This is a genomic window from Priestia iocasae, from assembly GCF_016909075.1.
In the GTDB taxonomy this organism is placed as follows: Bacteria; Bacillota; Bacilli; order Bacillales; family Bacillaceae_H; genus Priestia; species Priestia iocasae.
Genome location: NZ_JAFBFC010000006.1, coordinates 57,672 through 115,342 on the forward strand (window position 1 = coordinate 57,672; position 57,671 = coordinate 115,342).

Annotated in this window: 57 protein-coding genes, 1 pseudogene and 1 riboswitch (1 of these 59 only partly in view); of the genes and pseudogenes, 39 read left to right on the forward strand and 19 right to left on the reverse strand. The window is 40.5% G+C overall.

Going from position 1 to position 57,671, the window contains the following annotated elements; genetic code table 11:
• Position 1 precedes the first annotated feature (1 nt).
• The 4 genes from JOC83_RS15460 to JOC83_RS15475 all read left to right on the forward strand — a co-directional run bounded on the left by JOC83_RS15460 (position 2) and on the right by JOC83_RS15475 (position 3,066).
• Positions 2-229, forward strand: a complete 228-nt coding sequence (locus JOC83_RS15460) for a hypothetical protein (RefSeq protein ID WP_205188287.1) — start codon at positions 2-4, stop codon at positions 227-229.
• Positions 230-288: 59 nt separating this feature from the next.
• The gene (locus JOC83_RS15465) at positions 289-501 is read left to right on the forward strand and encodes a hypothetical protein (protein WP_205188288.1); all 213 of its coding nucleotides are present in this window, start codon (positions 289-291) and stop codon (positions 499-501) included.
• A 71-nt stretch (positions 502-572) separates the two neighbouring features.
• Complete coding sequence (locus tag JOC83_RS15470; protein WP_205188289.1) at positions 573-1,328, forward strand: SDR family NAD(P)-dependent oxidoreductase; 756 nt, start codon at positions 573-575, stop codon at positions 1,326-1,328.
• A gap of 250 nt (positions 1,329-1,578) precedes the next feature.
• Positions 1,579-3,066: an amino acid carrier protein gene (locus JOC83_RS15475; RefSeq protein WP_205188290.1), complete on the forward strand. Its 1,488-nt coding sequence runs from the start codon at positions 1,579-1,581 to the stop codon at positions 3,064-3,066.
• Positions 3,067-3,129: 63 nt separating this feature from the next.
• Here the strand turns inward: JOC83_RS15475 and JOC83_RS15480 are convergent, their stop codons facing one another.
• Positions 3,130-3,903, reverse strand: coding sequence for a lipase family protein (locus tag JOC83_RS15480; protein ID WP_205188291.1), 774 nt, complete (start codon positions 3,901-3,903; stop codon positions 3,130-3,132).
• A 151-nt stretch (positions 3,904-4,054) separates the two neighbouring features.
• On the opposite strand from JOC83_RS15480, the gene corA reads away from it, so the two are divergent.
• A complete protein-coding gene (gene corA / locus JOC83_RS15485) occupies positions 4,055-5,020 on the forward strand; it encodes a magnesium/cobalt transporter CorA (protein ID WP_205188292.1) in 966 nt (321 codons plus the stop codon).
• Positions 5,021-5,053: 33 nt separating this feature from the next.
• Here the strand turns inward: corA and JOC83_RS15490 are convergent, their stop codons facing one another.
• Positions 5,054-5,269, reverse strand: a complete 216-nt coding sequence (locus JOC83_RS15490) for a hypothetical protein (RefSeq protein WP_205188293.1) — start codon at positions 5,267-5,269, stop codon at positions 5,054-5,056.
• 192 nt (positions 5,270-5,461) lie between these two features.
• On the opposite strand from JOC83_RS15490, the gene JOC83_RS15495 reads away from it, so the two are divergent.
• Complete coding sequence (locus JOC83_RS15495; protein ID WP_205188294.1) at positions 5,462-6,652, forward strand: DEAD/DEAH box helicase; 1,191 nt, start codon at positions 5,462-5,464, stop codon at positions 6,650-6,652.
• Between the two features lie 208 nt (positions 6,653-6,860).
• On the opposite strand, the gene JOC83_RS15500 is transcribed toward JOC83_RS15495, so the two are convergent.
• Together JOC83_RS15500 and msrA are read right to left on the reverse strand one after the other, a co-directional pair.
• Positions 6,861-7,112 carry a hypothetical protein gene (locus JOC83_RS15500; protein ID WP_338038933.1) on the reverse strand — a complete coding sequence of 84 codons (252 nt, stop codon included), beginning with the start codon at positions 7,110-7,112 and terminating at the stop codon, positions 6,861-6,863.
• A gap of 187 nt (positions 7,113-7,299) precedes the next feature.
• Positions 7,300-7,815: a peptide-methionine (S)-S-oxide reductase MsrA gene (gene msrA / locus JOC83_RS15505; RefSeq protein ID WP_205188295.1), complete on the reverse strand. Its 516-nt coding sequence runs from the start codon at positions 7,813-7,815 to the stop codon at positions 7,300-7,302.
• 259 nt (positions 7,816-8,074) lie between these two features.
• Between msrA and JOC83_RS15510 the strand changes: the two genes are divergently transcribed.
• Positions 8,075-9,496, forward strand: coding sequence for an ATP-binding protein (locus JOC83_RS15510; protein WP_205188296.1), 1,422 nt, complete (start codon positions 8,075-8,077; stop codon positions 9,494-9,496).
• 60 nt (positions 9,497-9,556) lie between these two features.
• Here JOC83_RS15510 and JOC83_RS15515 read toward each other — a convergent pair whose 3' ends face one another.
• Positions 9,557-10,036 carry a hypothetical protein gene (locus tag JOC83_RS15515; RefSeq protein WP_205188297.1) on the reverse strand — a complete coding sequence of 160 codons (480 nt, stop codon included), beginning with the start codon at positions 10,034-10,036 and terminating at the stop codon, positions 9,557-9,559.
• A 323-nt stretch (positions 10,037-10,359) separates the two neighbouring features.
• Between JOC83_RS15515 and helD the strand changes: the two genes are divergently transcribed.
• Positions 10,360-12,648 (forward strand): RNA polymerase recycling motor HelD, encoded by a 2,289-nt coding sequence (helD, locus tag JOC83_RS15520; protein ID WP_205188298.1) that lies wholly within the window; start codon positions 10,360-10,362, stop codon positions 12,646-12,648.
• A gap of 358 nt (positions 12,649-13,006) precedes the next feature.
• On the opposite strand, the gene mbcS is transcribed toward helD, so the two are convergent.
• Positions 13,007-14,590, reverse strand: a complete 1,584-nt coding sequence (gene mbcS / locus JOC83_RS15525; protein ID WP_205188299.1) for an acyl-CoA synthetase MbcS — start codon at positions 14,588-14,590, stop codon at positions 13,007-13,009.
• Positions 14,591-14,842: 252 nt separating this feature from the next.
• Here mbcS and JOC83_RS15530 point away from each other — a divergent pair, with 252 nt between their 5' ends.
• Positions 14,843-15,313, forward strand: coding sequence for a GNAT family N-acetyltransferase (locus tag JOC83_RS15530; protein ID WP_205188300.1), 471 nt, complete (start codon positions 14,843-14,845; stop codon positions 15,311-15,313).
• Between the two features lie 90 nt (positions 15,314-15,403).
• Here the strand turns inward: JOC83_RS15530 and JOC83_RS15535 are convergent, their stop codons facing one another.
• Positions 15,404-16,960, reverse strand: coding sequence for an ABC-F family ATP-binding cassette domain-containing protein (locus tag JOC83_RS15535; protein WP_205188301.1), 1,557 nt, complete (start codon positions 16,958-16,960; stop codon positions 15,404-15,406).
• A gap of 357 nt (positions 16,961-17,317) precedes the next feature.
• On the opposite strand from JOC83_RS15535, the gene JOC83_RS15540 reads away from it, so the two are divergent.
• From JOC83_RS15540 to JOC83_RS15555, 4 genes are all read left to right on the forward strand, one after another.
• Positions 17,318-17,728, forward strand: a complete 411-nt coding sequence (locus tag JOC83_RS15540) for a MaoC family dehydratase (protein ID WP_205188302.1) — start codon at positions 17,318-17,320, stop codon at positions 17,726-17,728.
• Positions 17,729-17,904: 176 nt separating this feature from the next.
• A complete protein-coding gene (gene megL, locus JOC83_RS15545) occupies positions 17,905-19,098 on the forward strand; it encodes a methionine gamma-lyase (RefSeq protein ID WP_205188303.1) in 1,194 nt (397 codons plus the stop codon).
• A gap of 69 nt (positions 19,099-19,167) precedes the next feature.
• Positions 19,168-19,827 (forward strand): cobalamin B12-binding domain-containing protein, encoded by a 660-nt coding sequence (locus JOC83_RS15550; RefSeq protein ID WP_205188304.1) that lies wholly within the window; start codon positions 19,168-19,170, stop codon positions 19,825-19,827.
• The gene (locus JOC83_RS15555) at positions 19,817-20,590 is read left to right on the forward strand and encodes an STAS domain-containing protein (RefSeq protein ID WP_205188305.1); all 774 of its coding nucleotides are present in this window, start codon (positions 19,817-19,819) and stop codon (positions 20,588-20,590) included. The genes JOC83_RS15550 and JOC83_RS15555 overlap by 11 nt, the downstream gene beginning before the upstream one ends.
• A 50-nt stretch (positions 20,591-20,640) precedes the next feature.
• On the opposite strand, the gene JOC83_RS15560 is transcribed toward JOC83_RS15555, so the two are convergent.
• The gene (locus tag JOC83_RS15560) at positions 20,641-20,808 is read right to left on the reverse strand and encodes a hypothetical protein (RefSeq protein ID WP_205188306.1); all 168 of its coding nucleotides are present in this window, start codon (positions 20,806-20,808) and stop codon (positions 20,641-20,643) included.
• A 94-nt stretch (positions 20,809-20,902) separates the two neighbouring features.
• Between JOC83_RS15560 and JOC83_RS15565 the strand changes: the two genes are divergently transcribed.
• The 3 genes from JOC83_RS15565 to JOC83_RS15575 all read left to right on the forward strand — a co-directional run bounded on the left by JOC83_RS15565 (position 20,903) and on the right by JOC83_RS15575 (position 24,043).
• Positions 20,903-21,835: a D-2-hydroxyacid dehydrogenase gene (locus JOC83_RS15565; RefSeq protein ID WP_205188307.1), complete on the forward strand. Its 933-nt coding sequence runs from the start codon at positions 20,903-20,905 to the stop codon at positions 21,833-21,835.
• A 164-nt stretch (positions 21,836-21,999) separates the two neighbouring features.
• Positions 22,000-23,079 (forward strand): nitric oxide synthase oxygenase, encoded by a 1,080-nt coding sequence (locus tag JOC83_RS15570; RefSeq protein ID WP_205188448.1) that lies wholly within the window; start codon positions 22,000-22,002, stop codon positions 23,077-23,079.
• Positions 23,080-23,329: 250 nt separating this feature from the next.
• Positions 23,330-24,043 carry a 5-formyltetrahydrofolate cyclo-ligase gene (locus JOC83_RS15575; protein ID WP_205188308.1) on the forward strand — a complete coding sequence of 238 codons (714 nt, stop codon included), beginning with the start codon at positions 23,330-23,332 and terminating at the stop codon, positions 24,041-24,043.
• Positions 24,044-24,269: 226 nt separating this feature from the next.
• On the opposite strand, the gene JOC83_RS15580 is transcribed toward JOC83_RS15575, so the two are convergent.
• Positions 24,270-24,401, reverse strand: coding sequence for a YflJ family protein (locus tag JOC83_RS15580; protein ID WP_205188309.1), 132 nt, complete (start codon positions 24,399-24,401; stop codon positions 24,270-24,272).
• 236 nt (positions 24,402-24,637) lie between these two features.
• Between JOC83_RS15580 and JOC83_RS15585 the strand changes: the two genes are divergently transcribed.
• Entirely contained in the window at positions 24,638-24,961 is a 324-nt protein-coding gene (locus JOC83_RS15585; RefSeq protein WP_205188310.1) for a hypothetical protein, read from the forward strand.
• Between the two features lie 123 nt (positions 24,962-25,084).
• On the opposite strand, the gene JOC83_RS15590 is transcribed toward JOC83_RS15585, so the two are convergent.
• Positions 25,085-25,534, reverse strand: a complete 450-nt coding sequence (locus JOC83_RS15590; protein WP_205188311.1) for an RrF2 family transcriptional regulator — start codon at positions 25,532-25,534, stop codon at positions 25,085-25,087.
• 256 nt (positions 25,535-25,790) lie between these two features.
• On the opposite strand from JOC83_RS15590, the gene hmpA reads away from it, so the two are divergent.
• From hmpA to JOC83_RS15630, 8 genes are all read left to right on the forward strand, one after another.
• Positions 25,791-26,990 carry an NO-inducible flavohemoprotein gene (gene hmpA / locus JOC83_RS15595; RefSeq protein ID WP_205188312.1) on the forward strand — a complete coding sequence of 400 codons (1,200 nt, stop codon included), beginning with the start codon at positions 25,791-25,793 and terminating at the stop codon, positions 26,988-26,990.
• Between the two features lie 142 nt (positions 26,991-27,132).
• Positions 27,133-28,440, forward strand: coding sequence for a SidA/IucD/PvdA family monooxygenase (locus tag JOC83_RS15600; RefSeq protein ID WP_205188313.1), 1,308 nt, complete (start codon positions 27,133-27,135; stop codon positions 28,438-28,440).
• Between the two features lie 214 nt (positions 28,441-28,654).
• Positions 28,655-29,989 carry an amino acid carrier protein gene (locus tag JOC83_RS15605; RefSeq protein WP_205188314.1) on the forward strand — a complete coding sequence of 445 codons (1,335 nt, stop codon included), beginning with the start codon at positions 28,655-28,657 and terminating at the stop codon, positions 29,987-29,989.
• Positions 29,990-30,113: 124 nt separating this feature from the next.
• Entirely contained in the window at positions 30,114-30,632 is a 519-nt protein-coding gene (locus tag JOC83_RS15610) for a type 1 glutamine amidotransferase domain-containing protein (RefSeq protein ID WP_205188315.1), read from the forward strand.
• 125 nt (positions 30,633-30,757) lie between these two features.
• Complete coding sequence (locus tag JOC83_RS15615) at positions 30,758-32,260, forward strand: glycine betaine uptake BCCT transporter (protein ID WP_205188316.1); 1,503 nt, start codon at positions 30,758-30,760, stop codon at positions 32,258-32,260.
• 180 nt (positions 32,261-32,440) lie between these two features.
• Positions 32,441-34,069, forward strand: a complete 1,629-nt coding sequence (locus tag JOC83_RS15620; protein WP_205188317.1) for an SLC13 family permease — start codon at positions 32,441-32,443, stop codon at positions 34,067-34,069.
• 362 nt (positions 34,070-34,431) lie between these two features.
• Positions 34,432-34,635 carry a hypothetical protein gene (locus tag JOC83_RS15625; RefSeq protein ID WP_205188459.1) on the forward strand — a complete coding sequence of 68 codons (204 nt, stop codon included), beginning with the start codon at positions 34,432-34,434 and terminating at the stop codon, positions 34,633-34,635.
• Positions 34,636-34,722: 87 nt separating this feature from the next.
• A complete protein-coding gene (locus JOC83_RS15630) occupies positions 34,723-35,448 on the forward strand; it encodes a CAP domain-containing protein (protein WP_205188318.1) in 726 nt (241 codons plus the stop codon).
• 262 nt (positions 35,449-35,710) lie between these two features.
• Here the strand turns inward: JOC83_RS15630 and JOC83_RS15635 are convergent, their stop codons facing one another.
• The 3 genes from JOC83_RS15635 to JOC83_RS15645 form a co-directional block, all read right to left on the reverse strand.
• Positions 35,711-36,589: a metal-dependent hydrolase gene (locus JOC83_RS15635; protein ID WP_205188319.1), complete on the reverse strand. Its 879-nt coding sequence runs from the start codon at positions 36,587-36,589 to the stop codon at positions 35,711-35,713.
• Between the two features lie 76 nt (positions 36,590-36,665).
• Positions 36,666-38,396, reverse strand: coding sequence for an adenine deaminase (ade, locus tag JOC83_RS15640; protein WP_205188320.1), 1,731 nt, complete (start codon positions 38,394-38,396; stop codon positions 36,666-36,668).
• A gap of 69 nt (positions 38,397-38,465) precedes the next feature.
• Positions 38,466-38,567: riboswitch (purine riboswitch) on the reverse strand.
• A gap of 225 nt (positions 38,568-38,792) precedes the next feature.
• Positions 38,793-39,020, reverse strand: coding sequence for a DUF1128 family protein (locus JOC83_RS15645; RefSeq protein ID WP_205188321.1), 228 nt, complete (start codon positions 39,018-39,020; stop codon positions 38,793-38,795).
• Positions 39,021-39,181: 161 nt separating this feature from the next.
• Between JOC83_RS15645 and JOC83_RS15650 the strand changes: the two genes are divergently transcribed.
• The 3 genes from JOC83_RS15650 to JOC83_RS15660 are packed head-to-tail and all read left to right on the forward strand — an operon-like array spanning position 39,182 to position 40,903.
• A complete protein-coding gene (locus tag JOC83_RS15650) occupies positions 39,182-39,655 on the forward strand; it encodes a low molecular weight protein-tyrosine-phosphatase (protein WP_205188322.1) in 474 nt (157 codons plus the stop codon).
• Between the two features lie 42 nt (positions 39,656-39,697).
• Positions 39,698-40,042 (forward strand): YtxH domain-containing protein, encoded by a 345-nt coding sequence (locus JOC83_RS15655; protein ID WP_205188323.1) that lies wholly within the window; start codon positions 39,698-39,700, stop codon positions 40,040-40,042.
• A gap of 21 nt (positions 40,043-40,063) precedes the next feature.
• A complete protein-coding gene (locus JOC83_RS15660; protein ID WP_239583576.1) occupies positions 40,064-40,903 on the forward strand; it encodes a YihY/virulence factor BrkB family protein in 840 nt (279 codons plus the stop codon).
• A gap of 230 nt (positions 40,904-41,133) precedes the next feature.
• On the opposite strand, the gene JOC83_RS15665 is transcribed toward JOC83_RS15660, so the two are convergent.
• Positions 41,134-43,059 carry a heavy metal translocating P-type ATPase gene (locus JOC83_RS15665; protein WP_378912620.1) on the reverse strand — a complete coding sequence of 642 codons (1,926 nt, stop codon included), beginning with the start codon at positions 43,057-43,059 and terminating at the stop codon, positions 41,134-41,136.
• A gap of 279 nt (positions 43,060-43,338) precedes the next feature.
• Here JOC83_RS15665 and JOC83_RS15670 point away from each other — a divergent pair, with 279 nt between their 5' ends.
• Complete coding sequence (locus tag JOC83_RS15670; protein ID WP_205188325.1) at positions 43,339-43,848, forward strand: hypothetical protein; 510 nt, start codon at positions 43,339-43,341, stop codon at positions 43,846-43,848.
• A 42-nt stretch (positions 43,849-43,890) separates the two neighbouring features.
• Here the strand turns inward: JOC83_RS15670 and JOC83_RS15675 are convergent, their stop codons facing one another.
• Complete coding sequence (locus JOC83_RS15675; RefSeq protein ID WP_205188326.1) at positions 43,891-44,037, reverse strand: BH0509 family protein; 147 nt, start codon at positions 44,035-44,037, stop codon at positions 43,891-43,893.
• Between the two features lie 160 nt (positions 44,038-44,197).
• Complete coding sequence (locus JOC83_RS15680; RefSeq protein ID WP_205188327.1) at positions 44,198-45,385, reverse strand: MFS transporter; 1,188 nt, start codon at positions 45,383-45,385, stop codon at positions 44,198-44,200.
• 172 nt (positions 45,386-45,557) lie between these two features.
• Between JOC83_RS15680 and JOC83_RS15685 the strand changes: the two genes are divergently transcribed.
• Entirely contained in the window at positions 45,558-45,941 is a 384-nt protein-coding gene (locus JOC83_RS15685) for an OsmC family protein (protein WP_205188328.1), read from the forward strand.
• Between the two features lie 40 nt (positions 45,942-45,981).
• Here JOC83_RS15685 and JOC83_RS15690 read toward each other — a convergent pair whose 3' ends face one another.
• Positions 45,982-46,395 (reverse strand): pyridoxamine 5'-phosphate oxidase family protein, encoded by a 414-nt coding sequence (locus tag JOC83_RS15690; protein ID WP_205188329.1) that lies wholly within the window; start codon positions 46,393-46,395, stop codon positions 45,982-45,984.
• A gap of 208 nt (positions 46,396-46,603) precedes the next feature.
• Between JOC83_RS15690 and cax the strand changes: the two genes are divergently transcribed.
• Complete coding sequence (cax, locus tag JOC83_RS15695) at positions 46,604-47,659, forward strand: calcium/proton exchanger (protein ID WP_205188330.1); 1,056 nt, start codon at positions 46,604-46,606, stop codon at positions 47,657-47,659.
• A gap of 402 nt (positions 47,660-48,061) precedes the next feature.
• Positions 48,062-48,877: a YfkD famly protein gene (locus JOC83_RS15700; protein ID WP_205188331.1), complete on the forward strand. Its 816-nt coding sequence runs from the start codon at positions 48,062-48,064 to the stop codon at positions 48,875-48,877.
• A 48-nt stretch (positions 48,878-48,925) separates the two neighbouring features.
• On the opposite strand, the gene yfkAB is transcribed toward JOC83_RS15700, so the two are convergent.
• Positions 48,926-50,044, reverse strand: a complete 1,119-nt coding sequence (yfkAB, locus tag JOC83_RS15705; protein ID WP_205188332.1) for a radical SAM/CxCxxxxC motif protein YfkAB — start codon at positions 50,042-50,044, stop codon at positions 48,926-48,928.
• A gap of 245 nt (positions 50,045-50,289) precedes the next feature.
• Here yfkAB and JOC83_RS15710 point away from each other — a divergent pair, with 245 nt between their 5' ends.
• The 7 genes and pseudogenes from JOC83_RS15710 (at position 50,290) to rlmD (ending at position 57,448) form a co-directional block, all read left to right on the forward strand.
• Positions 50,290-50,466 (forward strand): SE1561 family protein, encoded by a 177-nt coding sequence (locus tag JOC83_RS15710; protein WP_204166794.1) that lies wholly within the window; start codon positions 50,290-50,292, stop codon positions 50,464-50,466.
• Positions 50,467-50,802: 336 nt separating this feature from the next.
• Entirely contained in the window at positions 50,803-51,339 is a 537-nt protein-coding gene (locus JOC83_RS15715; protein ID WP_205188333.1) for a DUF3267 domain-containing protein, read from the forward strand.
• Between the two features lie 193 nt (positions 51,340-51,532).
• Positions 51,533-51,628: pseudogene (locus JOC83_RS15720) on the forward strand (helix-turn-helix transcriptional regulator); the annotation flags it as partial.
• A 973-nt stretch (positions 51,629-52,601) separates the two neighbouring features.
• Positions 52,602-53,153, forward strand: coding sequence for a CPBP family intramembrane glutamic endopeptidase (locus JOC83_RS20065; RefSeq protein ID WP_239583590.1), 552 nt, complete (start codon positions 52,602-52,604; stop codon positions 53,151-53,153).
• A gap of 235 nt (positions 53,154-53,388) precedes the next feature.
• Positions 53,389-54,930 (forward strand): fumarate hydratase, encoded by a 1,542-nt coding sequence (locus JOC83_RS15730; RefSeq protein WP_239583577.1) that lies wholly within the window; start codon positions 53,389-53,391, stop codon positions 54,928-54,930.
• Between the two features lie 205 nt (positions 54,931-55,135).
• A complete protein-coding gene (gene pdaA / locus JOC83_RS15735) occupies positions 55,136-55,927 on the forward strand; it encodes a delta-lactam-biosynthetic de-N-acetylase (RefSeq protein ID WP_205188336.1) in 792 nt (263 codons plus the stop codon).
• Positions 55,928-56,062: 135 nt separating this feature from the next.
• A complete protein-coding gene (rlmD, locus tag JOC83_RS15740; RefSeq protein WP_205188337.1) occupies positions 56,063-57,448 on the forward strand; it encodes a 23S rRNA (uracil(1939)-C(5))-methyltransferase RlmD in 1,386 nt (461 codons plus the stop codon).
• An 81-nt stretch (positions 57,449-57,529) separates the two neighbouring features.
• Here the strand turns inward: rlmD and JOC83_RS15745 are convergent, their stop codons facing one another.
• Positions 57,530-57,671, reverse strand: partial view of a hypothetical protein gene (locus JOC83_RS15745; protein ID WP_205188338.1) — the end only. 488 nt of this gene lie beyond the right edge of the window; only the last 142 of its 630 coding nucleotides appear in the window; its start codon lies off the right edge, out of view; the stop codon is at positions 57,530-57,532.

A 57,671-nucleotide genomic window follows, 5' to 3' on the forward strand; every position in this document is an offset into this window, starting at 1 on the left:
TATGGAGATAAAAAAGAAAGCAACTAAAGCATTACGAATGGGTTTGATGGTGTATGCCATTATTATGAGCGCAGCGATAACTATATTATTAGCAGTCATGATGTTTGTTTTTTCTCAAGACGAGATAAATTCAGTGAAAAGTGCTCTTGTAGGCGCAGGTGGCTTTTTCTACGGCACCTCTCTTATCTCTTTATTTGTTCGTGCAAAGTTTACAAGGAAGGTAGAGTAGGATTACGTACACCTGAATGTCAAAAAGTTTAGATCACATAAAAGAAATGAGGGGTTTCGTTGGCTAGCCAAAATACAAAGCGCTTTATGCGTCCCGCTTTGTTAATTATTCCAATCTTTTTTGCGGTTTGTGCAACGATTTCGACAACAACGGTCTTTATCGTTGAAGGGGCGAAGGGGAATTTACCATCACTTTGGGTGTTTGTGATCATTGTGATTCCATTTTATTTATTTGTATGGATTGGCTTGCGACTTCGAAAAAAGTTGAAATAATATAGTGATTGTTTCATAAAAGAGCCAGTGAGAAACTAGCTCTTTTGTTGTAAAGAGAGGAGAACAGCGGGATGAGGTTAGAAGGGAAAACAGCGCTTGTGACAGGAGGCTCACGAGGGTTAGGAAGAACAATGAGCCTTGCGCTAGCAAAAGAAGGAGCAACGGTAATTGTGAATTATCTACATAATCAAGAAGGGGCCAACAAGGTAGTAGAAGAAATTGAAGCGCAAGGTGGAACAGCGTTTTCAATTCAAGCAGATATTACAAAGGAAGAGAGCGTGGCGCGGCTCATTCGAGAAATGAATCATTTGTCAGGAAGTGATGTAGACATTTTGGTAAATAACGCAACAGGGCCGCAGCCAGAGCTTTCTATTGAACAATCAACGTGGGAAGATTATGAAAATCAGCTGACCTTCTTTGTCAAAGCGCCACTTCTTCTATTAAAAGAAGTGCTACCAGTGATGAAGGAAAAAGGACAAGGTTCCATTATTAACATTGGCAGTGAAGTGGTTCAAACAGGGAATGCGTTCTTCGCTAATTATGTGACGGCCAAGTCGGCCATGCTTGGCATGACGCGGTCGTGGGCAAGTGAACTAGGGCCGTACGGAATTCGGGTCAACCTTGTGAATCCAGGTTTTACCCCTGTAGAGCGTCATCAAGACGTCAGTGCTGAAGCAATTGAAGAATATCGAAAGCAAGTGCCGCTACAGCGAATGGGGAAGCCTGAAGATATTGCGAGTGCCGTTGTGTATTTAGCATCAGAAGAATCTAGTTTCGTGACAGGTCAAAGCATTTCTATAAATGGCGGTCATACATTTAGCATATAAGACAAGTAGACAGGTGTTAGGTTTTATCACTTGTCTACTTGTCTTTTTAGGTTGTTTTCGTTCTGATTTTCGTTAAAAAGTCATGGAATATAAGTTAAATATAGGAAAATGGGATGAATTTGTAAACGTTTACTACAATTTGTCGATGATTTTATGTCAGAAAAGGTGACATTTCATGTTGTCTTATGAAGCTTGTTGAATTATAATTCTTAACAGATAGAAAATTCAGAATATAAAAGGGGGAAATGCTGTGGAACAACTAGTAGGAAAGCTCAATGACATTTTGTGGAGTCAGCCGATTATCTATGCTTGTCTTGGAATTGGACTTTTATTTTCCATTTTAACGCGCTTTTTACAAGTTAGGCATATTAAAGATATGGTTAAGCTCATGTTTCAAGGAAAGAGCTCAGATGCAGGGGTATCATCGTTTCAGGCGTTATCACTCGCTCTTTCGGGGCGTGTAGGAACAGGGAACATTGCAGGGACAGCGACAGCCATTGCATTCGGTGGACCAGGTGCGGTGTTCTGGATGTGGACGATTGCATTTATTGGGGCATCAAGTGCATTTATTGAATCCACATTAGCGCAAATTTACAAAGTAAAGCAAGACGGTCAGTATCGTGGGGGACCTGCTTATTACATTGAAAAAGGAATTGGGTGGAAATGGTATGGTACGCTGTTTGCGATTGCAGCATTACTTGCGATGAGCTTACTGATGCCAGGGATTCAGTCCAATTCAATTGCTTTAGGATTAGAAAATGCATTTAGCATTAGTCCGACGATTACAGCGATCATTTTAGTTATTTTATTAGGTGTAATTATCTTCGGTGGAGTAAAGCGTATCGCAACAGTTGCTCAATACGCAGTACCGTTTATGGCACTTGGCTATATTTTATTATCACTAATCATTGTAGCGGTAAATATTACAGAATTACCTAGTGTATTAGCACTTATTTTTAAAAGTGCATTTGCGTTAGATTCAGCATTCGGTGGAATTGTTGGTTTAGCCATTTCATGGGGTGTAAAGCGTGGGATTTACTCAAACGAAGCAGGTCAAGGAACAGGACCTCACGCAGCGGCGGCAGCGGAAGTATCTCACCCGGCGAAACAAGGATTGGTTCAAGCGTTCTCGGTTTACATCGATACATTATTGGTTTGTTCAGCAACAGCCTTTATGATCTTGTTTACAGGTATGTATAATACACAGGCGGCAGACGGTACGTTTATCGTCAACAACCTAGGAGATGTGGCAGCAGGTCCAGCTTACACACAAGCCGCAATTGAGTCTGTTATTCCTGGATTTGGAGCAGGATTTGTTGCAGTTGCACTATTCTTCTTTGCTTTCACAACGATTATGGCCTATTACTACATTGCAGAAACAAACATTGCCTACTTAACAAGAGGAAAAAGCAACAAATGGCCAATGATTGCACTAAAGGTTGTTTTATTAGGGGCAACGTTCTACGGAGCAGTTAAAACAGCGGACCTTGCGTGGGCATTAGGGGATGTAGGACTTGGGCTTATGGTATGGCTCAACTTAGTGGCAATCTTAATTTTAGCGAAACCAGCGCTCGTGACATTAAAAGATTATGAGCAGCAAAAGAAACAAGGAATTGATCCTGTGTTTGATCCAGTAAAGCTAGGGATTAAAAATGCAGATTACTGGGTGAATGAATACGAGTATCAAGACGATACGCCTTCAAGCACGAAAAAGAACGATCAAACCTTTACAAGCTAAAGAAATGAAAAAGGTCATTCCATCAACACCTTGAAAGAGGCGTTGTGGATGGCCTTTTTTTCTTTAAAAGTATGGCATGTAAGGGTAACGACTGACACAAGGGTTATCGGTTAGACTTTTGATTCCGGATTCATATACAGCGGGCATATGGTTATTTGTGATGGAACCTGTTTGAATCGTAAAAGAAATGGCAGCTGGTACGTGTTCGTAATACCACACTTTGCTTGTGAAAGGATAGCGGAATACAGGGGGTGGAACTTCTGTGATCACATCTTCTGTATTCGCAAAGCGCTTGCTTTCACGTACATGTAAACAATAGCTCGTAACAAATGCAGGATCACCAACTCGAGGGCTGCCGTAGTTATACATTGTTACATGTTCAAATGGTCCATTGACTGCCACATCTAAGGCGTGAAGGGTAGCGAGTGCACCACCTAAACTATGCCCTGTAATGTAGAGAGGTTTTTGTGGTGAAAGGGAAGCGTAGGCGTTAAAAACCTCATTGCGCAACGAATGGTAAATGGATAAAAATCCTCCATGTACGTTTCCGATATTTGATGCATAGGGGAAGGGAAGCTGAAAAGCTGACGCATCGGCAAGCCAGTCTAAGTCTGATTTTGTACCGCGAAAAGCAATGACTACTTCATTTTCACTTTCTAAAATAAAACCAAACCATTCATGCTGACCAAATGCTTTCCCCTTGAATGCTTTTACAAGTGAAAAGCCTTCAGGAAGATTCACAAGTCCATCATTTTCATATTGTACGTATGTTTCTGAACATAAATGAAGCAAAAACAATGCGAGCTGTTTATCATAACACGGGAGAGAGCGTAACATGGATGTAGCACCTCATTTTTTGAGCGTTTATAACTAAGGTATGAAACGGTACCTAGAAGAGTGCCAATGTGTTAAAACACACGAAAGAGGTTTAGAGTGAGGAAAGAAAGGGAAAATAATAGTTCACATCCAACAAACTAGAGGGAAAACAATGATAACCATTTTAGCTAAAATAAAAGACAATCAAATACGTGAGAACGTAACAATCGAGCAAGCTCGTCGCGAAGAGGTAGAGTGGTATTGGGTTCATTTTGAACAGCCAACAAAAGAAGAGCGAGAGCTGTTAACAAATCAATTTTCCTTTCACCCACTTGCGGTTGAGGACTGCTTCAATCAAGGGCAGAGAGCAAAGCTTGAAGTGTATGATGATCATTATTTCATGGTGTTTTATGCCCTTGATCAAAAAGAGCTTGAAAAGATGGAAGTTCATGCTTTTATTGGAGAAGGCTTTCTTGTGACGTATCAAGTGGATGATGTGCAGAACATTCAAACCGTTTGGGATAAGGTCAAAAATCAAGGGAAGAAGCCTCAAGATTCATGGGGACTTGTCTATGAGCTGTTAGACAGTTGTGTGGATGATTATTTTCCGCCAATTTATGAAGTGGAAGATCGAATTGATGAGGTAGAGGAAAACGAAGCAGAAGAACCGATGGATGAATTGATGAAGGATTTGTATGAAATTCGCAGTGATCTTTCACGTATGAGACGCGTGTTGCATCCGATGCGCGACTTGCTTTATCGCATTTTATCGCTTAGTGCATTAAAAGAAAAAGAGCAAATTCGTTATTTTACGGATATTTACGATCATTTGTTAAATATGATTGAAATTGTTAATGGCAATCGTGAACTTTCAAATGATATTCGTGAGAGTTATATGTCTATCAATTCAGACCGAATGAATTCGATTATGTTCACATTGACGGTTATGTCAGCCATCTTTTTACCACTCACGTTTATCGCTGGTTTGTACGGGATGAACTTCTCTTATATGCCAGAGTTAACGGGAAAGTATAATTACTTTATTGTACTTGCTATTATGGGGATAATGGTTGTAGGAATGATTTTTGCGTTTTATAAAATGGGCTGGTTCAAGTTTCGAAAAGGGCCAAAGCTTTAACGAAAAAGCCTGTCAAACTGACAGGCTTTTTCGTTAAAACCCACTATGATATTTGTCCTCACTAGAGGAGTCTTTCTTCGTCCTCTTTTTGTTTTTCTCATCTTTTACTTCTTGATTCAAGTCTTCGACGGGGATTGGGTCCACATGCTGTTCAGTTTCATGTTGTTCAAATAGTGTTGTTTTTTTTGTGTTGTATTGTTCAGGGTGATCCATGCTAGTTCGTGTAGAGAGCTTCTTTTCATTATTCATTTATTATCACCTCTCCTTTTTCATTCTTTACCCTTATCAGGAAAAAAGAAACAGGAAGAGGTTATGATTGAATGAGTTGTTGTAATTGCAGAGAGCAATGGTGTATCATAATTGAAGTCTACTAATGAATAACGTACGTTTTACGTTTATGATAAAAAGAACCATTAAGATTGAGATAAAAAGGAGAATTCCATGAGTGATTTCATTTCAACGTTAAAGCCTTTTTTACAAGATGCATGGAAAAAGGCGGCTTTTGAGACACCGACTATGATTCAAACAAAAACAATTCCAATGATTTTAGAGAAGCAAGATGTGATTGCCCAGTCGCCGACAGGAACAGGAAAAACACTTGCGTATTTACTTCCTTTACTAACTAACATTGACGTGGAGAAAAAGCATGTACAAGCCGTTGTGTTAGCTTCTTCACACGAGCTCGTGATGCAAATTCATGGTGAGATTCAAACATGGGCGCAAGGAAGCGGCATTGTAAGCGCATCGTTTATCGGTGGAGCGAACATGAAGCGTCAGCTTGAGAAGCTAAAAAAACGCCCACAAATTATTGCCGGGACACCTGGGCGTGTGCAAGAGCTAATCAAAGCAAAAAAGTTAAAAATGCATGAAGTAAAAACGATTGTCATTGATGAGGGAGATCAACTACTCGTTCCTGAGCATTTAAATACAGTCGATCACATTATTAAGTCCACGTTAAATGACCGCCAGCTTTTATTGTTCTCAGCCACGTTACCTGAGCATACCGAAAAGCTAGCAAAAGAAATGATGAAAGATGCAGCTGTAGTTCAAGTGAGCACAGATGAACTACCAACGCCAAAAGTGGATCACATTTACTTTGTATGTGAACTAAGAGATAAAGTCGATCTTGTTAGACGTCTAGCGAAAATGGATGAGTTTAGAGGATTAGGCTTTGTAAAAGGAATTGAGACGCTGTCTGCTTTTGAACAAAAGCTAAAGTATGAAGATGTGTCACTTGGTGTGTTACACAGTGAAACGAAAAAGGATGACCGTAAAAAAGCATTACGTGCCTTCCGTGATGGCAAGTATCCACTATTGCTTGCGACAGACGTAGCGGCACGTGGCTTAGATATTAAGGGCTTAACACATGTTGTTCATGTTGATATGCCTCAAGATATTGATCAGTATATCCATCGTTCAGGACGTACAGGAAGAGCCGGCGCATCAGGCACGGTCATTTCCGTTGTGACAGAGCGTGAAGAGCGCGAGTTAAAGCAATATGCTCGTCAATTAAATGTCCCGCTTCAAAGAAAAACATTGTATCTGGGGCAAATTGTAGATGAACAAGAACGTAAAGAGTTACGCGCAACGGAAAAGCAAAACCAAAAACGCAAAAGTGTAAAAAGAAGATAATAAAAAAAGAGTAAACCGGGTTACCGGTTTACTCTTTTTTTTATATCGAAATAGTTATTCTGTCCGTTTTTCCCAGAGAAGCGCAAGCCCTAACCCAGATAAGTCCTTCGACCAGCCCGCCAGCCGCTAGGAGTTTCGCAAACATTCCAGCCCAAAACCATGCGATGACCGCAATGACACCAATGGGTTGAGCCATGCCTGCAAATAATTATTGTGCATAATTTTTCCATTTTAATTTACAAAAGAAAAGACCAATGGCAATTCCAATGACGATGCCAAGAACGAGCGCTTCTTCTGTTACAAGCTGCAGAACACTTAATGTAATGGCCCAGATGATAAAAAACACAAGAGGAATGGTCGCTACAAAGGGCCCTCCGTAAAAGCGAAGAGTTGTGACTTCCTGTTCTCCGATCGCCTCATTGGCAGCTTGATGCTGTTTCTCTTTCTCCGATTTCTTCAAGGTGATTTCCCCTCTAGCCAATTTATCATGAAACGTTCTCTATTTTTAAAGTCGTCTTTTAGTATGAATAAATGGAGAATCGGGAAAGGAAAGAGGATTTTGTTATTGTGGAAAAGTAATTGATCACATATAAAAAGGCCCTTCTTCAAGTCTCTTATATGGATGAGAGAGAAGAAGGGCTTTATTTTTAGTTCCAGTTTTTTTCGATAAACTCGTCGCGACCTGATGCGGCACGGTCTTCTTTGTAATGCTTTGGATTCTTTTTGTGGTAATCTTGGTGATAGTCTTCTGCTGTATAAAACGGCGCAGCTGGTAAAACCTCTGTGACGATTGGCTTGTTAAAGCGACCGCTTGCTGCTAGTTCAGCTTTTGTTTTCTCTGCCAACTCTTTTTGGTTTTCGTTATGATAAAAAATGGCTGCTCGGTATTGAGGGCCACGATCTTGGAATTGACCTTCTGCATCAGTTGGATCAACTTGTGGCCAATACAACTCAAGTAGCTTTTCATATGGAAACACAGCTGGATCAAATGTGATTTGAACGACTTCATAATGACCAGTTGTGCCAGTTTTGACTTGCTCATAAGTTGGGCTTTCAACGTGCCCACCTGTGTAGCCTGAAACAATTCCATGGATGCCTTCTAGCTCTTCGAATGGGGTTACCATACACCAGAAGCACCCGCCTGCAAATGTTGCTTTTTCCATCATTTATCCCTCTTTTACTTGGTTATTATGAGCTATTATAACAGAAGGATAGAAAACAATTAAACAATAAGGATTGAGGATGGAAAAGGGTGTGTGCAGAATACGTAAAGACAAGTAGAGATGTTATTTTAATATAGAAAATAGAGAGATAGATAGGTAATCATTCTGCCTTTTCGGTAGAACGGCAAGAGAGATGAGCAAAAAAATGATAAAATAGGCTTTATAACGAAAAGATTTTGGATAGTAGAGGGAGATTAAGTTGGATAAATATCAAACAAATTCATCATCTTTATTACAAGATAATGTGATATTAGAGCATTATGGATTAAATGAGCTCAATTTCGAAACGGTTAAAAGTTATCGTGAGCGCTTTGCCGACGATAAGCCCAATCACCCTTGGAACGGACTAGAAACGAAAGAATTTCTTTATAAAATTGGGGCATGGGGGAAGGTGCGAAATACGAGTAAAGAAGGGTTAACACTCGCTGGATTGCTTATGTTTAGTGAAGAGAGAGTGATTGCAGAAGTGTTACCACAATACTTTTTAGAGTATCGTGAGTGTTCTGATTTCGAACAAAAGGAATGGAGCACCCGTTTTACGTCTCAGGATGGTACGTGGTCTGGTAATTTGTATGATTTTTATTTTCGCGTCATGATGCAAGAGAGTCAACATACAGAAAACGAGGCAATCGCTTCCTCTTTACGTGAAGCCATCATTAATACCATCGTACATGGTGATTATAACGGAGAAGGTGGCATCGTTATTGAAAAGGCCAATCTAACGTATCGCTTCTCTAACCCTGGCTTGCTACGGATTGATCGTGAAACAGCATTTGAAACAACCATTAGCAATTTACGAAACCCTACGTTATTTAAGTTGTTTGGCTTCATTGATCTTAGTAAACGTGCTGGCTCTGGTTTGAAAATGATATCCACAGCTTGTACACAATTCCAGTGGTATCCACCTCAACTTATGCAAGATCAACACATGGAACGCACGCATCTTGAACTAACGTTTGTGTCTTCTGGAGAAGGACAAGTTAAACATCCTTGGGAGGACACCTTAGAAGAACTAGCCATAACAGACACGGGAAATAATTTCGACACTGTCGATTTTAATCAAAAAAAGACATCGCTTATTGTCGAAAACAACTCCGATAATAAAGACTCAAACTCCTTCAACAATGAAAACAACTCATATAATAACGAGGAAGAGTCCGATAATAATGATGTTAACTCCGATAATAAAGGTTGTGACCACTTTAATAACGACTCTAACTCCTATAATAAATTAGGAGACTCCTCTAATAGTGTGGCTAACTCCGATAATAAAGAGTTGAGCTCCTCTAATAAGATGGGTGTTTTAGAAGGGGAAACGGACGATGTTTTTTCTGGAGAGAAGGAGAAAACAGAAGAACAGTCGTCTATTCATGAGGTACTTTGGAAGATCGCTCAACTCGCTCGTGAGAAAAAGAGGCTAAAACCAAGTGTCATGGAGGATATTCTTGTGCAGCTTTGTGAGCAAAAGCCTCTGATGTTGAAGGAATTAGCAGATTTAGTAGCGAGAACACCAGATGGTCTTCGAAATAACTACCTTGCTAAGCTATTAGAAGAAGGAAGAGTGTCGTTAAAGTATCCCGATCAGCCGAATCATCCAAAACAAGCTTATTTGGTTAAATAAATGAGCATAAAAAAACAAGGTCCATCGAAGCATTCATTTGATGGACCTTGTTTTGGCTTTTTAATCGATAGGATCACATGCTTTGCCATAACGTAGGACTGTATAAATGGCTTTTCCATCACTCATGTGCTTGTCTGAATATTGAACAGGCAACAATGAAAAGAATGCAAAGTAAAAGGAAAAATAGCCAAATTGATAGAAAAACAAATGTGGAGACAGAATATCACTCATAATAAGGACATTCATCATCAATACAGACAACATGTTAAAAAGCGAACCACCTGCATAAATGCATGCATGAGAAAAGCGGTTATCAACTTTTAAGTTCGAATAGTTACAAAACGAATCGAGAAAGTAAATCTTTTTCACTTCTAGCGGCCCAATTTTAAATAACGTACTACCTCTTCCTAATGTAAGTGAGATATTACCACCAAATAAAGCAGCAAAGGCAATGTGACCACTTTGATGGATGAGGGAGACGATGGGTAAAATCAGAAAAAATCCCCAGAAAAATGTTTGTAAATCTTCTGCATTGAACATGATGACGCCCCCTTTGGAGATGGTGATAAGGTTCTATTACGTTTTTTCCTTTTTTTCACTGACTAAACGTCTATTTTTAAGGAAATGATGGTAAAAAATCTTCCATTTAAAGGAACATTCGGTATACTAGACTTAAGTGGATGACACCTTCTTTTTGAGGTTTGTGTGATTCACTATAGGTCTGGATTATCATGTGTGAAGCAATCTCTTGTTGGAGAAGTGATGGTACGTTCTTTGACTTGTACTTATATGAGGCGTAAAAGCCATGAATGACCGTTACTCATTCATGGTTTTTTCTGTCTAGATGATAAAGGGGTGAAGGGATGATTGTGATGAAACACCCAGATTATGAAACAGAGAATGAATGGTTAACGTTTGCGAAGCAATATATGGATATCGTGATTCAAGCGTCAGAGTCCACGGAAGATCAGTTTAGGCAGCATTTAAAGCAAGCGTTAGACGGAATTGATTTTAAAGATAGTAGTTTTAGTTATATGAATATGTTAACGAACTCGAATCTTTTAAAGAGAACGAGTGACGAAGTGAAAAAGCTAAAGAGATTCAGAAATAAGCCTTATTTTGCAAGAATTGATTTTCAGCGTGATGAGACAGGTGAAAAAGAAGAGCTATATTTCGGGAAAGTGTCTCTTTTTGATAAAGAAACGCAAAAGCCGATTATTGTTGATTGGCGATCACCGATTGCGAATTTGTACTACGATGGACGGCTAGGTGATGTGACGTATGAGGCTGAAGGAGATGAATACAAAGGACACCTTTCGTTAAAGCGTCAGTTTATCATTGAAGAAGGAAAGCTTGAAGACATTCGAGATGTTGATTTAACGACAACAGATGAGCTTTTACAGCAATCGTTATCAGGTAGTGCAAGCAACCGGTTAACCGATATTGTATCGACCATTCAAGAAGAACAAAACAGCATTATACGTGCTGATTTAAATAAGCCAATTATTGTGCAAGGAGCGGCAGGGAGTGGAAAGACGACAATTGCGCTGCATCGTATTTCATACTTCATCTATACATACGCCGAGCACTTTTTACCGCAGCAACTGATGGTTCTTGCGCCGAACCGGCTGTTTATTGATTATATTTCAGAGGTATTACCAGAGCTAGGTGTCGACAACATTCTTCAGACAACCTTTGTCGATTACGTGAAGAAATGCATAAATAAAAGCGTAAAACTGAAGCATCCTGATGAGAAGTTGCTGTCGTTTTTGAACAAAGAATACGACAATCCTGCACATATGCAGTGGCTTGCCTCGTTTAAAGGATCGCTTCCGTTCCGTGATATGATGGATCGTTATTTAGCGGATATTTTACAAACGCTGTTGCCAAAAGACGACTTTGTTGTTGCGAAGTTTCGGTTATATAAAGCGAGTAAAATCAAGCATTTGCTCTGTGAGGAGTATGCCTATTTACCTTATTATAAGCGAGTTGATAAGGTGAAGCGTGTGCTACAGAACTACGTGCGTACGGAAAAGAAAGAGATGATCAAGCGGATTACAGCCTTTTATGATCAAAAGCTCGAAAAAGCGCTGTTTCAGTATGATGAATCGCCGAAGCGAAAAGCGTACGTATCAAAGGCGTTAGATAAAAAGGAAGAAGCCTTAAAGCATCTTCAATCAGATGTCAAAACAGCGGTGACGACTTATATAAAAAAGCTGCCGCATTATGATGTGTTTCACTACTATAAGCAAATGGTGACGAATGAAACGTTAGTGAAAAAGTATGGAGATGGAATTCTTTCAGATGAGCAAGTGTCTTTGTTTTGCCGCTACCAGCAACAGCTTGATCAAGAAGGAATGTATGAGGTGGAGGATTTAGCGCCTCTTCTCTATTTACAGGGGAAATTATATGGCATTAAAGAAGAGCTGCAAGTAAAAAATGTCGTGATAGATGAAGCACAAGATTACAGTTATTTTCAATTATGTGCACTAAAAAGCACGTTAGAGACAGACATGTTTACGATTGTTGGTGATTTAGCACAAGGGATTCACTCGTATCGAGGCATTCAAGATTGGAGCATGGTACAGCGAGAAATCTTACCGAGAGCGACGTATAAAACGCTTCAAAAAAGCTATCGTACAACGGTTGAGATTATGAACGCAGCTAATGGTATATTGAAGTTATTAGACTTAGCGCTTCCAACGGTCGAGCCTGTTGTGCGTCATGGTATAAAGCCAACCTTTAAGGTGATGAGTGAAGAAGCGAAGGAGTCCGTTGCGTCTTTAGAACATACGATAGACCAATTTGTGAAAGAAGGGCATAAAACGATTGCAATCATTGCCAAAACAAACCGAGAATGCAAAAAGATAGCGCAGTGGTTCAAACGCTACTCTTCTAAAACCGTTCAGCTTTTAAGAGAAAATGAAGAGATTAATAAAGAAGCAATTGTCATTGTGAGTTCACATTTATCAAAGGGCTTAGAATTTGATGCGGTCATCATTTGTTTAGTAGATGAAGTGTATGAAGGCAATGAAATTGATATTAAATTACTGTATGTATCCATGACAAGGCCGTTGCACCGCCTTGTGTTATATGGAAAGAAAGAAGCGGATGTATTGTTAGATCGGATTGATAGAGCATTATATGATTAGGATATATCGATCTATTTTGTTGAGTTTTCATAGGTAGTGGGATGTGGTTGACTTCCGCTCCAGGTTGCTCGCTTTCCGCGGGGCGTGCGGTGAGCCTCCTCGTCGCTTAACTCCTGCGGGGTCTCACCTGTCCCGCTGCTCCCGCTGGAGTCTCGCACCTTCCGCTCCAATCAACCAAAATCAATTGCAATCACTCTACCAGCAACACCTTTTTAGAAAAGAGAGTGAAATAAAAAAAGGAGCTGACTCCGAATCAGCTCCCGTTCAACTAAGGGGGAATACATTTATAGTATTGCCCCTTTTTAAAGGTTTATACACGCCTTTTTATGATTCATAGAAAATAATCTATGAAAATAGTTTATACGTTCGCTTTTGCTAGCTCACTTTGACGTAGCTCAATGCGACGAATTTTACCTGATGTGGTTTTTGGTAAATCCTTCACGAAGTCAATCTTACGTGGATACTTGTACGGGGCAGTTAATTCTTTTACATGTTCTTGTAAAGTAGGAATTAACTGTGCATCGTTTTCATCAATGTCATCTTGAAGCACGACAAATGCTTTAACAATGCTTCCGCGAATGTCATCAGGACTTGCAACAACGGCACATTCTTTGACGAATGGATGCTTTACAAGCGCATCCTCAACTTCAAATGGTCCAATTGTGTAGCCAGAGCTGATGATAATATCATCACGGCGACCTTCAAACCAGAAGTAGCCATCCTCATCTTTGCGACCGCGGTCACCGGTAATATAGTAATCGCCTCTAAATTGCATCGCTGTACGCTCTGCATCTTTATAGTATTCTTTAAAAAGGGCTGGTGTGGAGATGTGAACCGCAATATCGCCAACTTCTCCAACTTCACATACGTTGCCTTCATCGTTAATGATTTCTACTTGATTCCCTGGTGTTGGTCTCCCCATTGAGCCAGGCTTAATTTCCATGCCTTTTAACACACCAACAAGCAGGGTGTTTTCGGTTTGACCATAGCCATCACGCACTTCAATGTTAAAGTACTTTTTAAAAGTATCAATCACTTCACGGTTTAATGGCTCACCTGCAGAAACTGCGCTGTGTAGAGTGTTTAATGTGTAATTGTGAAGACCATCTACTTTTGCCATTAAGCGATATTCAGTTGGTGTACAACATAGAACATTCACTTGATAGTCTTGTAGAAGCTGTAAGTATTTTTTAGGTTCAAATTTACCTTGGTAGACAAATCCAGTTGCGCCACTACCTAATACAGATAAGAAGGGGCTCCAGATCCACTTTTGCCAACCAGGTCCAGCCGTTGCCCACACTTTATCGCCTTCATTAATGGCGAGCCAGTGTTGAGAGGCTGTGCGTAAATGAGCGTATGCCCATCCGTGTGTATGTACAACGCCTTTTGGATTGCCTGTTGTACCAGATGTATAAGACAAGAATGCGTAGCTATCTCGTTTTGTCTGAGCGAGCGCTAGTTCACCAGATTGCTTTGACGCTTCTTCTTCTAGTGAATACCACTCATCATCTGTTCCATCTAGAACAAATTTTTGTAAGTCATCGTATTCGTTAATCCCTTTAAACTCGTCAATGTACGGTGAGAAGACAATTAATCCCTTCACATCCCCATGTGTTACACGATACTGCAAGTCTTTTGTACGTAACATTTCAGAGCTTGGAATGACAACAAGTCCGGCTTTTAATGCACCTAAATATACAGCGTATGCATCAACTAAGCGAGGAATCATCACTAACACTTTATCCCCGATTGTTAATCCTTTTGATAATAAAGCGCTTCCAAAACGATTTGCTTTTTCAAGCAGGTCAGCGTACGTGATCTCTTGCTTGTCCCCTTCTTCATTCTCCCATTGTAGTGCTAGATTCGACGGGTCTTGCGCAAATTTTTCTACTTCACTTACAAGATTGTACATGTCTGGAGCAATAAGTTCGTCTCTTAGCATACATTTTCCCCCTTTGTTAGCTTACTCTTAAATTATACAAAATATTTAGATTTTTTAAACAGTTAATTCGAATAATCCTTCTAGAAAATTCGACAAGGACAATGAATCATTTTGTCGAATCTTATAGTGAGACACGTAGAATGATGACTAGTTGACAAGGGATTTTCGTATTTTTTGCAGAGTAGAAAGAATGTGAGAGGCTGTAGGTTTATAAAAAACATGAGTGAATGATACAAGGAGAAGAGGGATTGAATGAGTAAGGTTCGTTTTCGATTAGTAAATGAAAGAGAATTTGAGACATTTTTAGAAGAGGAGAAGGTGCGGTATGCACATAGTATAGCTAAAAACCGACATGTGTCATTTGAAGAAGCCCTTAAAAGTGGAGATAAGCAGATCAATGAACTATTTTCAGAGGGAATGCATACACCTGGTCATTATGTATTTTTAGTTGAGGGAGAAGAACAGGTTGTTGGCAATGTGTGGATTTGTATTAATGAAGAAAGTCGACGATCATTTTTGTACAATATCTTCATCCATGAAAACCAGCAAGGAAAAGGTTTTGGAACCGCAGCGTTAAAAGAAGCAGAAAGTTGGTTAAAAGAAAGAGGAATTCAATCGTTTGGCTTACATGTGTTTGCGCACAACACAGGCGCAAAGCGATTGTATGAACGACTTGGCTTTGAAGTAACGAGCGTAAATATGACGAAGAACTTGAGTAGTTAAGTGCATGACGAGTAAAAACAAGCTGCCTCTCTATCTTTTGCATGTTGCTCGATAGAAAAGGCAGCTTGTTTGTGTTCTATGACGCTGTTATTAAAATACTTTTGTTGTCCATGATTCGCAGTTCCACACATCTGTTACAACGTCCTGATAGAATTCAGGTTCGTGACAGATGATAAGAATGCTTCCTTTGTATGCTTTTAACGCGCGTTTCAGTTCGTCTTTTGCGTCCACGTCTAAGTGGTTGGTTGGCTCATCCAGTACGAGAATGTTCGTATCACGGTTGATTAATTTACATAAGCGTACTTTTGCTTTCTCTCCACCACTTAACACTTCAACTTTACTTTCAATGTGCTTTGTTGTTAAACCACATTTTGCAAGGGCTGCGCGAACTTCGTATTGAGTGAAAGAAGGGAATTCGTTCCACACTTCATCAATACATGTGTTGTAGTTAGCGTTTTTAATTTCTTGCTCAAAATAGCCGATTTCTTGATAATCTCCTTTTTCAACTGCTCCAGAGATTGGCGTGATTTCACCAAGAATGCTCTTTAAAAGAGTTGTTTTCCCGATTCCATTCGCCCCGACTAAGGCAATCTTTTGACCGCGTTCCATGCGTAGGTTTAACGGCTTTGATAGCGGTTCGTTATACCCAATCACAAGTTCTTTTGTTTCAAAGATTAACTTACTGGCTGTGCGTGCTTCTTTGAAGTTGAATTCTGGCTTTGGCTTCTCGTGTGCAAGCTCAATCACGTCCATTTTATCGAGCTTCTTTTGACGAGACATGGCCATGTTACGTGTAGAAACGCGCGCTTTGTTACGAGCAACGAAGTCTTTTAAGCCGGCAATTTCTTGCTGTTGCTTTTTATAAGCAGACTCAAGCTGCTGCTTTTTCATTTCATGTACTTTCATGAAGTTATCATAGTCACCAACGTAGCGGTTAAGCTCTTGGTTTTCCATATGATAAATCAAGTTGATCACGCTATTTAAGAACGGAATGTCATGTGAAATTAAGACAAAGGCATTTTCATATTCTTGTAAATAGCGTTTTAGCCAAGTGATATGTTGTTCATCTAAATAGTTCGTCGGCTCATCTAGTAATAAAATGTCTGGCTTTTCAAGTAAAAGTTTTGCTAGTAAAACTTTTGTGCGCTGACCACCACTTAAATCGTGTACGTCACGATCAAGGCCGATGTCTTCAAGACCAAGTCCACGCGCGATTTCTTCCACTTTCGCATCAATGATGTAGAAGTCGTTATTTGTTAAGTTATCTTGAATGGTTCCCACTTCTTCAAGCATTTGCTCAAGCTCTTCAGGTGTTGCTTCACCCATTTTTTCATAAATGCCGTTCATTTCTGATTCAAGGTCAAATAAATATTGAAACGCACTTTTTAGTACGTCGCGAATCGTCATTCCTTTTTCAAGTACGGTGTGCTGATCAAGGTATCCAACACGTACTTTCCTTGCCCACTCTACTTTTCCAGCGTCAGGCTCTAATTTACCTGTAATGATATTCATAAACGTCGATTTACCTTCACCGTTCGCTCCGATTAAACCGATGTGCTCGCCTTTTAAAAGACGGAAGGATACGTCGTTGAAGATGGCACGATCACCGAAGCCGTGGCTTAAGTTTTTGACTGTTAACACACTCATGTTTACACATCCTTGCAATTTATTTAAAACGTACAACGTGATAGTACAAATTGTTTCACAAACTCGATTATATATGAGTTTCTTCGACTTTTAAACTACTATATCAATCCATTTACAAAAACCGACATGAGGAAGAAGATGTCACTTCGTTTTTCTAGACCTTTGGATGAGGGTTTCAAAGAGAAAGATGGAGAAATGAACAGGAGATTTCCACATTCATTCCGAATATATTCCATATAGTGGAAGGTTAATGCGTTTGCTGATCTAGGTCCAAGCATCTGTCACCTGCATAAGGATAAGCATAATTCAATGAGCGTGCGATATATATGATAAGGGAGAGAAGGGAGAGGATTCACGGTGCGTTATGAGGAGATTAAAGTGGGGGATAGCGCTTCATTTTCAAAGACGATTAGTGAAAGTGATATTTATCAGTTCGCTGGATTAACGGGTGACTTTAATCCTGTGCATGTGGATGCGACTTACGCAGAAACGACGATGTTTAAAGAGCGAATTGCCCATGGCTTGCTGACAGGGAGCTTTGTTTCAACCGTATTAGGGATGAAACTACCAGGTTCGAATTCCGTCTATTTGTCGCAAAGCTTTTCATTTAAGGCACCTGTAAAAATAGGTGATACGGTTACGGCGAAAGTCACAGTGTTGGAAAAGAAAGATCCAAAACGAATTTTAAAGCTAAAAACAGAAGTATACAATCAATATGGCAGTGTAGTCATCGATGGTGAGGCAATGGTGATGAAGCTCATTAAGTAAGGCTGCTATCCATCATTTATAAGCAGACACGAGAGGTTGCGTAGCAGCTCTCTTTTTTTTTGCCTACTGAGACAATCCGTTTTCTTTTTTAAAAGAGAAAAAGAAAACGCTTTCAAAAATAGTTGTCCTCACATAAGATAGAGAATGGGGATAGTTTATTTTAAGGGGGAGAAAGAATGAAGAAACGGTTTGAAACATCGGTTATTCATGGGGGATACGATTCAAAGGAACATTTAGGTAGTTTGACGGTTCCGATTTTCCAAACGTCTACCTTTACCTTTCATACAGCAGAGCAAGGAGAAAAGCGGTTTGCGGGGGAAGAAAGTGGGTATATTTACTCAAGGCTAGGCAATCCGACTGTAACAGCACTAGAAGAAACCATTGCTACGTTAGAGAATGGTGAAGCAGGCTTAGCGTTTGGCTCTGGAATGGCTGCCGTATCAGCGGTGTTACTTGCTTTGACAAAAGCAAATGATCATATTATTTGTTCACCTGGCCTTTACGGGTGTACATTTGGATTACTAAAGTTAATGAAGGAAAAATATAACATTTCACATGAGTTTTGTGACATGAAGGATGAAGAACAAATTCGACAAGCCATTCGGCCTGAAACGGTTTGTATTTATGTAGAGACACCGATTAATCCGACCATGAAAATGATTGACCTAGAGATGGTTGTGAAAGTAGCAAAGGAGTACAACATAAAAGTTGTAGTTGATAACACATTTTCTTCGCCTTATCTTCAACAGCCACTGACATTAGGATGTGATGTAGTCATTCATAGTGCGACAAAGTACATTTGTGGTCATGGAGATGTTGTGGCTGGTTTAGCTGTAGGAACCGCTGCATTTATAAACGAAGTGGCAATGACTACACAAAAGGACATCGGAGGCATTATTTCACCGTTTGATGCTTGGCTTTTACTGCGAGGAATTAAAACGTTACCAGTGAGGATGGACCGTCACTGCTCAAATGCGGTACACTTGTATCAAGCATTAAAAGGACATCCAACAGTAAAAGCGGTCTATTATCCAGGTGATGCGGAGCATAAAGATTATGAGATTACGAGAAAACAAATGAAGCAAGGTGGTGGTCTCATCTCCTTTGAAATTAAAGGAACGAAACAAGATGCTCAGCAGTTTTTAAATGCCTTACACATGGTTAAAATTGCGGTAAGCCTCGGAGATGCAGAAACACTGATTCAACACCCTGCGACAATGACACATTCGGTCATTCCTGCTGATGTACGAGAGCAGATGGGAATTACAGATCAACTCATTCGTCTATCGGTTGGACTTGAAGCATGGGAAGATATATGGGAAGATTTAAGTCAGGCATTAAATCAAATTCAGATGGCCGAAACGGTATAAAGCAATTCTTCTAGAATACGTTCTTTAGAAGGACTTGGTACATACCTTTCGTTCTAAAGAGGTGTTTCTTTGTATTTACAAGTTGAAAAGCTAGCGAATCTTCTATTACAAGGAGATGAAGAGCGTGCGTGGAAGCTAATTTTAGAAGAACATCGTAAAGGTACGACCAGCTTAACTCTTTTTCAAGAGCTTATTTCGCCATCAATGAAATATATTGGTGATTTGTGGGAAGAAGATAAAATTAAAGTAGCGGATGAGCATTTAGCTACCATCACATGCGATTATTTACTTTCTCGTTATCAAATGCTTTTAAAAGGTTATCGTCGTAATCGAGAGGTTACTCGTAAAGCGATGTTTTTATGCCTTGAAGATGAACAACACTACCTCGGAGTAAAAATGGTTTCACTTCTATTTGAAGAATATGGATGGGAGACACAGCTTCTCGGTGCGAATCTACCTCTTGAATATACGATTTCAGCAGCAGAGAAGTGGAAGCCAGATGTGGTAGCTCTGTCCTTTAGCATTCTCTATCATGCAACAAGGCTATCAAAATATGTGGTCGAGTTAGAGAAGCTAGAGCATAAACCGATGATTTTAATTGGTGGTAGGCTAGTATCACATTATGATTTTTCAACCTATAGCGAAAACCAAACAAAGGTTGTTCACTCGCTGTCAGAGTTAAGCGATTGGTTAAGCTATGATAAGGGAGGGAGAAAGATTGTCGACTAATAAGCATTTACCTCTTCCCTATTTTAAAATCAATTCTTCTTTAGAGATTTTAGAAACTTCAGATATAGCGAAACAGACGTTTCCTGTGGGGCTGCATTTCTTAGATTTAGTAGATGATGCAAGCAAAGAGAAAGCCAAAAAGCACCTTATTCAAAGCCGAGGATTGGAAACGGAGCTTGTTTTAAAAACAAACCGCTCTCCCTTTACGTTATGTAAAGTCTGTATAAATTGGGAAGCTGACGTTGGTCACATTCTTTGTATTGAACAAGATCAACACATCGAGCAATTAATGAAAAAGGTTAATGAGCATAGACAGCGGTTAGAAGAAACAGACATGGCACTTCTCCTAAAAAAGGAAGAGCTAGAGAAATCATTACAACGAATCATTTTGTTATCAGGCCCAGCGATTTTTCTTTCGAAGAACACCGTACTCGTTCCGTTCTTTGGTGATTTAACAAAAGAACTCATTCAAGGCAATCGTGAGAAACTATTAAATAGTATAAACGATGAAGAAATAGACCGAGTGATCATTGATTTTCAAGGAATTGGTGCGTTAGAAGAAGAAGGCATTGAAGTGTTTGTAAAATTAATTGCCGACTTTAAGATTATGGGGGTCGAGCCTTATGTGTCAGGACTCACTCCTCAGCATGCAGCGGTGCTAAATCGCATGGAGATGAATGTAGACATTGAATATTTATCGAACTTAATGGAAGCAGTTAATCGTTTTCTCGTTCAGCCTGTTCTACAGGAATCATTGAATTAATGGAAAAAAGACGCATCATCCGGAAAGGGATGATGCGTCTTTTGTGTACGTTAATCGTGAGTTGAAAGAGACATAGACGCTTCCTTCTCATCAGGTAACGGATCAATTCGAGTGGAATCCTCACTGTGTAATCCATTGCGTACAAAGTAAATGAAAACGCCTCCAAATAGCAATAAAAGCAAGACTAAAGACAGTGTGGCAAGCCAAAGTGTCAACATCGTATCGCCTCCCTTTGTACACATATATGCTAGAACAATCATTTTCTTTCCTTCATAATAAGAGAAAGGTAGAAAGGGAGAAGGGGAGAGAGAGATGAACATTGAGCGAATTTTAGTTACGGGACGACTACATAAACAAATTCAAGAAATCGTGGAAAAAAAGCAGCTGGATACGTGTTTTCGCTTTCTTGCAAAAGAGCAAGTCACACAAGAGGATCTAGAGTGGGCAGATGCTTATGTGGATTTTGGACCGATTGAAAACATGAATTATAAAGGGCTAAAATGGGTGCATTCATTAGGAGCGGGTGTAGATGCATTTGTACTGAATCGAACATGGGAGGAACAGGTGTTGTTAACGCGAACCATCTGTTCATTCGGGCAGCGTATGAGCGAATATTGCTTAAGCTACATGCTGCGGGATGTACAAAAGCATGATACGTATGCGAGTCAACAAGCTGAGAAGAAGTGGAACCCAATTGCGCCGACGATGCTTTCAAGTCAAACGGTCGTCATTTATGGAACAGGTGAAATTGGCTCACAAATTGGACGAGTGTTAACGGCATTAGGAACAACGGTATATGGAGTATCGGCAAGCGGAACGCAAAAAGAGGGATTTACACACGTGTTTTCTCGTTCAGATGAGCAGGATGTTTTACAGAAAGCCGATTGGATCATTAGTACCCTCCCTTTGACGCTCGAAACGAAAAGGATGTTTGATGAGTCGTTTTTTAGTCAATTGCACGCATCTAGCTTTATCAATGTAGGACGAGGGGGAACGGTTCACACGGAGGAACTAGTAAACGCGCTAAACAAAGGGCAAGTGCGACAAGCGGTGTTAGACGTGTTTGCAGAAGAGCCTTTACCGATTTCTTCACCACTTTGGAATCATCCTAATATCACAGTTACGCCTCACATTTCTGCAATTACGACCCCGAAAGAAGCAGTCGCCTGTTTTATGGATACGCTAGAGCGAATTCAACAAGGAAAGCCGCTTCTTAATAAAGTAGCCATTGACAAGGGATACTAAAAAAGGTTCATAAAATTGCAAATGATGGTTACGTTTTTCCTATAAGCAGAATGATATACTTAAGGTAACATGTGAGATATGTTAGGTAGGTATACGCTTTATGGATGTAAATAGAGATAGAAAGAACGTTTTTCTAGGAGGAAATAGTCGTGAGTGAACAACATCTGCTTTATGAAGAGGCAGAGCATTTTATAAATAGTTGCTATGAAGAGCTTGGGAAAACACCTAAGCAGCTTCAAGCAAGGTTAGCAGAGATAAAAGAAGAGATAACGATAAACGGTACGTACACGCATACCTTTGAGGAGATTGAGCATGGAGCTCGCGTAGCGTGGCGTAACAGTAATAAATGCATCGGTCGTCTATTTTGGCAGTCGCTTCATGTGGTTGATGCACGTTCCCTACAAGATGAAGAAGCGATTTTTCATGCATTAATTGAACATATAGACTATGCAACAAACAACGGGAAAATCCGTCCAACGATTACGGTGTTTAAGCCGCAGGTTCATGAAGCTAATTCAGTTCGAATTTGGAATCATCAATTGCTTCGATATGCGGGGTATGAAACGGAGTACGGCGTGTTAGGAGACCCTGCGTCGCTTGCGTTTACAAAAGTGTGTGAGGAACTAGGCTGGAAAGGCAAAGGAACGCATTTTGATTTGCTTCCGCTCGTCATTCAAGTGAATAATCGTGAGCCAAAATGGTTTGAGATTCCACCAGAGGTTGTTCTTGAAGTGCCAATTGAGCACGCAGAGCTTCCTGAATTGAATGAGCTTGGAATCAAATGGTATGGTGTTCCCATTATTTCAGATATGCGTCTTGAAATGGGAGGACTTCACTATGTAGCGGCCCCTTTTAATGGATGGTACATGGAAACGGAAATTGGTGCCCGCAATTTAGCAGATGAAGACCGCTACAATTTGCTGCCAAAAGTAGCTGAAATCATGAAGCTAAATACAAGCTCAAATGCGACTCTTTGGAAAGACAAAGCGCTAATTGAGCTTAATGTTGCCGTTTTGCAATCGTTTAAAGAAAAAGGAGTCAGCATTGTTGATCATCACACAGCCGCTCAACAATTTAAGCTATTTGAACAGCGAGAAGAAAGCAGTGGGCGAGATGTAACGGGGGATTGGACATGGCTCATTCCACCTGTATCTCCTGCCACGACGCATATTTTTCATAAGTCGTATCGCAATGAGATTGTGAAACCAAATTACTTTTATCAAGGTTGTCCGTTTCAAAAATAAGAACCATGTGCATTGAATATGCCTTGCCTATCGAATCCGGTGAAATCAACGGATGAATGGGGAAGGCCTGTTTTGTAAAGGATGTTGCCTTTAGATAGGTTTCTTGACAGGTAACCATTTCAGGTTGGTTGGAGTGGAAATCAACCACTTCCCACCGCTTGTTAAATGGCAACAACCTTTACGCAAATAACCACTTGCTTGAAGAGAAACGGTGAAGTCGCTACATCATACATACGAAAGAGGTAATACGATGAATAAAAAAGATGAAATTCGACACAAAGTGTGGGATGCGCTTGTCGAAAACAAGCTTGGACGTTTTCCGTTTCCGCTTCATCACCGCATTCCTAACTTTAAAGGAGCGGAACAAGCGACAAAGCATATTATTGCGATGGATGTGTACAAAGAAGCAAACGTTGTAAAGGTGAATCCAGATTCTCCGCAGCTACCACTTCGAGCACAGGTGTTGCGCGATGGAAAGATGCTCTTGATTCCGACACCACGGTTAAAAGACGGATTTGTACAAATCAAGCCAGAGTGGGTACCAAAAGGAGAAGAGCGAAAAGCGGCGAGCTTAAAGCATATGAACTCCTATGGGAAAGTGTTAGCGTTAAGTGAAATGCCACAAATTGATTTAATTGTTGTTGGCTCCGTAGCGATGCACCGAGATGGAAGACGACTTGGCAAAGGAGAAGGCTACGCAGACCGAGAATATGCGATTATTCGTGAGCTAGGAAATCGAGCGGTTCCGGTTATTACATCAGTTCATAGTACGCAAGTAGTCGAAGATGACATACCACGAGATCCGTATGACTTGACAGCAGATTGGATTGTAACGGAAGAAGGATTAATTGAAACGAAGACACCTTATGAAAAGCCAACAGGCATTCTGTGGGAGCATGTAACAGAAGAGGAAAAGCAAGCGATGCCGGTTTTACAAGATGTATGGGAGATTACGCATAAGTGATGAATCCATTTAAAAAATCGACATGACGGAAGAAACGTCATGTCGATTTTACTGAACCTAAGTAGATGGCGTCTTTCCTTACGGTTGTCGCACCATCTACTATAGGTAGATCCTTAAGGGGGAAAGGTCTAGATCATTCTTTTTAAAGAGGGAAAATCCATGTAATGTGATTGAATAGGCGTTGTCAAAAGGAGGGCTTTCTTGCTCCTTTTGACAACCCTTTTTGTTATTTTGCGTGTTTTTCTAATAAGTTAGCTAAAATGTGAGTTTTGTAGCTTTCTACTTTACGATCTTCGTAACGACGAACACCGCGCTTTTTTAACTCCTGTACATACCAACCTTTGCTTCCAACGTGCATCTTAAAACACCCTTTCTTTTCGTATTTCTAGGAACAGAATGAGGTTCATTGTCTGCTCAAGTGGAAGACGTCTGTCTTTCCTTGGGGGTTCATTGTAACATCTCAGAAATGCTGAAAAAAAGGGGTGATTTCAAAAAAGGTTTTTAGCAATTTTTTCTATTGTTTTTCATTTGGCTGTTTACATTCTTTTTAAGGGGGAATAGGTTTACAACGATACGAACAAGGGAGGGATGGCAATGAAAGAGCGATACTATGTAGCGGTGGAGACAGGGGTTATTCATAAAAAGCCATTTGATGATCAAGTGAACTATTATGAAATAGAAGCAACAACAAGAGAGCATAACGAGCTACAAGCCATTTTTACGAAATTAAGAGAACTAGAATATGAATTTACACCTATTTTGTTGAAGCCATTAAAAGAGAGTGAAGGAATCGAGCGAAGAGAAGAGCAGCAGCAAATCATGACAAATTTGTTTACGATGCTGTATACGCTTGGGACGGCTGAAACGAAGGGGAAATTAGCCTCTCTACACATTTTAGATGAGCTGCATACGACATAAAATAAGGGTGTTTCAAAAGGGGACGTTTGACCTTTTGAAACACCCTTATGCACATTAGACCGTCATAAACACGGACGAATCATAAGCCGATCTTTTTCTTTATACATTCACGTTAGTGCATGACTAATGAGATGTGGACTTTGTATGAAACAAAAAGGCTAGTTCGTCTTGATTTTGAATGAGGTCTGCAAGTGTATATTGATCGAGCACATGAATGAATGCTTGAAAAGCTTCGTGCAATACGTTCTTGAGCTTGCAGGAAGGTGAGAGGATACATTGGTTTCCTTCTCGGTTAAAGCATTCTACGATATGAAAATCTTCTTCCGTTTGTCGAACAACCGCGCCGATATTAATATCGGTTGGCGCATGTGCGAGACGAATGCCCCCATTTCGACCTCTAATTGTTTCGATTAATCCAAGCTTTCCTAATTCATGAATGACTTTCATTAAATGATTCTTTGAGATGTTGTAAGCATCAGCGATTTCTTTTATATTGCTTAATTCATCACGTTTGTACGTTGCTAAGTATAATAACACTCGCAAAGAGTAATCAGTGTATTGTGTTAATCTCATAAGGAAAAACCTTCTTTCTCATTAACAATATCTTTATGATAGCACGGTAAAGCATTCATATGAAACTTTTCTGACTATTTGCGAAGGCAGGAGGGAAAAGGAGGGGGTTGAAGAAGAAGAAAAAATCTTCTTGTTTAAAAGTAGGATAATTGTGACAATTTTTCAAAAGATGTATATAAAATATATTTTTTCAAAGACAGCGCGATATAATAAAGATATATTCAAAATACATCTTTTGAAGGATGGGGAGTTAATCATGCTGAGTGAACGAACGATTCAAATTGTGAAAAGTACAGCTCCAGTGTTGCAAACATACGGAAAAGACATTACGGCGCGTTTTTATGAAACGTTATTTCGCGATCATCCAGCTCTTTTGAACATTTTTAATCAAACGAATCAAAAAGCAGGGAGACAACCAACGGCTTTAGCGAATACCGTCTACGCAGCAGCTTTGCACATTGATCAATTAGAAACATTGTTACCGGTTGTGAAGCAAATTGGACATAAACATCGAAGCATTGGTGTAAAAGCAGAGCATTACCCCATCGTTGGAGAATACTTATTACGTGCGATAAAAGACGTATTAAAAGACGATGCGACAGAGGACATTTTACAGGCTTGGGAAGAAGCATACGGAGTAATTGCGAGCATTTTCATTCAGGTCGAACAAGACATGTATGAAGAAGCACAAAACCAAACCGGTGGATGGGAAGGATACCGAGACTTTTATGTAGACAAGGTCGTTCGTGAAACACCAGAGGTTACGTCTTTTTACGTGAAGCCGAGTGACCACCAACCTCTTGCTACGTTTTTACCGGGGCAGTATGTGAGTGTAAAGCTAAGTGTTCCACATGAAACATACACACACATTCGTCAATATAGCTTGTCGGATGCACCAGGTAAAGACTATTATCGCATCACGGTTAAACGAGAAACAGGGATAGAAGAAGGAATTGTCTCCACGTATCTACATGACCAAGTGAAGGAAGGAGATATTCTACCACTTAGTGCACCAGCGGGTGACTTTGTTTATGAGGCGAATCCTGAGAAGCCAGTTGTGTTTATTAGCTCAGGAATAGGAATTACTCCGGTTGTCAGCATGCTAAAGCATCTTGTCCATGAACATCCTTCTCAAAAACTGACACATATTCATGCGGTGAGAAATAGTGAGCATTATGCATTGAAACGTGAAATGAACGATTTAGGGCAGTCGGTTCGTTTGTACGTCGCATACAGTCAACCAACCGTTTCAGATTATGAGCAAAATGATTTTCAGCTTGAAGGAAGAATGAATGAAGATGTGTTAAATCAATGGATTGAAGACAAGGACGCTACGTATTATGTGTGTGGATCTGAATCCTTTATGAAATCAATTCTTTCATCATTAAAGGCACTAGGAGTAAAAGAGGAGAGCGTCCACTATGAGTTCTTCGGACCGAAAATGAGTACGGTATAAACGACATCTCGCATAAATTGAATGAAAAACGGGTAAAGAGCTAACAACGATGTAATGGTTAGCTCTTTTTATATGATGAAGCATGTTTGAGGCATGCTTCGTTTAAAATAAACACAACTCATTTGAAGAAGGAAGTGGCAAGGTGGAGAACAAAAGATATGATGTCATTGGAATCGGGCTTGGTCCATTTAATTTGGGGCTCGCAGCGCTGTTGGATGGTGTAGAGGAAGTGGATGCGTTGTTTTTTGATAAAGAGCCTTATTTTGAATGGCATCCTGGTATGTTAATTGATGGAACCGACCTTCAAGTACCATTTATTGCAGATTTGGTCACGTTTGCTGATCCAACGAGTCCGTACTCATTCTTAAATTATGCGCATAAACACAATCGATTGTATGCATTCTTTTTCTTTAATCGATTTGATATTCCACGCCAAGAATACAATGAATATGCAAAGTGGGTATCGAAGCAACTAGCGTCTTGTCGGTTCGGACAACGAGTAGTCGATGTGATCAATCATCAAGGTGACGACGGGTATTACGAAGTAAACGTAATGGACATCGAGACAGAAGAGGTATCGACTTTTTATGCGAAGCATCTTGTTCTTGGAACAGGAAGTGTACCGTTCGTACCGAGTAAATTAGAAAAAGCGTTAAATGATGACCTTTTACATACGAGTTCATATTTAGATAAGAAGGAAGGCATAAAAGAAGGTAATACGATTACCGTTGTTGGTTCTGGTCAAAGTGCAGCGGAAGTGTTTCATGATTTACTGAAAGAGCAAGATCGTTACGGTTATCATCTCAATTGGTTTACGCGGTCGCCGCATTTTCAGCAATTAGAAGAATCAAAAATTGCGCAAGAAGTGTTTTCACCGGATTATGTTGATTATTTTCACTCGCTTTCATTTGATGAGCGAATGAATACGTTAGACTCATTAAGGCCGTTACGAAATGGAGTTGAAAAAGCAACCCTTCAGCAAATTTACGATTTGCTGTATCATCGTTCGGTTACAACTCCTCATTTACCTGTGACGATTCAAGCTTCAACCGAAGTAAAGGGTGTGCAGCCAAAGGATGGCACGTATTCCCTCAGTTGCTATCAAAATCAGACGGATAAAACGTTTGAAGTGGAAACCGATAAAGTGATTCTAGCGACAGGGTATAAGCCGTATATCCCAGAATGGATCGAGCGGATGCGCGATGACATGGAATGGGAAGATGAGAAGCGCTTTAAGGTGACGAGAGATTATCGGATTGCGTTTAAGAAGGAAAGAGATCATCACATCTTCACCCTTACGAACCTAGATCATTCTCATGGCGCAGAGGCGACAAATCTTGGCTTGTCGGTTCAGCGTAATCAGCGTATTATTGCGACAATTGCTGGAAAAGAGGTGTATCCACTCCCTAAAAACACAACGTTTCAACAATTTTCGATCAACACAAAATGATACGATTCATTTTGTGTTTTTTTCATTTCTTCTGTATAATAATCATTTTGATAAGTCAGACTTCTGACATGTATAAACGGTCACAAAATGAAAGCAATGCACGGTGAAGGCGTCCATAATTTCTCATTTTTATTTTACAGTCAATTCGTCCTGACTTATGTTATGATAAGAAAATAATTTTTGAAGGAATACGTTAATGAGGTGAGGGTTGAAAGTGGATTTGTTTCAAATAATTGATAAAATTAATGGCTTTTTATGGGGGCCATTTATGCTTGCTTTTTTACTAGGAGCAGGGATTTTATATACGTTTCGCTTGCGATTCATCCAAATTACGATGGTAAAACAAGCGTTTTATCACACATTTGGTGGATTGTTTAACAAGAAAGAAAAGGAAGAAGGCGGAGGGATTACCTCTTTTCAGGCACTTGCTACGTCGATTGCCGCTCAAGTCGGAACGGGTAATTTAGCTGGTGTAGCAACCGCGATTGCAGCAGGTGGACCAGGTGCGATTTTTTGGATGTGGATTAGCTCGTTTTTAGGAATGGCCACCATTTTTGCCGAAGCGGTTCTTGCTCAAAAGTACAAGGAAGAAAAAGATGGCCAAGTCGTAGGTGGACCTGCTTATTACATTCAAAAAGGAGTCGGAAGCAAGGCGTTAGCCGTATTCTTTGCGGTTTCCATTATCATTGCACTCGGGTTTGTCGGAAACATGGTGCAATCGAACTCCATTGCTGCGGCGTTTGATACATTTAATGTACCGAGAGTGGTCATTGGAATCATTGTTGCTATTTTAATTGGATTTATCATTTTCGGTGGAATTCAACGTATCGCAAAAATTGCTTCAACAGTTGTGCCGTTTATGGCGCTGTTTTATATCGGTGGAAGCTTAATCATTGTCTTTGCTAACTTTACCGATGTTCTGGCAGCATTTGAGCTGATTTTCTATGCAGCGTTCAATCCAGAAGCAGCCACAGGTGGTGTTATCGGAGCAACGATTAAAGAAGCCATTCGTTACGGTGTTTCGCGCGGTTTGTTCTCAAACGAAGCAGGAATGGGGTCAACGCCTCATGCTCACGCAGTCGCGAAAGTGAAGCATCCTGCTCAACAAGGATTAGTCGCGATCATGGCGGTTATTATTGATACAGTCATCATTTGTACGCTTACTGCACTTGTGATTATCATAACAAAGTCCTATGAATCAGGAATGACAGGCATTCAGTTAACGCAAGAAAGCTTTACACGTGGACTAGGTGACTTTGGATACCCATTCATTGCGATTTGCTTATTCTTCTTTGCATTTACCACCATTTTAGGCTGGTACTATTTTGGTGAGACGAACGTCAAATATTTATTTGGTCAAAAAGGAATTAACGCGTATCGCGCGCTTGTTCTTGTTTTCATTGTAGTTGGAACAACGATTAATGTTCCGTTAGTATGGGAGCTTGCGGATACCTTTAACGCGTTAATGGTCTTTCCAAATATTTTAGCGCTCTTTATTTTAAGTCCAGTTGTTGTGAGGATTTATAAGGATTTTAAAACGAAAGGATAAAAAGTAGGGATTTATGCCCTGCTTTTTTTCTTTTTTAGAGCGTAAAAGTGTTTATAAATAGACAGACAGGGTATTTTATTTATGGGACAAAGGTACAAGAAATCGAGTAAGGAGTGACGTGAGAATGAGTAAGAAAGTTGCAGTATTAATAACGGATATGTTTGAAGACTCAGAGTACACAGAACCAGCGAAAGCATTGAAAGAAGCTGGACATGAGCTTACAGCGATTGATTGTGATAAAGGGAAAACCGTAAAAGGAAAGCAAGGAGAAGCGACGGTGACTATTGACATGGGAATTGATGAGGTAGATCCTTCACAATTCGATGCATTGTTTTTACCAGGAGGATTTTCACCGGATATTTTACGTGCAGACGATCGTTTTGTTCGTTTTACAAAGGCATTTATGGACGATAAAAAGCCGGTGATGGCAATTTGTCACGGTCCACAGCTATTAATTACAGCGGAAACGCTAAAAGGTCGTGATGTGACAGGCTACAAGTCGATTGCGGTTGATTTGAAAAATGCAGGCGCAAACTTTCATGATAAAGAAGTAGTAGTGTGCGGTAATCAATTAGTCACAAGCCGTACACCAGATGATCTTCCAGCATTTATACGAGAATCAGCGAATTTGTTGAAATCGTAAGCGATAAATGTTACAAAGGAAGGGGGCCTCTAACATGAAGAGGTCCTTCTTTTTGTTGTCCATGAAAGAAACATTCTATTTTCGGACAACCTATAAACAATACAAATACATAAAGGGGAGTTTTTATGAAGCAAATTACAAGCGTGTTTTGGGTTACGCTCACAATTGTCGCCATACTGGTTGCATTTGGAGCAGCGCTACCAAAACAATTAGAAGCTTATACGGCTGCTTTGCAAGCAGGACTTATTGATCGTTTTGGTTGGTATTATCTTATTATTGTGACGGTGTTTGTTATTTTTTGTTTGTACCTTATCTTTTCAAAATTTGGCGATGTAAGGTTAGGGAAGCCAGATGAAAAACCGGAATATAAGACCTTAACATGGTTTTCCATGCTGTTTAGTGCAGGGATGGGGATTGGACTTGTGTTCTGGGGTGTAGCCGAGCCGATTAACCATTATTTAATTGGGGCACCGACAGCAGAGGAAGGGACAGCTGCAGCCATTCGTGAATCCATGCGTTTTACGTTTTTCCACTGGGGTATTCATGCGTGGTCCATTTATGCATTAGTTGCTCTTTGCTTAGCTTACTTTAAATTTCGAAAAGGTGCGCCTGGATTAGTAAGTGCTACGCTTACACCTATTTTCGGAGATAGAATGAAAGGTGGACTAGGCAAAGCAATTGATGTCATTGCCGTATTTGCGACCATTGTAGGGGTTGCGACGACACTTGGATTTGGAGCGGCACAAATCAATGGTGGACTTTCATTTTTATATGACATTCCATCAAGCTTTACCGTTCAGTTTATTATTATTGCCGTGGTGACCGTGCTCTTTATGATTTCAGCTTCAACAGGGTTAGATAAAGGGATTAAGATTTTAAGTAATACAAACATGGCAATTACAGCTCTTCTCTTTTTATTTGTATTGTTCCTCGGTCCAACGCAATACATTTTAAATACATTTACAAATACAATTGGTGCTTACTTGCAATACTTACCTCAGATGAGCTTTCGAATTGCACCAAATTCACCAGAAGCAAGAGAATGGATTAACGGTTGGACTATTTTCTATTGGGCTTGGTGGATTGCGTGGTCACCGTTTGTTGGAATCTTTATTGCGCGTGTATCACGTGGACGCACGATTCGTGAGTTTTTAGTAGGTGTGTTACTGCTACCTTGTTTAGTCGGATTTTTATGGTTTTCAGCGTTCGGTGCAACAGGTATTAACTTGGAACAAAACGGCGTGACCAACTTAGCGGACCTAGCAACAGAGGAGATGCTATTTGGGACGTTCGCTCAACTTCCGCTTGGCACGATGTTATCCATTGTCGGAATGCTATTAATCGCTACATTCTTCATTACATCAGCAGATTCTGCGACATTTGTATTAGGAATGCAAACGACAAACGGTTCATTAAACCCATCATCAGGTGTGAAATTAACATGGGGAATTGCGCAGTCATCCATTGCAGCCATTCTTTTATATACAGGTGGTCTACAAGCTCTGCAAAATGCCTTAATTTCAGCAGCGTTTCCATTTTCTATTATTATGGTCTTAATGATGTACTCTCTCTATAAAGCGTTAAATGAAGAAGGAATTGAAAGAGTGAAAAAGAAGCGCGTGTCATAAAACGTGAACAGATTTACGATATAAAAAGCTCAGAGCCCTATCCGAATGGGCTTTGAGCTTTTCTTTTTATCGTACATCATCGGCTTCGTCAATTTTTTACATAATTATACAAGTTATATTGACAACGTTTTCAATTTTCAGATAACATATGAGTAGACAAATTCACAAGGGGGGAAATGTATGGGAGAGGTTACTCAGTCGTTATGGGGGAAGATGTGGGGGATGCATCATCAAGCAAAGAAGACGTTATTACTGTCAAGCGATGCACCGACGTCATCAGTAGGTTCGGCTAAAGGGGAGCTGAATTCTATAAAAAGAGAGAAAAAGCCAAACTATACGCCGAGGCAAAAGGTGGGCTTGTTTTTAGGTCCTGGGTTATTTTTATTCATTTTGTTGGGTTTAAGTCCAGAAGGTATGTCAAAAGAAGCGTTAGCGGTCTTAGCGAGTACGGCTTGGATTGCGACATGGTGGATCACAGAAGCAGTTCCGATTCCGGTGGCTTCGTTATTACCAATCGTGTTATTTCCGTTAACAGGGGCGGTTGAAACAGCGGGGACGATTACAAGTGCGTATGCGGATACGAACATTTTTCTCTTTATGGGTGGATTTATGATTGCCCTTGCGATGGAAAAGTGGAATTTGCATAAACGAATTGCGATGAACATCTTGCTTGTGATGGGAACAAGTACAGAGCGATTGATTTTAGGATTTATGGTATCAACTGGATTTTTGTCCATGTGGATTTCAAATACAGCGACCGCGATGATGATGATGCCAATTGCGCTCGCCGTCATTTATCAAGTACAAGATTCAATGAGTGATGCGAAAGAACAGACGACGAACTTTAGTAAAGCGATTATGCTTGGAATTGCCTACGGCGCTTCCATTGGTGGATTAGGGACACTCATTGGAACACCACCGAATACGATTTTCGCGTCTGTCGTGAAACAGATGTATGGAATTGAAATTTCATTTGCCAAGTGGATGATGTTTGGGGTTCCACTCGCCGTTATTTTATTAGGAGCTACGTGGCTTTATTTAGTAAAGGTGGCATTCCCGACAAAGATTAAAGAGCTACCAGGTGGAAAGCAAGTCATTGAAAAAGAAAAGAAAGCATTAGGCGCACCAGGCTTTGAAGAACGTCTTATTTTCGTCGTTTTTGTCTTTACAGCGTTCTGTTGGATTACGCGTACCTTTATCTTAACGACGTACATTCCAAACTTAGATGATACGATGGTTGCGATTTTTGCTGGGATTCTTCTTTTCTTACTACCGGCGAAAAACAATGGAGAGACGCGTATTTTAGCTTGGGAGGATGCGAAAAAGCTTCCATGGGGCATTTTGCTTTTATTCGGTGGAGGATTAGCGATTGCGGCTGGATTTAAAGAAACAGGATTAGCAACATGGATTGGTGAGCAGCTGACGATTTTACAAGGCGTGCAATTTATCATTGTAGTCGCAATGGTAACAGCCCTCGTTATTTTCTTAACCGAGCTAACATCAAATACGGCAACGGCGACGATGATGTTCCCAATCATGGCATCATTAGCACTAGCCCTTAACGTTCATCCTTACAGCTTAATGATCGCAAGTGGCGTCGCAGCGTCTTGTGCGTTTATGATGCCAGTGGCGACACCACCAAATGCGATTGTGTTTGGTTCAGGACTTATTAAAATTGGCGATATGGTCAAAGCAGGTTTTTGGATTAATATATTCTGTATTCTCTTTATCACTCTGATGATTTTTTTCGTACTGCCTGCGGTGTGGGGAATCGATTTAACGACATTTCCAGAAGCATTACGAGGGTAAAATTTCTATAAAGTTGTAAGAGGACCATATATTAGGACGTTTTGAAGAGGCGCTAGCCTTTTTAAGGCGTCTTTTTTGATGACTTATATAACATACATATTACAGTTCGATTACGGGAGCATTTGTTTGCATTTTTGACATTCTCGCTAGCCTTACAGCCTCAAGGTCTGAGTGTGCTAGAAAAATATTGAAACTAAATTTAGCTAAATTATAGCGAATATTGGTAGCGATAAAAGGTTGATAGACTGCCAGTTTTCATGACACAATGAATATGCGTTACAAAACAGCGCAGCAATCACAGAGTTGCTTTGCTAACGATAGTAAGACTTACAATTAAACATTTCTGAGGAGGAATTTATCATATGAAAAAGAAATTCCGCGTTGCAGCCATTGCAGGTGCTGTGTCATTAGGATTGTTAACAGCAGGACAAGCAAGTGCAGCAACTCCAAATTGTCATGTAGGTCAAGCACCACAACAAGGGCAGCAAGAACAAGTACAGCAAGTACAACAATTTGATTTACAACAATTAATTAATCAATTATCTCAAACTGCCCCAACGAAGTAAGAACATTTAACGTTTCGTTTTTTATAGATTACTAGTCATAACTAAAAAATGACCATTGGTCACAAAATCCAAGGAGGAATTTACTTTATGAATAAGAAAATTCGTGTAGCAGCAATCGCAGGTGCCGTATCAGTTGGATTATTAACAGCAGGACAAGCAAGTGCAGCAACGCCAAACTGCAATGTACCAAAAAACATCACGGTTAAAGATGCACAAGCAGCACAAAACATTAACGTCGATGAGTTAATGAAGAAGTTCAACATTCAAGTCCAAACGCAAGCACCACAAAAAGCACAAGCTGCAGCTCCAGCACCAGCACCAGAAAAGCAAGCTGAAGCACAGCCACAAGAGCAAGCACAAGCTCCACAGCAAGCTGAAGCTCAACCAGCACAAGAATCAGAAAAAACAGAGCAAAAAGCTGAAGCTGGCGATGTAAGTGAGTACGAACAACAAGTTGTACAATTAGTGAACCAAGAGCGTGAAAAACAAGGCTTAAAGCCATTACAATTAGATAAAGAGTTAAGCGACGTTGCACGTGAGAAATCAAAAGACATGAAAGAAAAAGGCTATTTTGATCACAACTCACCAACGTATGGTTCTCCATTTGATATGATGAAGCAATTTGGTATTGAATATACAGCTGCAGGTGAAAATATCGCAAAAGGTCAAAAAACACCTGAAGAAGTAATGGACGGCTGGATGAACAGTGACGGTCACCGTAAAAACATTATGAATCCAAACTTTACACACATCGGTGTTGGATATGTAGACGGTGAAATGCCACACTGGACTCAAATGTTCATCACGAAGTAATTGCGATGAAATGATGAGCTCACTCCTTTTGGGGTGAGCTTTTTTGCATGTTTTCGCTTTGAAATTTAGGGTATAGTAAACGTAAGAAACGTGATAAGAGGTGTGGAATAATGGGAAAACTGATTCGTCGCATTTTAGTTGCTGTTTTTCCGATTTTAATGAAAGAAGGCTACAATTATTATAAAAATCGAAAAAGAAACCCGAATGGTTCTAAATCATACAAATAAAAATAGCCCTGCACATTGAATGTGCGGGGCTATTTTTACCGATCAATCTTCCCGTTTTCCATGTATTCAAAGAGAAACGATTGGCCATTTCGATAGAAGCGGGGGTCGTAGATGCCGTACGTTTGGTCATCTTCTACGACCACGACAAACGGTGCCCACTCGTAAAGGGTTTTGGCACGTGGATTTTTAGAAAATAACTGATCAAGGTTGGCGTCATCGCTTGATGTTAGCACTTCTTTAATCCGCCCTTCTGTAAAAATCGTTTCATCAATAATGCTCACTTGATTTCCTGATTTCGCAATGACGGAAAAGTTCCACGGAACAAAGCTTGCGGATAAAGCGACCTGCTCGTAGCTTTGGTCATATTTGTGATAAAGCATGTAGCCTTGTGCCGACTGCAAAAAGATATGCAGCGCAATGAGGGCCCACCCAACTCGGTATATTTTGACGCGCTGCTCTTTTTTCTTTCGTGAAAGAAGAAACACCATGATAAAAACAAACCAAATGACAAAATCAATAATCGGAATTGTACCAAATGTTAAGCGTGCCGTTGAAAAGGGTTCTAAGTAGCCCGTGCCCCATGCATTAAACACATCACTCGTATTATGAATGATCACTGCAATGAGAGCGGTAAAAAAGATGGTTTTACTTTTGAATGCAAAAAGAAGCCAGCTTATGAGATAAAAGAGAAGCGCCCAAATAGGGGTGAGAAAAATCGAGTGTGTAATGCCTCGATGCCACATTTGATAGCGACCATCTGTATCCCATAGCTGTGAAATGACATCAATATCAGGAATTTGGCTAGCGCCAATGGTTGTAAAAAGAAGAACACGCTTCTCTTTTTTTGATAAATGTTCTTTATTGATGGCACCATAAATGCCTAGCCCAAACAACGTATGCGTAATTGTATCCACTTCATCAACCTGCTTTCAGTTAGAAAATAAGCACCTTTATTATAAGCGCATGTGAATGGGCTGTAAAAATATAAGCCTATGCTTCAACAGAAATATGTTCAAACGTTTGAACGTTAAATAATCCTTTATCCGTTAACTTTAAGGCTGGAATAACCGGTAAGCTTAAAAAGGACAGAGTTAATAACGGATTGAACGAATCGGTTATATGAAGGTCGTGTAATGCGTCGTGTACATGCGTCAATGTATCGTTGACCTCCTCCATACATGTAGTGGCCATTAAGCCACCAATGGAAAGCTGTAGTGAGTGAAGTACGCGTCCTTCTTTAACGATCACGATGCCGCCGCCAATTTCATGAATTGTTTGAACCGCAAGCAATAAGTCTTCGTCATTCGTTCCGACCGCCACAATGTTGTGAGAGTCGTGCGCGATAGTGGTTGCAATTGCTCCGCTTTTTAATTCAAATCCTTTCACAATCCCTAACCCGATGTTTCCCGTCAAATGATGACGCTCAATAACTGCCATTTTTAATTGATCGTGTTGAATCGATGGCTGAAAGAAGCCGTTTTGCGTATCTACTTGTTCAATTAGATGATTCGTGACAAGGCTATTTGGGATAATCTCTATGATATTTGCTTTTCCAGTTGAAATCGGTAGCTGCAATGAGTCTGTTGTTAAAGCAGGTAGCTTAACCGAATTCAATAAAGGAGTCACATCTGATTGACGATCCTTTGTTTCGTAAATGAGCTGATGATTTTGTGCCACAAGCGTTCCGTCTTTATACACACTGTCAATCTGAAGCGTGTGAAGGTCGTTCAGTAACACAAAATCAGCGTCATAGCCTGGTGCAATCGCGCCTTTGCCCTCTAATCCATAGCACTCTGCGGCGTTTAACGACGCCATTTGAATCGCAATGAGCGGGTCAAGTCCTTCTTGAATGGCTAAGCGAATGTTGTGGTCAATGGACCCTTCTGTTAGTAAGTCGTCTAAATGCTTGTCATCGGTGCAAAATAAGAAGCGGCGCGCGTTTCGTTCTGTGACAGCGGGTAAAAGCTGCTTTAAATCTTTGGCAACGGAGCCTTCGCGAATGAGGACATACATTCCGCGTTTAACGCGATCAAGCGCTTCTTCGACTTTGATGCATTCATGATCGGTTGTGATGCCAGCGGTGCGATAAATGTTTATTCCTGTCGCATCTAAGCCAGCGCCGTGGCCGTCAATGATGCGGCCTTGCTTCTTTGCCATCATGAGCTTATCAAGCATGTCATCGGCCCCGTCTCGTACAGATGGGAAGTCCATGACCTCTGCTAATCCAAGCACGCGTGGATGTGAGAGGAACGCTTCTAAATCTTCTGCTCGTAAAATGGCTCCAGCATTCTCAAATGGCGTCGCTGGTACACTTGATGGTAAATTGACGAACACATCAAGAGGAAGATTTTCGGAATCATCAAGCATAAATTGAATGCCGTCTGCGCCTGCGACATTGGCAATTTCATGAGGATCTGTGATGACGGCTGTGACACCATGAGGCACAACAAGCTTGGCAAATTCACGTGGTGTAACCATCGAAGATTCAATATGAACGTGGCCATCAATAAAGGTTGGAGAGACGTATTTTCCTTTTGCATCAATTGTTTTGACACCTTCATAGTCACCGATGCCAACAATTTGGCCGTTGTGAATGGCAAGGTCGCCTTCCATGATGCTTAATGTAAACACATCGATGATTTTTCCGTTTTTAATGACGAGATCAACGGGGATTTGTTTATTTGCAGCTGAAATTTGTTTTTGTAGAAAAGTTTTATTCATCAGAAACGCTCCTTTATGTTGAAATAAAGGACTAAAAAGAGTAGAACATCCTGAAGATAGAAAGAGGGTATGAAAATGTCCAACTCTCGTAGTCCAACTATTTACGGTAGTTTGGTAGAGACTCTTGGACCCTATTTCCAAGATTATACGAGAAAACTATTTTAAGTATTGCGATATATTCTATAAGGGATCTACCTATTCGTCAATCCTCTTTATGTAGAAAAGAAGGAATTTCGTGTTGTAGTAGAGACAGTATATGCAGCAGAGAGGTGATTCGGTTGGTGTCTGTAAAATAAACTGTGTCAGAAGAGCGATCAAGGTCATTAGAGAGGTAGGAGTTCATGTCTAACTATAAAAAAACTCACATGTAGCTTGTACATGTGAGGAGAGACATTCTTATACACGTTTACGCAGTGAGCCTAGCTCTTCAGCGATTGCTTGCATTTCGCTTGGGCTGAATGAATCTTTTTTCATGACCATGTCATACAGGTACTTTAAGTCTTCATATGTTTCTTCGTCGAAAGCTGAGCCTTTGATTGCCCCAATGTTCAGCATGCGTAATTTTTCACTAATGGCATTAACCATAAATTCAATGTTTTCTGGCGTGTTTTTTGATAAATCCACTTCATTCATCCTTCCGCGTTCGTTTTTTTTATTGTAACACGTTTTTTGCTAAAGAAAAGAACGTTTCCCGATTTGTTCAATCGATGTCTACTCGTTGAAAGAGGAGTGTCTCATGAACTTATGGTGTATAATGTTTGTAAAAAGAGAAAGGAGCCGAGAATATGATTAAGGTCTTATTTGTGTGCTTAGGGAATATTTGTCGTTCGCCCATGGCAGAGGCGGTGTTTCGTGATTTAGTGGAAAAGCGAGGGTTATCGGATCGAATTAAAGTCGATTCTGCTGGAACAGGAGATTGGCACATTGGGCATCCTCCTCATGAAGGAACGCGCGGTATTTTAACAGAAAAGAACATTTCGTTTGAAGGAATGAAAGCAAGACAGGTCATTATGGAAGATTTATCAGCGTTTGATTACATTATCGGAATGGACGCTGAAAACATGGGGAATTTGCGACGATTAGCTGGGTTTAACAAAACAGGATACATGGGTCGTTTATTAGATTTTGTCCCAAAAGCAAAGATAGAAGACGTACCAGATCCTTATTTCACCGGTAACTTTGATGAAGTGTATGAGCTTGTGACAGAAGGATGTAGCCGCTTACTTGATTACATTGTGAAAGAAAAGATAGATGTTTAAGATGAACGCATAACGGCAATGAACAAATAGGAGAGTGAAACAATGGCGAAGAAGAGTAGATTAGTCGATGGTATTTTAATTGGTGCACTTGTTGGCGCGGCGGTCTCCATGCTACATAGAGAAACGCGTGAGCATACGATTGAAAGAGGAAAGAAACTAAAGGATAAAACGATGTTTGCGTTTCAAAATCCAGACGTGGTGACGGCTACATTGAAGGAAAAGTATGAGGATGTACGTACGACAATTGAGCAGGTGTCAGAAGATGTCGCATTTTTAGCTGGCAAAGTGGAGCAGTTAAAGGAAGTCACACCACCTGTCATGGAGATTGTTCAAGACACGAAGGAAGCCTTTACAACAAAAGCACCGCACGATCACGAAGAAAAGTAACTTGAAAAGAGAGGTGAAGGTATGGACGATGTAAAGAAGCGATCGATGTTGTCATTTGGAAAAGAGCTAGTAGCCCGTATCCAGCGAGATGAAATTCCGAGTTTATCGGCAGAGCTCGCTTATTATTTTTTACTATCGATGTTTCCATTTTTAATTTTCTTAATTACACTAATTGGCTTTTTACCTCTTCAAGTTCCAGACCTTTTACAAATGATTGACGAATTTGCCCCAGAACAAACGATGAGCATTATTGAAAGCAATTTAACTACGGTTGTTGGTCAGCAGAACGGAGAGCTCTTATCTATTGGATTAATTGCGACGGTTTGGTCGGCATCGAACGGGATTAATGCAATTGTGCGCGCGTTTAATCGTGCGTATCAAGTCGAAGAGAATCGACCATTTATCGTCGCTAGAGGGATGGCCATTTTATTAACATTTGCGATGATCTTTATTATTATCGTTGCCTTGTTATTACCTGTATTTGGTCAAATGATTGGCGTGTATTTGTTTTCAACGTTTGGATTATCGGATACGTTTTTAGCTATATGGGCGGCATCTAGATGGATCATTAGTTCTCTTATTTTATTTATTGTTTTTATGGCTTTATATTATTTTGCACCTAACAAGCGTTTACTGGCACGCAATGTCGCAAAAGGAGCAGCGTTTGCGACCATTGGTTGGATGGGGGCATCGCTCGCTTTTTCCTATTACGTGAATAATTTTAGTAACTATACCGCTACGTATGGAAGTCTAGGTGGTATTATTGTTCTCCTTATTTGGTTGTATCTCTCAGGCATGATTATTGTCATTGGTGGCGAGGTTAATGCGATGTTTTACGAGCGTCGCAAGCGAGAAGCATAGACACATATTGGCAAGGTGTTTCGTCAAGGTTGAGAGCATACTAATCGTGTAAGGAAGGAGGCGTACACGATGACAAAACATACGAAAAAAGACGGTAGTAACACAAAGCAAAACAAAAAGAGCAGTCCAAAACATAAAACAAGCAACAGCCAAAATGGACAAAACGGCTATCATTAGAATATAGGCGTTGCATAAAAAAGACCCCGCTACATCAGAACGGGGTCTTTTTTCTATTTCAGTAATCGTAATCCATTTAAAATAACTAAAATGGTACTTCCTTCGTGACCGATGACACCAAATGGCATATCTAAAATTTGCAGGAAGTTGGAGCAAATTAAAAGCACGATCACGCTGATTGAGAAGATAACGTTTTGTTTTACAATGCGATTCATTCGCTTTGACAGCTTTACCGCTTCAGCAATACGTGATAAATCATTTTTCATTAAGACGATATCGGCTGTTTCAAGGGCGACGTCTGTTCCTTCACCCATCGCAACCCCAACGTGAGAAGTCGCAAGGGCAGGTGCATCGTTAATGCCATCTCCAACCATTGAAACAGTCTCATACTTTGTTTTTAAGTGTTTAATGTGTTCCACTTTGTTTTCAGGTAAACATTCAGCAATGTAGTCATTTACGTGTGTTTCTTTTGAAATGGCTTCCGCTGTTTTTTCGCTGTCACCTGTTAGCATAATCGTATAAACACCAAGCTCTTTTAACTGTTCAATTGCTGCAATGGCTTCTTCGCGCACGATGTCTTTTAATGCAATAAGACCTACAATACCTTCGTCGTCTTTTGCGTAGACGATTGTTTTTCCTTCTTCCGCAAGCTTTGCAGCCACGTTGTCTTCAAAGTGTTCCACAAGCTCTTTTCCAACGAAATCAGCTTTTCCAATTTTCCATGATTGATTGCCAACCGACCCAATGACACCCCAGCCGGGTACATCCTCTAATGAATCGGGCTGTACGAGCTGAAGTTCTTTCTCGCCGCGAACATAGTGAACAATGGCTTGTGCGAGTGGATGATTTGATTGTCGCTCAATTGAGCCGATTTTTACTAAAAACTCATCTTCACTCATCGAAGAGCGGACAATAACATCCGTTACTTCAGGCGCTCCTTTTGTGAGAGTTCCTGTTTTATCAAAAGCGATCGCTTTTAAGTGAGCCAGTCGCTCTAAATGAACGCCGCCTTTAAACAGCATGCCTTTTCGCGCACCGTTTGAAATGGCTGATAAAGAGGCTGGTGTAATCGATGCAACAAGCGCACAAGGTGATGCAACAACGAGTAAAATCATCGCGCGGTAAAACGTTTCAGTCCAGCTCCATCCGAGTACGTAGTGTGGAAGAAACATCATGAGTGCAACGAAGGTTAAGACAAGCTTTACGTAAAGACCTTCGAATTTCTCGATAAACAATTGAGAAGGAGACTTTTCGTTTTGAGCACTTTGAACGAGCTGAATGATTTTTTGAAACAGTGTTTCTTCACTCGTTTTAGTGATTTCAACGGTAATCGCACCCTTCATGTTCACCGTTCCTGCGAATACTTCCATTCCTATTCGTTTTAAAACAGGAACCGATTCACCTGTAATCGCTGCTTGATCAATGGTTGTTTGTCCTGAGACAATCGTTCCATCCGATGGAACACGTTCGCCTGGCTTTACAAGAATTTGATCACCAATGCGTAAATCTGTCACCGAGACGATTTCTTCGTTGCCATTGATAATACGTGTTGCTTCTTGCGGCTGCATTTCCATTAAAGCTGTAATTTCACGATTACTTTTGTTCATCGTGTACGTTTCTAACGCTCCGCTTAATGCAAAAATGAAAATGAGCATGGCTCCTTCAGCCCAGTAGCCAATAATCGCAGCTCCAATCGCCGCGAAAATCATAAGCATTTCAACGTTAAGCTCTTTGTTTTCAATCGTTTCTTCGATACCCTCTTTTGCTTTAGCGAACCCACCAATCACATAAGCCAGTACGAAGAATGTTACTGATAATGTTCCTTGATCAGACGTTGATAGTAGCCAAGCCATTAAAATGAGTACACCACTTGTTAGTGCAGCGATTAGCTCACTGTGTGTGACAAGGTTGGATAGGAAAGAGGATTGACGCTTTTCTTTTGTTTGACGTTTTATCGATACTTTTGCTTCCATACACATTTCTCCTTTGAACGATGTAGTTGAGAAGAATAATCACAATCATTACCCCTAAAAAAGCACGAAAGCTGCCATCTAAAACGATAGCAGCGCATTTCATCCATTTCGTATTCGATTGTTTATTTTATTTAGAATAATTATAACATGTGCAAGACTTTCTATAAATAGGAAAAAATAATTCTTTCTTTATATTCGTTAAAAAGTGAGACATGGATTTATTTGATTAAGTTGTTATGTAAAAGAATTCTTTGATAAAGTGGGTAATAGCGGGGAGGGGTTAGGTTGAACAAAAAACAAAAAATCATTGGTAGAGGTTCGATTGGGATCAACATCGTATTGATTTTTGTGGTTGGTTGGGGAATCATCGAAACAAATTTTGCGAATGAACAGTTGTTTTATGAAGAAGTCCAGGGAAATCTCGTTGAATTAGAAGGTTTAATTCATCATCAAAACGAGGAGAACTGGTCAGAGCCTCACTTAGTGACGACCAAATTAGGAGATGTCCAAAATGGCTTGTATCTTAGTATCCAAAACGGACAATATCTCCATACTCTTTCAAATAGTGACCGAGAAGTGTTAGAAAAGCTTTCGGCTAAGCTTAGACAGTACCCCACAGATAAACTGTATGAATTTGCGACTATAACAGAGACCGATCAAAAACAGTTTGAAGATTTACAACAGAAGCTACGCGAGGCAGGGCTAGGGCTAAACGTAACCATCTCACAGGATTGGGATACCTTTATGGCACAAGTAGCGGTATTGGAAAAGCAAATCGATGCACCGTTACAATAAAAAATGCCCTTGCTTATGATGTCATAAGCAAGGGCATTTTTCTTATTCAGCTGTTTGCTCGTAGAAGAAATACGTGGAGTTGTAGATGTGTTCAACATCTGCGTCTGTCATATACATTAATGTCTGGCGGTCAATCCCCTTCATTCTTTCAATAAAATCAATCATGTTTTTCCGTTCTTGTCTGCACATGTTCATTTCCCCTTTCACCCTGTTTTAATACAGTTTATTTTATTTAATTGTATTATATAACAGAAATTTCATTTTGTGTACACTTTTTTTCAAAATAGGCAAAAAAAGTTAAATTTGTTCTTAGTTTCACAGGGTGTAGACGAAAAACAAGCACTCTGCTCTAGAGTGCTTGTTCGTTCTGTTTCATTGATGTTGTCGCAACAGTCGCTCCTTTTTTTGAAAAGAAGACAGCGGAGAAGATGAATAGCATTAACACACTTAAAATGTGAAAGAAGCTAAGCTGTTGGAAATGTTGAATAAAAAAGCCTCCAACGAACGGACCGACTAAGCTACCGATACTAAAGAAGATGCCGCACATTAAGTTACCCGTCGGCAATAGATGAGTAGGGGTTAGATCGGTCATAAAAGAAATTCCAAGTGAAAACGTTGACCCTAACAGCATCCCTGCAGCCGATAAGCAAATGATCAGTCCAACAAAGGAGTGTTCCATAAAGCTTGCGCCAACAAAGGCAAGAAAGCCAAAAAATAAGATAACAGTGAGAATGCTTCGGCGTCCGTAGCGGTCACTCATGATTCCGAGCGGCAATTGTGTAAGAATTCCACCAACCGCAAAGGCTGTGAGTAACAAGGAAATATCCGTTACATCCATGCCGATGCGCAGTCCGTACACAGGGAAAATGCCATTGATGGAAGTTTCTAAAATCCCGTACCCAAGAGGCGGTAAAAACGCTACCCACGCATATTTCCACGCTTGTGAAAATCGTTTTAAGCTTTGAGAAAAAGAGCTAATTCCTATTTCTTGTTCAGGGTATTCATTTTTTAAGAAGAAAACAAAAGCCCATCCGATGAGACATAGAACAGACGAAAAGATAAACGGTAACGCTGGATTAAGGTCGACTAAAGGTGTCATCAGCGGTCCAGCGGCAAAGCCAACTCCAAAAAACAAGCCATAAAGTGAAATGTTTCGACCGCGTCGCTCTTTCGGAGACGACGATGTAATCCACGTTTGAGTCGCAAAATGCAAGGCGTGATCACCAATTCCGATCAATAGGCGAAGCACAAACCAAAACCAAAACGTGTGCCACAGTGGAAACAGCGCAATGGATACAAACACAAGTAGTCCACCAAAAATGATAACGGGACGGTATCCAAATTTGCGCAGTGGCTGTTCCATAAACGGTGATGCAAGCAAGATTCCGATGTATAGAGCTGATGCATTTAGTCCGTTTAGGGAAGACGATGTGCCGCTCTTTTCAAGCATGACGGCTAAAAGGGGTAAAAGCATTCCTTGACTAAAGCCAGAGATTGCAACAATGCTAACTAAAATCCAAAATCGAAATGTATTCATGGCTACCTCGATAGATGTGTAATAGAGTAAATGGAATCGTTCCATTGTTCAGTATAGCAGACAAGCCTTGTCCAAATATATGGATTTACATAATCTTAAGATGGATGATTTGTGAAACCAATCAGGACATGATATAAAGAAAAAAATAAGTGGAACAAAAGGAGTGGCAGTGATGGAATTTAAAATGAAGCAAGAGCTTGGGTTTACCACGGAGTTATCATTTGGAGAGCTACATGTTGCTGGAGATGAAGCACATGGTTTTCGTCCGTTTCAGCTAATGGTGTCATCCATTGCAGTGTGCAGTGGGGGTGTGTTGCGCACCATTTTAAAGAAAAAGCGCATTGATATTGAAGATATGAGGATTAAAGCCGATGTGACACGTAATGAAGCAGAAGCCAATCGCATCGAAAAGATTCACCTTCATTACATCATTAAAGGTGAAAACCTGCAGGAAGAGAAAATCGAGAAGTCCATTGAACTAGCGCGTAAAAATTGCTCGATGCTTCAATCGGTCGTAAATAGCATTGAAGTAACCGAATCATTTGAATTAGTATAAGTGAAAGCCCCTCAAGCATGAGGGGCTTTTCTTGTGCGCATTATAATTCTTCTGGCTCGCTACCTGCTTTTTCAAAATAAAGAATGTGCTCAGGTGTGAGCTGAAGAAGGACATAGTTTGGATCGTCTGGGCCGCTAATCCACTCGCGCAGATGCTCATTCCAGAACTTCTCTTTTAATTCTTGGCGGTCTTCAACGTTTGCTTTGGCTTGAATTTCTACATACGAATCGTTCCAGCCTTGTCCTTCATACCCTAACAAAATATGGACGTATGGATTTTCTTCAATATCTTCGACTTTATGCGTGTGTTTATTCGTCGCAGTATAAAGCACTAAATCTTCGTTAAAAAACATCATAAAGCGAGAGTAAGGCTTCCCGCCTCGAATCGTCGCTAGCGTTCCAATTTTATGATCTTTTAAAATGGTTAATACTTTTTCTTTTGTATTGTTAGACATGTTTTCAACCCCTTTTGGTCATTTCTTTCTTTAATGTCTGTCGTTCGCACTATTTTTAAACGTGAAAAACAGGTAAATCAATAAAAACAAGCAAGGTTGAATATGCTAAGCAGAGAACGTTGGCTTATTTTGGTGTGAAGGTTAGTAAAGCGGGGTATCTTTATGCATAGGATGTACATATTTCCATGGAGAGAAAGAGGGTAAGAATATGGTCAATAAAATCTTCTTTATTACCGTTTTAGCTGGTGTACCACTATCGGTTGTCGGGCGATTTATGCATTGGTCTGAAGTGTTGATGTTTGTGATTTACTGTGTGACAATTATTGCACTTGCGGGGTATATGGGGCGCGCGACTGAAAGCTTGGCCATTGTAGCCGGTCCACGTATCGGGGGATTGTTGAATGCGACGTTTGGAAATGCTGTTGAGCTCATCATTTCGATTTTTGCGTTAAGAGAAGGGCTCGTTGCAGTTGTGTTAGCATCGTTAACAGGTTCCGTGCTTGGAAATCTACTATTAGTTGCCGGTCTTTCCTTCTTTGTAGGGGGCTTGAAGCATAAGCGACAAGAATTTAACGTATATGATGCTAGACACAACTCAGGACTACTAATGTTTGCGGTTATTGTTGCCTTTGTGATTCCAGAAGTGTTTGCTCAAGGAATGCCTGAAGGGAAGACGATGGCGCTTAGTATTGGAGTCTCCGTCATTTTAATTACGCTTTACTTAGGAGCACTTTTCTTCCGATTAGTGACGCACCGCGGGGTTTATCAGCATAAAAGTGAAGAAACGGGAACGCATGAAGAGCCGGAATGGAGCAAAGGCAAAGCGTTGCTTATTTTACTCATTTCGACGGGAGCGGTTGCGTTTGTATCAGAAAGCTTGGTTCACACGTTTGAAACCGTGGCAACACGATTTGGCTGGAGTGAGCTGTTCATTGGGGTAATCATCGTAGCGGTTGTAGGAAACGCAGCCGAGCATGCTTCTGCCATTATTATGGCGTACAAAAACAAGATGAACATTGCGGTGGAGATTGCGATCGGATCAACGCTTCAAATTGCGATGTTTATCGCACCAGTGTTAGTCCTCTTATCGCTCTTGTTTCAAGACAGCATGCCGCTTGTGTTCACATTACCTGAACTCATCTCCATGGTGACTGCGGTTTTACTTGCGATTGTCATTTCAAACGATGGAGATACGAACTGGTTTGAAGGAGCAACGTTGCTTGCGGCGTATCTCATCATGGGAATTGGATTCTATTTGTTGTAAGTCCTTCATATAATAGTAAAAAAAGAGCTGCTCAGTTAAAGGTGTGGTTCTCCCTACATGGCCGTGATACAGTCTCCCTTACATTTAGTAGGTACCTGTATACAAGTAGAAGAGTCACTAACCCTTTTTACGAGACAGCTCTTTCTAATATGGGATAAAATCGCGTTAATCAGTAAGTACGTACGATTAAAGTAAGTGCACCGGCCTCCTTTCAAATGGTGAGTTTGGTGGGAGTGCGCCTCCTTTCTAAAAAAGATGTATTAGATAACTATGTCAGTATAAAACTTAATATTCTGAAAAATTAAAAACGCTTTCAAAAAAATATAAACAATTGTCATAAATCCCTTTCGACTAGCAAAAACTATGCATGGATTCATATTTAATTTTGAAAGGGGTACACATATGCTACGTCGAATCGCAACGCTTGGACTTGCTTTGCTTGTTGGTTTTACCGTCACCACACCATCGTATGCCACGGCTAAACCATCGCCTGTGACGAAACAACAAAGCATGAAGGTTCCAAGCTCGGTTTTAAATATTTCAAAAGAAAACACTTATCCAAATGCTACACAAGATATGCCTTATTTGCAGCCAAGTGAGTTTGCAGAAGAATTATTAAAGGAATCAAAGGTGAAAATTGAAAACCCAGATCTTATCCGGATGTTAAATGAATCAAACGTCTCGAAAACACCGTGGGCGATTGGGCTACGTGCCACCATCTACTTAGGACAATGGCCGTTGAACTATGAATCAACTGAAACAACGGTGAATTGGGAATATCAGCGCATTAACATTAATCGCTTTGATAACCGAGCTGGAAAGGCACCGCATCAAATTCGCTATCAACAAGAAGAGCAACGTCAAGTAAAGGGCGGTCTCACAGCGAAAGTACCAAACAGTAACCACGTGCAATCGATGATGATGTTAACCGCAGCGAAGAAAACAGGCTTACCGCTTGCGTTCACAACGATTGTCGGGGCAGGTACGAAAAAAGATCAAGTATACAACGTTCCGCATAAAAAGGTTGGCTATCTCTATGGATACGCACCAGCCGTTAGTGAAAAAGGACAAGTCACATATGGCGAAGTGTATTTAACCGTGAAAGGAAGCAAGCGATTTATTGTCGTGAAGAATGTTACGTCACAAGGAATTGGGGCGTGGATTCCTGTTCAAGATCACGTGTCATTTGGATTTGCGGCGTATGACCAGCCAAGATAAACAAAAAGGGTGAACCATCTCCAACGATGATTCACCCTTTTTTGTTTTTTATTTTGAAATCACGGCACGACGCGTTAAGAAATCTACGTCTTTGTAGTAGCTGTTTTTAACTAAAATGTTTGGTCCTAAGCATTCAACTGCCGGACAGTGACAGCTTAGCTCTTTTGATAATGAAGAGGCTTGCCATGTGTCAAAGGCTTGTTGAAGCGGCGTATGCTGAATGTTGCCAAGCGGCGGTGTGTCACCAAAGTCTGTCACGATTACGTCGCCGTTGAAGATGTTCACGTTCAAGCGAGAGCGGCCGTCTGGATCATTACGAACCGTCACGTTTTTAGATGCGTAAAGGCGATCAAGTAACGCGATGTCATCTGGGTGCTCGCTACAGGCGTAAAACGGCAATGTGCCAAACAGCATCCACACGTTTTCATCGCGAATATCAAGCAAGTGATGAATTGCTTGTCTCGTTTCTTCTAATGAAAGAGTTTCGAGTGTGCTAGCGAAATCGCTTGGGTACATAGGGTGCACCTCATGCCTTTGACACATCATGTCTTCCACAATTTGACGGTGAATCTTTTCAATATGTGGCAGCGTACGCTTGTTTAACATCGTTTCGGCTGACACGGTCACGCCAGCTTTTACAAGTTCACGGCTATTGTCAATCATGCGGTCAAAGTATTTCGCGCGTTGCTCGTACGTTGGTTTGCGGTCCATCATCGCAAAGCCCGCTTCAACAAAGTCGTCCATCGTTCCCCAGTTATGTGAGATATGTAAAACGTCAAGATAGGGAATGATAAGCTCATAACGTGCTAAGTCTAATGTTAAGTTTGAATTGATTTGCGTACGAATGCCGCGTTCATGGGCATATTTTAAAAGAGGCACCACATAATTTTTGACAGATGATAAAGACATCATCGGCTCGCCACCTGTAATACTAAGAGCACGCAGAGTTGGCACTTCGTCTAATCGTTTTAAAATTAAATCAAGCGGTAGGGCATTCGGATCTTTGGGCTGCAGTGTGTAACCAACCGCGCAATGCTCACATCTCATATTACAGAGGGTGGTCGTTGTGAATTCAACGTTCGTTAACGTCGGCTTTCCGTACTGCTTCATATCCAAGTACGCTTCCCAAGGGTCGTACGAAGGGGTAATTGGTTGTAATGTTTTCATAACAATCTCCTTTAATAAAAGTAACGCGTGTATTAGTTGGCTTTTTTCTAAAAGGTTGCACGATCTATCCTCATTCAATTGCAACAGCTTTTACGAAAATAGCTTCTTATTTAACTTGCACATGCAAGTAATCAGTAAAAAAGAATACCAGTGACTATTATGGATTTTATTTTAATCGGTTGTCAATTATGAAATAATTCGGTAGCATGAACAGTAACACATCAACGAAAAGGAGCGAATGACAAGTGGGAAATGCTGTACGAGATAAAGATTCGCAAGTAAAATATTTAAAAGAACGACTTAACATGTTTGCAGAGGTATTAGACTCCATCGAGCCAGAACACACAGATCTAGAAGACATTGATCGTCTTATCGCGATGATTGATGATTTAGAACTGAAGTGCGAACAGTTTAAAAAGTAATTGAAATAAAAAAGTCATTCCGTTGTGGAAAAAAGTGACAACTAGCAGGTCTACTTCATAGATGAAGTAGACCTGCTTTATTTATTTTTGTCATTTTGTGATGAGATAGCACGTAAATTAGCAAGGGAACCATAACCGTTGTCCAACGAGAAAAAGGCAGGCGAATTAGTGCACTAAAAGACTTCTCAAGTCACAGCCAGTTGTGACTCAACTTCTCCTCTTAAAAGCACTCTTGTAAGCATGTATGTGATAAAATTGTAAAAAATGGATATTTTTCAAGAGGTATCTTAATGCAATAACACGTTAAACATGGATTCATTTAAATGAGGGAGATGGATGTCTATGATCATTTGGTTTCGACACTTACCACACAAAAGGATAGAATTGTCAGAATGGACTCCTTTTATCCAAAATAATTGGTATCGAAAACATTATATGAAGTTTGTATACCTACTTCAGTTAAGTATTCTTCTGATCCCATCTTTCTTTTCGACAGAATTCACTACTGTTAATATATTTTTACTTATCATCATAGGTATCCTTGTCTTCATCCTTCACGAATATTTACACATATTGGTTATAAACAAAAAAGGTGATAGTAGCTTAACGTTTAGCGGCATCTTTTTTTGGCTACATACAAATGCAATTCTCTCTAAAGGTAGATTTTGGGTCTTTATGAGCTTGCCCTTTCTTGTATTATCAGTTGTACCAGCCATTACATCGTTCTATGCATTAGGAAACCTCAAATTAATTCTATTATTTATAAGCTGGTTCAACACGTTGATTTCTTCTTCAGATATCATTAATTCATTTCTCATTGCCATTAAACCGAAGAACACCGTTTTTTGTAGAGGGTATTACCGAATCAAATAGAAAGAAGTCTATTTCCAATGTGAGGATGAAATAGGCTTTTTTTTATTTTCAACAAACGTACTGTTTAATCCAACTATTCACAAATTTGTCATGAAGATGTTAAGGAATTATGACAAAATGCAAAGTTTCATATACATAATGCAAAGGATATATTACATTGTTAATAAATTGAATATAAGGAGTTAATTGGGATATGTTGTGTAATTCTCTGCGTGAATATCGAGCTAAATTCCGTTTCACACAACAAGATTTAGCAGACAAAATTGGTGTAACGAGACAGACTATTGGATAACCAGATGATCATCTCAATCATCATTCTCATCACCTTATTTGAGGTTTTTCTCGTCACCTTGTTCGTCATGTATAAGCAAGGGAAAATCGATGATAACCCATTTATCGCACTAATCAAAAAGGAATGGCTGATTCTCTTTTATGCTTTTTTTAGATGGAGGAAGAAGCAGCGAACGAAAGAAGATGTGCAAGTTTTCTCTTATCATAAAAATTCGAGTTACTTTTGGCTTTTTCTAGCACTCGTTCATGAACAAATCATTGAAATGTTTGTTTTTCATATTTATTTAAAAACGGAAGAACCTGAAATCGCTACGATTATGTTAGTGCTACACATCTATAGCGTGTTGTATATCATGGGCGATTATAACCTTGTCAGAAATTCACCTCTTTTACTAAGCCGAAACAAGATCGTGATTAAAATCGGTGTTAGAAGAGAATTGAACGTTCACTTGCGAGAGATCGAGAACATTCAACCTGTAAAAATCGCCTATAACCGCAGTGGTGGAATCATTCATGAAAAGAAGGTCTTTCATGTAACCGCCTATCCGAGAATCATCACCCGGATATTTGGGATTACAGATGAAGCGAAATATGAAATCGTTCTCAAGCATCCAGTGCAAGCACGGGGGTACTTTGGCCAAAAGAAAGAGGTTGAAAAAGTGTACCTCTATATCGATAAGCCAGATGAATTTGTCGAAACGCTTCAAGAAAAGATTGACACCTATGTTGATCAACCAAGTGCTACAGAAGAAGTCATAGTCAAAAAAGAAAAGATGCCCATCATCAACTGGAAGGTGTACGTCTCCCTTCTTTTTATAAACGTACTAGGCGCGCTATCCATTGCTCCTTATGCAATCGCTCGAGAAAGCATGCATGAACAAATGGGAATCTCTCAAATGGAATTCGTTTTCTTTTATATCGTGCAGGTCCTTTTAGAATCGGCTGTTTTCTTATTTTTAGCTCTATGGATGATGAAAAAGGTGAACTTTCAAGTCCCTCTTATTGAATCCTTCTTCAACAAAGAAAAGTCTGTTCATCAACTACGCAATAAGCTCTTGAAAGCAACTCTGTACGGCCTGTTAACAGGTGGTGTCATCATTCTAGTCAGCTTGCTGGTTTCAAGCCCTTTAGGAGTCGACAACTCTTCCATCAAAGAAATACCGTGGTGGTTAGCGATATTCGGTTCATTTGGAGCGGCAGTAAATGAAGAATCGATTTTCCGTCTATTTCTTGTTACGTTTATTGTCTGGAGTTTAGTCAAAGTGAGAAAAAGAAAGGCGACGCCATTATATACGTGGACAGGAATCTCTGTAGCGGCCCTTGTTTTTGGGGTGATGCATTACAGTGTAGCCATCCTTAATTTTGACATGACGGTAGGACTATTCGCCAGCATGCTTCTTATCAATGGAATAGGTGGAATCGTATTCGGCGCTCTGTTTGTTTTCATGGGACTTGAATTTGCCATCATTGCTCATTTCATGGCCAATTTTCTCATTCAAGTCATTGGCCCCTTATTTATTTAACAATCAACTAAACCAACCCCTTTTTTGTGTGATAGAAGCTCACCGAACGTCGCGGAAAAAGCAACTATCCTAAAGTAAAGATCAACAGTTTCACTTGTGGAAATCGCCTTTTTCTTTTCCCATACTTGTTGTCTGATTATGAGATTAAAGTGCTTTCAAAAAAAATTCAAAAGAGTATAATAATGAGTAGAAACAGTTTGATACATACAAAGGGGACATGGGGAGGAGTTTTAAGATGATCGAGCAGTTAAAGAAAAGCATGTATGACTTAGTCGTTGAAACATCCACAAAGTTACCAAAAGACGTGCGCCGTGCGATTGCGGCAGCAAAAGCGCGTGAAAATGCAGGAACGCGTGCAGCGATGTCACTCGCGACAATCACAAACAATATTACGATGGCAGACGAGAACCTTTCGCCAATTTGTCAGGATACAGGACTGCCTACGTTTAAAATTAAAACACCAATTGGGGTCAATCAGCTTGAAATCAAAGAAGCCATCTACTGGGCCATTGATGAAGCAACAAAGCACGGCAAGCTTCGTCCAAACTCGGTTGATTCGCTAAACGGTCACAACAGTGGCGACAACTTAGGGCCAGGAACACCTGTCATTAAGTTCGAACAATGGGAGAAAGACTACATCGACGCACGCTTAATTTTAAAAGGCGGCGGCTGTGAAAATAAAAACATTCAATATAGCTTACCATGTGAGCTAGAAGGACTTGGCCGCGCAGGTCGTGACCTAGACGGCATTCGCAAATGCATCATGCATTCGGTGTACCAAGCACAAGGACAAGGCTGTAGTGCCGGCGTCATCGGCGTTGGAATCGGTGGCGACCGTACATCAGGCTATGAACTAGCGAAAGAACAGCTATTCAGAAGCTTAGATGATGAAAATCCAAACGAAGAATTAAAGCAATTAGAAGCATACACGGTAGAAAATGCCAACAAGCTAGGCATTGGAACAATGGGCTTTGGCGGAGAGACGACGCTACTTGGCTGTAAAATCGGCGTCATCAACCGTATCCCAGCAAGCTTCTTCGTATCGGTTGCGTACAACTGTTGGGCATACCGTCGCTTAGGCTTCAAGCTGGATGCGGCAACAGGAACGATTGAAGAGTGGTTCTACCAAGAAGGCGAAGAAATTGATTTCCGTAAAGAAGCAGAAAAGCAAGAAGAGGAAGTGGCAGAAGAAACGCGCGAAGTCGTGCTTCAAGCGCCAATCACAGAAGACCAAATTCGCGAGCTAAAAGTCGGTGACGTTGTGCGCATTAACGGCATGATGTACACAGGCCGCGACGCGATTCATAAATATTTATCCGACCATGATGCACCTGTTGATTTAAATGGTCAAATCATCTACCACTGTGGACCGGTTATGTTAAAAGACGAAGACGGCAAGTGGCACGTTACGGCGGCCGGCCCAACGACGAGTATTCGTGAGGAGCCTTATCAAGGTGACATCATGAAGAGATTCGGTATCCGCGCTGTAATCGGTAAAGGCGGCATGGGTCCTAAAACACTAGCGGCACTAAAAGAGCACGGAGGCGTATACTTAAACGCAATCGGCGGAGCGGCGCAATACTATGCTGACTGCATCAAATCCGTTGAAGGCGTCGACCTCATGCAGTTTGGGATTCCAGAAGCAATGTGGCACCTGAAAGTAGAAGGATTCACAGCGGTTGTTACGATGGACTCACACGGAAACAGCCTACATGAAGATGTAGATAAATCATCGCTTGAAAAGCTAGCACAGTTTAAAGAGCCTGTATTTAAATAAGAATGAAAAGTCGAGCTTAGATCGTAATTGGTCATAAGCTCGGCTTTTTTGTGTGGATGACAGGATTGGTTTTACATGAAAACAGAAAGATTTAAAAGGTGAGCCACCACAGTACGTTCGTTATTGAGATGGAAAACAATGCATCGTATGAATGAGTGAACGAGGCGGATAATAAGCGTAAATGACGACGGAAAGGAGTCAGTATATGCGTCGTGTAGTCCTTTTCTTTTTAGCGTTTTTATTCGCATTCACATCGTTCGCATCGGCAACGGCTTACTCCAATAAGCCATTAAGCTGGGGCTTTAGTAAAAGTAAAAACCACAAACAAGCATCCGCAGGCAAGCCGTTTGATAATCTGTTAAAAAAATACGATAGCTTTTACATCGGAGCTGATGATAAACAGAACATTTACTTAACGTTCGATAATGGCTATGAAAATGGCTATACCGAACAAGTGCTAGATGTTTTAAAAGAAAAGAAAGTACCCGCGGCATTTTTTGTGACGGGGCATTATTTAAAAGATCAACCTAATTTAGTAAAGAGAATGGTCAAAGAAGGCCACATTGTCGGCAATCACTCGTGGCATCATCCAGACTTAACGCAAGTCGATGATAGCCGGTTACGTGAAGAGCTAGATCGCGTCAAGCGTGAGTATGAACAACTAACGGGAAAAACAGACATGCAGTATTTACGTCCACCGCGTGGCGTCTTTAGTGAGCGTACACTTGCATTATCACGCGATGAAGGGTACATTAACGTGTTTTGGTCACTGGCCTTTGTTGATTGGATGACGGACCAACAAAAAGGATGGCGCTATGCGTACGACAACATCATGGCTCAAGTTCATCCTGGTGCGATTTTATTGCTTCACACCGTCTCAAAAGACAATGCAGAGGCATTAGGAAAAGCAATCGATGATTTACGTAAAGAAGGCTATGAGTTTAAAAGCATTGATGAGCTCACCGCTGAAAAAAACATTTCACCGATTTTGCGATAAACAGGCTGATCCGAGCGGGTCAGCCACGTTTACGTTGGCCGATAATCGGAAAAAGATGAAACAAGGAAGGGAAACGTGTTATTCTTATTTGAGTTGTGTTTAGAATGAAAATCACGTAATCGGAGTTGTATATAGATGAACAAACAAAATTCAGGAGTGAAAGTGGAAAAAGGTCAACGATTTCCATTAACGATCAAACGCCTCGGCATCAACGGTGAAGGTGTCGGCTATTATAAAAAGCAAGTCGTCTTCGTACCAGGCGCGCTGCCAAACGAAGAAGTTGTCGCAGAAGTGACAAACGTACGCAATAACTTCGCAGAAGCGAAAATCAATAAAATTCGTAAATCATCACCGGACCGTACGCAAGCACCCTGTCCCATCTACGAACAATGCGGTGGCTGTCAGCTTCAGCACTTATCGTACAGCGGTCAGCTAGACGCAAAGCGAGACATCGTGCTTCAAGCATTTGAACGTCATACAGGATTAAAGGACATCGCAAGTAAAACGCGCTTCACTATCGGCATGGAAAATCCGTGGCGCTATCGAAACAAATCCCAATTTCAAGTCAGCTTAGATCAAAAAGGGCGTGTCATCGCCGGACTTTACGGCATTAACTCACATCGTCTTATCGACATTGAAAACTGTCCCATTCAGCACGAATCAACAAACAAAGTAACAAAAGTTGTGAAAACGATTCTGCAAGACTTGAAAATCCCGATTTACAACGAGCGCAAACGTAACGGGATCATTCGTACAATCGTGTCACGCGTTGGCTTCCAAACAGGTGAAGTCCAAATTGTACTCATTACCGCAAAACGAGACATTCCGCGTAAAGAGGTACTAATTGAAGAAATTCAACGTCGCTTACCGGAAGTCAAATCAATCGTGCAAAACATAAATGGTCAAAAAACATCGCTTATTTTTGGTGACGAAACGTTCACACTCGCAAACAAAGACGTTATCCAAGAAACATTAGGCGATATTTCATTTGAACTATCGGCACGTGCGTTCTTCCAGCTGAATCCGATTCAAACGGTCAAGCTGTATGACGAAGTGAAAAAAGCAGCGGCACTCACAGGCAACGAAAAAATCGTCGATGCCTACTGTGGAGTCGGCACGATTGGGCTCTGGCTCGCAAAAGATGCCAAAGAAATCCGCGGCATGGACACGATTGAAGAATCCATCGTCGACGCCCGCAAAAACGCCAAACGCCACGGCTTCAACCACGCTACGTACGTCACAGGCCCAGCCGAAAAATGGCTCCCAAAATGGGTAAAAGAAGGCTGGAAATCAGACGTAGTCGTCGTTGACCCACCACGAACAGGCTGTGACGACAAACTACTAAACGCCATCATGCAAGTAAAACCGAAAAAGGTTGTGTATGTGTCGTGTAATCCATCCACTTTGGCGAAAGATATAAAGCATTTGTCGAAGTTTTATGACGTGGAATATGTGCAGCCTGTGGATATGTTTCCGCATACGGCGCATGTGGAGAGTGTGACGAGATTGACGTTGAAATAAGGGTATGATTGGGGAGAACAAGGTTGGGAGCCTTGTTCTTTTTTATATCATCATATCCAAATCCACAAAAAAACCTGCTTGTTATACAGGTTCTGGAAGTTTTACTTTTTTAAGTAATTCTACGGCGAAATCTTGGTGAGTTGCTTTTTTTTCTTCATTCTTGATTGTAACAATAACATATGTTACAAGGCCTTCACCGTCCATTGAGAGCGCTGTGTATTGA

Bases quoted from the DNA above. Each gene is read 5' to 3' on its own strand.
- JOC83_RS15470 (WP_205188289.1), top strand. From the start codon at position 573: ATGAGGTTAGAAGGGAAAACAGCGCTTGTGACAGGAGGCTCACGAGGG.
- JOC83_RS15660 (WP_239583576.1), top strand. From the start codon at position 40,064: ATGGACGATGTAAAGAAGCGATCGATGTTGTCATTTGGAAAAGAGCTA.
- megL (WP_205188303.1), top strand. From the start codon at position 17,905: ATGAAGAAACGGTTTGAAACATCGGTTATTCATGGGGGATACGATTCA.
- JOC83_RS15515 (WP_205188297.1), bottom strand. From the start codon at position 10,036: ATGTTCAATGCAGAAGATTTACAAACATTTTTCTGGGGATTTTTTCTG.
- JOC83_RS15530 (WP_205188300.1), top strand. From the start codon at position 14,843: ATGAGTAAGGTTCGTTTTCGATTAGTAAATGAAAGAGAATTTGAGACA.
- JOC83_RS20065 (WP_239583590.1), top strand. From the start codon at position 52,602: ATGAAAAAGGTGAACTTTCAAGTCCCTCTTATTGAATCCTTCTTCAAC.
- JOC83_RS15560 (WP_205188306.1), bottom strand. From the start codon at position 20,808: ATGTTGACACTTTGGCTTGCCACACTGTCTTTAGTCTTGCTTTTATTG.
- msrA (WP_205188295.1), bottom strand. From the start codon at position 7,815: ATGGAAAAAGCAACATTTGCAGGCGGGTGCTTCTGGTGTATGGTAACC.
- JOC83_RS15565 (WP_205188307.1), top strand. From the start codon at position 20,903: ATGAACATTGAGCGAATTTTAGTTACGGGACGACTACATAAACAAATT.
- JOC83_RS15675 (WP_205188326.1), bottom strand. From the start codon at position 44,037: ATGTGCAGACAAGAACGGAAAAACATGATTGATTTTATTGAAAGAATG.
- JOC83_RS15620 (WP_205188317.1), top strand. From the start codon at position 32,441: ATGGGAGAGGTTACTCAGTCGTTATGGGGGAAGATGTGGGGGATGCAT.
- JOC83_RS15625 (WP_205188459.1), top strand. From the start codon at position 34,432: ATGAAAAAGAAATTCCGCGTTGCAGCCATTGCAGGTGCTGTGTCATTA.
- JOC83_RS15535 (WP_205188301.1), bottom strand. From the start codon at position 16,960: ATGAGTGTGTTAACAGTCAAAAACTTAAGCCACGGCTTCGGTGATCGT.
- yfkAB (WP_205188332.1), bottom strand. From the start codon at position 50,044: ATGAAAACATTACAACCAATTACCCCTTCGTACGACCCTTGGGAAGCG.
- ade (WP_205188320.1), bottom strand. From the start codon at position 38,396: ATGAATAAAACTTTTCTACAAAAACAAATTTCAGCTGCAAATAAACAA.
- JOC83_RS15665 (WP_378912620.1), bottom strand. From the start codon at position 43,059: ATGTGTATGGAAGCAAAAGTATCGATAAAACGTCAAACAAAAGAAAAG.
- JOC83_RS15490 (WP_205188293.1), bottom strand. From the start codon at position 5,269: ATGAATAATGAAAAGAAGCTCTCTACACGAACTAGCATGGATCACCCT.
- mbcS (WP_205188299.1), bottom strand. From the start codon at position 14,590: ATGCTAAGAGACGAACTTATTGCTCCAGACATGTACAATCTTGTAAGT.
- JOC83_RS15630 (WP_205188318.1), top strand. From the start codon at position 34,723: ATGAATAAGAAAATTCGTGTAGCAGCAATCGCAGGTGCCGTATCAGTT.
- JOC83_RS15680 (WP_205188327.1), bottom strand. From the start codon at position 45,385: ATGAATACATTTCGATTTTGGATTTTAGTTAGCATTGTTGCAATCTCT.
- JOC83_RS15575 (WP_205188308.1), top strand. From the start codon at position 23,330: ATGAATAAAAAAGATGAAATTCGACACAAAGTGTGGGATGCGCTTGTC.
- JOC83_RS15460 (WP_205188287.1), top strand. From the start codon at position 2: ATGGAGATAAAAAAGAAAGCAACTAAAGCATTACGAATGGGTTTGATG.
- JOC83_RS15610 (WP_205188315.1), top strand. From the start codon at position 30,114: ATGAGTAAGAAAGTTGCAGTATTAATAACGGATATGTTTGAAGACTCA.
- JOC83_RS15650 (WP_205188322.1), top strand. From the start codon at position 39,182: ATGATTAAGGTCTTATTTGTGTGCTTAGGGAATATTTGTCGTTCGCCC.
- JOC83_RS15730 (WP_239583577.1), top strand. From the start codon at position 53,389: ATGATCGAGCAGTTAAAGAAAAGCATGTATGACTTAGTCGTTGAAACA.
- JOC83_RS15655 (WP_205188323.1), top strand. From the start codon at position 39,698: ATGGCGAAGAAGAGTAGATTAGTCGATGGTATTTTAATTGGTGCACTT.
- JOC83_RS15685 (WP_205188328.1), top strand. From the start codon at position 45,558: ATGGAATTTAAAATGAAGCAAGAGCTTGGGTTTACCACGGAGTTATCA.
- helD (WP_205188298.1), top strand. From the start codon at position 10,360: ATGATTGTGATGAAACACCCAGATTATGAAACAGAGAATGAATGGTTA.
- JOC83_RS15480 (WP_205188291.1), bottom strand. From the start codon at position 3,903: ATGTTACGCTCTCTCCCGTGTTATGATAAACAGCTCGCATTGTTTTTG.
- corA (WP_205188292.1), top strand. From the start codon at position 4,055: ATGATAACCATTTTAGCTAAAATAAAAGACAATCAAATACGTGAGAAC.
- JOC83_RS15495 (WP_205188294.1), top strand. From the start codon at position 5,462: ATGAGTGATTTCATTTCAACGTTAAAGCCTTTTTTACAAGATGCATGG.
- JOC83_RS15700 (WP_205188331.1), top strand. From the start codon at position 48,062: ATGCTACGTCGAATCGCAACGCTTGGACTTGCTTTGCTTGTTGGTTTT.
- JOC83_RS15615 (WP_205188316.1), top strand. From the start codon at position 30,758: ATGAAGCAAATTACAAGCGTGTTTTGGGTTACGCTCACAATTGTCGCC.
- JOC83_RS15715 (WP_205188333.1), top strand. From the start codon at position 50,803: ATGTCTATGATCATTTGGTTTCGACACTTACCACACAAAAGGATAGAA.
- JOC83_RS15580 (WP_205188309.1), bottom strand. From the start codon at position 24,401: ATGCACGTTGGAAGCAAAGGTTGGTATGTACAGGAGTTAAAAAAGCGC.
- JOC83_RS15585 (WP_205188310.1), top strand. From the start codon at position 24,638: ATGAAAGAGCGATACTATGTAGCGGTGGAGACAGGGGTTATTCATAAA.
- JOC83_RS15690 (WP_205188329.1), bottom strand. From the start codon at position 46,395: ATGTCTAACAATACAAAAGAAAAAGTATTAACCATTTTAAAAGATCAT.
- cax (WP_205188330.1), top strand. From the start codon at position 46,604: ATGGTCAATAAAATCTTCTTTATTACCGTTTTAGCTGGTGTACCACTA.
- hmpA (WP_205188312.1), top strand. From the start codon at position 25,791: ATGCTGAGTGAACGAACGATTCAAATTGTGAAAAGTACAGCTCCAGTG.
- pdaA (WP_205188336.1), top strand. From the start codon at position 55,136: ATGCGTCGTGTAGTCCTTTTCTTTTTAGCGTTTTTATTCGCATTCACA.
- JOC83_RS15590 (WP_205188311.1), bottom strand. From the start codon at position 25,534: ATGAGATTAACACAATACACTGATTACTCTTTGCGAGTGTTATTATAC.
- rlmD (WP_205188337.1), top strand. From the start codon at position 56,063: ATGAACAAACAAAATTCAGGAGTGAAAGTGGAAAAAGGTCAACGATTT.